The 43,895-nt window shown below is 62.9% G+C and carries 40 protein-coding genes; 26 read left to right on the top strand and 14 right to left on the bottom strand.

The window, feature by feature from the left end:
* Positions 1-39 precede the first annotated feature (39 nt).
* From ACH2EI_RS14605 to ACH2EI_RS14590, 4 genes are all read left to right on the top strand, one after another.
* Complete coding sequence (locus ACH2EI_RS14605) at positions 40-498, top strand: (2Fe-2S)-binding protein (protein ID WP_395152174.1); 459 nt, start codon at positions 40-42, stop codon at positions 496-498.
* A 96-nt stretch (positions 499-594) separates the two neighbouring features.
* Positions 595-3,006 carry a xanthine dehydrogenase family protein molybdopterin-binding subunit gene (locus ACH2EI_RS14600; protein ID WP_395152254.1) on the top strand — a complete coding sequence of 804 codons (2,412 nt, stop codon included), beginning with the start codon at positions 595-597 and terminating at the stop codon, positions 3,004-3,006.
* Positions 3,003-3,827: an FAD binding domain-containing protein gene (locus tag ACH2EI_RS14595; RefSeq protein ID WP_395152176.1), complete on the top strand. Its 825-nt coding sequence runs from the start codon at positions 3,003-3,005 to the stop codon at positions 3,825-3,827. The genes ACH2EI_RS14600 and ACH2EI_RS14595 overlap by 4 nt, the downstream gene beginning before the upstream one ends.
* 126 nt (positions 3,828-3,953) lie before the next feature.
* Entirely contained in the window at positions 3,954-5,042 is a 1,089-nt protein-coding gene (locus tag ACH2EI_RS14590) for a phosphatase PAP2 family protein (RefSeq protein WP_395152178.1), read from the top strand.
* On the opposite strand, the gene ACH2EI_RS14585 is transcribed toward ACH2EI_RS14590, so the two are convergent.
* The gene (locus ACH2EI_RS14585) at positions 5,043-5,771 is read right to left on the bottom strand and encodes an SDR family oxidoreductase (RefSeq protein WP_395152180.1); all 729 of its coding nucleotides are present in this window, start codon (positions 5,769-5,771) and stop codon (positions 5,043-5,045) included.
* Between the two features lie 735 nt (positions 5,772-6,506).
* Between ACH2EI_RS14585 and ACH2EI_RS14580 the strand changes: the two genes are divergently transcribed.
* Both ACH2EI_RS14580 and ACH2EI_RS14575 read left to right on the top strand, forming a co-directional pair.
* Positions 6,507-7,298 (top strand): MBOAT family O-acyltransferase, encoded by a 792-nt coding sequence (locus ACH2EI_RS14580; RefSeq protein ID WP_395160559.1) that lies wholly within the window; start codon positions 6,507-6,509, stop codon positions 7,296-7,298.
* The gene (locus tag ACH2EI_RS14575) at positions 7,298-8,689 is read left to right on the top strand and encodes a hypothetical protein (protein ID WP_395160557.1); all 1,392 of its coding nucleotides are present in this window, start codon (positions 7,298-7,300) and stop codon (positions 8,687-8,689) included. Before ACH2EI_RS14580 ends, ACH2EI_RS14575 begins: the two co-directional genes overlap by 1 nt.
* A gap of 31 nt (positions 8,690-8,720) precedes the next feature.
* On the opposite strand, the gene ACH2EI_RS14570 is transcribed toward ACH2EI_RS14575, so the two are convergent.
* A complete protein-coding gene (locus tag ACH2EI_RS14570) occupies positions 8,721-10,271 on the bottom strand; it encodes a long-chain-fatty-acid--CoA ligase (protein ID WP_395160555.1) in 1,551 nt (516 codons plus the stop codon).
* Between the two features lie 73 nt (positions 10,272-10,344).
* Positions 10,345-12,084, bottom strand: coding sequence for an alpha-amylase family glycosyl hydrolase (locus ACH2EI_RS14565; protein WP_395160553.1), 1,740 nt, complete (start codon positions 12,082-12,084; stop codon positions 10,345-10,347).
* 131 nt (positions 12,085-12,215) lie between these two features.
* On the opposite strand from ACH2EI_RS14565, the gene ACH2EI_RS14560 reads away from it, so the two are divergent.
* The 4 genes from ACH2EI_RS14560 to ACH2EI_RS14545 are packed head-to-tail and all read left to right on the top strand — an operon-like array spanning position 12,216 to position 15,511.
* Positions 12,216-13,124, top strand: a complete 909-nt coding sequence (locus tag ACH2EI_RS14560; protein ID WP_395160551.1) for an AAA family ATPase — start codon at positions 12,216-12,218, stop codon at positions 13,122-13,124.
* Positions 13,124-14,344, top strand: a complete 1,221-nt coding sequence (locus tag ACH2EI_RS14555; protein ID WP_395152190.1) for a VWA domain-containing protein — start codon at positions 13,124-13,126, stop codon at positions 14,342-14,344. Before ACH2EI_RS14560 ends, ACH2EI_RS14555 begins: the two co-directional genes overlap by 1 nt.
* 49 nt (positions 14,345-14,393) lie before the next feature.
* Positions 14,394-14,711 (top strand): XdhC family protein, encoded by a 318-nt coding sequence (locus ACH2EI_RS14550; protein WP_395152192.1) that lies wholly within the window; start codon positions 14,394-14,396, stop codon positions 14,709-14,711.
* Positions 14,708-15,511: an XdhC family protein gene (locus ACH2EI_RS14545; protein WP_395152194.1), complete on the top strand. Its 804-nt coding sequence runs from the start codon at positions 14,708-14,710 to the stop codon at positions 15,509-15,511. The genes ACH2EI_RS14550 and ACH2EI_RS14545 overlap by 4 nt, the downstream gene beginning before the upstream one ends.
* A gap of 50 nt (positions 15,512-15,561) precedes the next feature.
* On the opposite strand, the gene ACH2EI_RS14540 is transcribed toward ACH2EI_RS14545, so the two are convergent.
* Both ACH2EI_RS14540 and ACH2EI_RS14535 read right to left on the bottom strand, forming a co-directional pair.
* Positions 15,562-16,473, bottom strand: coding sequence for an ROK family protein (locus ACH2EI_RS14540; RefSeq protein ID WP_395160549.1), 912 nt, complete (start codon positions 16,471-16,473; stop codon positions 15,562-15,564).
* Positions 16,474-16,491: 18 nt separating this feature from the next.
* The gene (locus ACH2EI_RS14535) at positions 16,492-17,163 is read right to left on the bottom strand and encodes a C40 family peptidase (protein ID WP_395152198.1); all 672 of its coding nucleotides are present in this window, start codon (positions 17,161-17,163) and stop codon (positions 16,492-16,494) included.
* A gap of 170 nt (positions 17,164-17,333) precedes the next feature.
* Here ACH2EI_RS14535 and ACH2EI_RS14530 point away from each other — a divergent pair, with 170 nt between their 5' ends.
* From ACH2EI_RS14530 to ACH2EI_RS14510, 5 genes are read left to right on the top strand one after another with little or no spacing between them, the layout of a single operon-like run.
* On the top strand, positions 17,334-17,972 hold the full coding sequence (locus ACH2EI_RS14530) for an NTP transferase domain-containing protein (protein WP_395152200.1): 639 nt from the start codon (positions 17,334-17,336) through the stop codon (positions 17,970-17,972).
* Complete coding sequence (locus ACH2EI_RS14525; protein ID WP_395152202.1) at positions 17,957-18,649, top strand: SRPBCC family protein; 693 nt, start codon at positions 17,957-17,959, stop codon at positions 18,647-18,649. Before ACH2EI_RS14530 ends, ACH2EI_RS14525 begins: the two co-directional genes overlap by 16 nt.
* On the top strand, positions 18,649-19,143 hold the full coding sequence (locus ACH2EI_RS14520; protein ID WP_395152204.1) for a DUF501 domain-containing protein: 495 nt from the start codon (positions 18,649-18,651) through the stop codon (positions 19,141-19,143). The genes ACH2EI_RS14525 and ACH2EI_RS14520 overlap by 1 nt, the downstream gene beginning before the upstream one ends.
* The gene (locus ACH2EI_RS14515; protein WP_395152206.1) at positions 19,140-19,679 is read left to right on the top strand and encodes a hypothetical protein; all 540 of its coding nucleotides are present in this window, start codon (positions 19,140-19,142) and stop codon (positions 19,677-19,679) included. Before ACH2EI_RS14520 ends, ACH2EI_RS14515 begins: the two co-directional genes overlap by 4 nt.
* Positions 19,676-20,299 carry a GNAT family N-acetyltransferase gene (locus ACH2EI_RS14510; RefSeq protein WP_395152208.1) on the top strand — a complete coding sequence of 208 codons (624 nt, stop codon included), beginning with the start codon at positions 19,676-19,678 and terminating at the stop codon, positions 20,297-20,299. The genes ACH2EI_RS14515 and ACH2EI_RS14510 overlap by 4 nt, the downstream gene beginning before the upstream one ends.
* Before the next feature lie 54 nt (positions 20,300-20,353).
* On the opposite strand, the gene ACH2EI_RS14505 is transcribed toward ACH2EI_RS14510, so the two are convergent.
* Positions 20,354-20,692: a hypothetical protein gene (locus ACH2EI_RS14505; RefSeq protein ID WP_395152210.1), complete on the bottom strand. Its 339-nt coding sequence runs from the start codon at positions 20,690-20,692 to the stop codon at positions 20,354-20,356.
* A 245-nt stretch (positions 20,693-20,937) separates the two neighbouring features.
* Between ACH2EI_RS14505 and ACH2EI_RS14500 the strand changes: the two genes are divergently transcribed.
* Positions 20,938-21,987, top strand: coding sequence for an AAA family ATPase (locus tag ACH2EI_RS14500; RefSeq protein ID WP_395152212.1), 1,050 nt, complete (start codon positions 20,938-20,940; stop codon positions 21,985-21,987).
* Entirely contained in the window at positions 21,987-25,001 is a 3,015-nt protein-coding gene (locus ACH2EI_RS14495) for a transglutaminaseTgpA domain-containing protein (RefSeq protein WP_395160547.1), read from the top strand. The genes ACH2EI_RS14500 and ACH2EI_RS14495 overlap by 1 nt, the downstream gene beginning before the upstream one ends.
* Here the strand turns inward: ACH2EI_RS14495 and ACH2EI_RS14490 are convergent.
* On the bottom strand, positions 24,990-25,742 hold the full coding sequence (locus tag ACH2EI_RS14490) for an enoyl-CoA hydratase (RefSeq protein WP_395160545.1): 753 nt from the start codon (positions 25,740-25,742) through the stop codon (positions 24,990-24,992). The genes ACH2EI_RS14495 and ACH2EI_RS14490 overlap by 12 nt on opposite strands.
* 95 nt (positions 25,743-25,837) lie before the next feature.
* On the opposite strand from ACH2EI_RS14490, the gene ACH2EI_RS14485 reads away from it, so the two are divergent.
* The gene (locus ACH2EI_RS14485; protein ID WP_395152218.1) at positions 25,838-26,455 is read left to right on the top strand and encodes a hypothetical protein; all 618 of its coding nucleotides are present in this window, start codon (positions 25,838-25,840) and stop codon (positions 26,453-26,455) included.
* Between the two features lie 51 nt (positions 26,456-26,506).
* Positions 26,507-27,268, top strand: a complete 762-nt coding sequence (locus tag ACH2EI_RS14480) for an enoyl-CoA hydratase (RefSeq protein ID WP_395152220.1) — start codon at positions 26,507-26,509, stop codon at positions 27,266-27,268.
* A 48-nt stretch (positions 27,269-27,316) separates the two neighbouring features.
* On the opposite strand, the gene ACH2EI_RS14475 is transcribed toward ACH2EI_RS14480, so the two are convergent.
* A complete protein-coding gene (locus ACH2EI_RS14475; RefSeq protein ID WP_395152222.1) occupies positions 27,317-28,318 on the bottom strand; it encodes a DUF459 domain-containing protein in 1,002 nt (333 codons plus the stop codon).
* Between the two features lie 198 nt (positions 28,319-28,516).
* Here ACH2EI_RS14475 and ACH2EI_RS14470 point away from each other — a divergent pair, with 198 nt between their 5' ends.
* A complete protein-coding gene (locus tag ACH2EI_RS14470; RefSeq protein WP_395152224.1) occupies positions 28,517-29,662 on the top strand; it encodes a BMP family protein in 1,146 nt (381 codons plus the stop codon).
* Positions 29,663-29,665: 3 nt separating this feature from the next.
* Here the strand turns inward: ACH2EI_RS14470 and queF are convergent, their stop codons facing one another.
* Positions 29,666-30,037, bottom strand: a complete 372-nt coding sequence (gene queF / locus ACH2EI_RS14465) for a preQ(1) synthase (protein ID WP_395152226.1) — start codon at positions 30,035-30,037, stop codon at positions 29,666-29,668.
* Between the two features lie 59 nt (positions 30,038-30,096).
* On the opposite strand from queF, the gene ACH2EI_RS14460 reads away from it, so the two are divergent.
* Entirely contained in the window at positions 30,097-31,452 is a 1,356-nt protein-coding gene (locus tag ACH2EI_RS14460) for a plastocyanin/azurin family copper-binding protein (RefSeq protein ID WP_395152228.1), read from the top strand.
* Positions 31,453-31,502: 50 nt separating this feature from the next.
* Positions 31,503-32,366 carry a phytanoyl-CoA dioxygenase family protein gene (locus tag ACH2EI_RS14455; protein ID WP_395152230.1) on the top strand — a complete coding sequence of 288 codons (864 nt, stop codon included), beginning with the start codon at positions 31,503-31,505 and terminating at the stop codon, positions 32,364-32,366.
* A 25-nt stretch (positions 32,367-32,391) separates the two neighbouring features.
* Here ACH2EI_RS14455 and ACH2EI_RS14450 read toward each other — a convergent pair whose 3' ends face one another.
* Entirely contained in the window at positions 32,392-33,234 is an 843-nt protein-coding gene (locus ACH2EI_RS14450; RefSeq protein ID WP_395152232.1) for a transposase, read from the bottom strand.
* 79 nt (positions 33,235-33,313) lie between these two features.
* On the opposite strand from ACH2EI_RS14450, the gene ACH2EI_RS14445 reads away from it, so the two are divergent.
* Both ACH2EI_RS14445 and upp read left to right on the top strand, forming a co-directional pair.
* On the top strand, positions 33,314-34,396 hold the full coding sequence (locus ACH2EI_RS14445) for an adenosine deaminase (RefSeq protein WP_395152234.1): 1,083 nt from the start codon (positions 33,314-33,316) through the stop codon (positions 34,394-34,396).
* A gap of 2 nt (positions 34,397-34,398) precedes the next feature.
* Positions 34,399-35,034, top strand: coding sequence for a uracil phosphoribosyltransferase (upp, locus tag ACH2EI_RS14440; protein ID WP_395152236.1), 636 nt, complete (start codon positions 34,399-34,401; stop codon positions 35,032-35,034).
* A gap of 53 nt (positions 35,035-35,087) precedes the next feature.
* On the opposite strand, the gene ACH2EI_RS14435 is transcribed toward upp, so the two are convergent.
* Together ACH2EI_RS14435 and ACH2EI_RS14430 are read right to left on the bottom strand one after the other, a co-directional pair.
* Positions 35,088-36,719, bottom strand: coding sequence for a phospho-sugar mutase (locus tag ACH2EI_RS14435; protein ID WP_395152238.1), 1,632 nt, complete (start codon positions 36,717-36,719; stop codon positions 35,088-35,090).
* Positions 36,712-37,716, bottom strand: a complete 1,005-nt coding sequence (locus tag ACH2EI_RS14430) for an adenosine kinase (protein WP_395152258.1) — start codon at positions 37,714-37,716, stop codon at positions 36,712-36,714. The genes ACH2EI_RS14435 and ACH2EI_RS14430 overlap by 8 nt, the downstream gene beginning before the upstream one ends.
* 43 nt (positions 37,717-37,759) lie before the next feature.
* Between ACH2EI_RS14430 and ACH2EI_RS14425 the strand changes: the two genes are divergently transcribed.
* Positions 37,760-40,378, top strand: a complete 2,619-nt coding sequence (locus tag ACH2EI_RS14425; RefSeq protein WP_395152240.1) for a M1 family metallopeptidase — start codon at positions 37,760-37,762, stop codon at positions 40,376-40,378.
* 38 nt (positions 40,379-40,416) lie between these two features.
* Positions 40,417-41,835 carry an FAD-dependent oxidoreductase gene (locus tag ACH2EI_RS14420; protein ID WP_395160543.1) on the top strand — a complete coding sequence of 473 codons (1,419 nt, stop codon included), beginning with the start codon at positions 40,417-40,419 and terminating at the stop codon, positions 41,833-41,835.
* 140 nt (positions 41,836-41,975) lie between these two features.
* Here ACH2EI_RS14420 and ACH2EI_RS14415 read toward each other — a convergent pair whose 3' ends face one another.
* Entirely contained in the window at positions 41,976-42,767 is a 792-nt protein-coding gene (locus tag ACH2EI_RS14415) for a class I SAM-dependent methyltransferase (RefSeq protein ID WP_395160541.1), read from the bottom strand.
* A gap of 83 nt (positions 42,768-42,850) precedes the next feature.
* Positions 42,851-43,858: a ferrochelatase gene (locus ACH2EI_RS14410; protein WP_395152246.1), complete on the bottom strand. Its 1,008-nt coding sequence runs from the start codon at positions 43,856-43,858 to the stop codon at positions 42,851-42,853.
* Positions 43,859-43,895 lie beyond the last annotated feature (37 nt).

The following is a 43,895-nucleotide window of genomic DNA, read 5'->3' as shown; positions in this document are numbered from 1 at the left end:
CCGACTGATCGGTCGAAATAACACCCTGGGGGTCCATCCGTGGAAGTTTCCGTCACCATCAATGGCACCGTGCAGACGCACGATGTCGAGCCGCGCACACTGCTCGTCCAGTACATCCGCGATAACGCCGGCCTGACGGGCACCAACATCGGCTGCGACACGTCGTCGTGCGGTGCGTGCTCGATCCACCTCAACGGCGAAGCCGTCAAGAGCTGCACGGTGCTCGCTGTCCAGGCTGACGGCCAGGAAGTCCGCACCATCGAAGGCATGGCGGACGCCGATGGCACGTTGCACCCGATGCAGCAGGCGTTCATGGAGAACCATGGCCTGCAGTGCGGCTACTGCACGCCCGGCATGGTAATGGCGGCAACCAGCCTGCTCGCCGAGAACGCCAACCCATCTGAACACGATGTCCGGATCGGCCTCGAGGGCAACTTGTGCCGATGCACTGGCTACCACAACATCGTCAAGTCGGTTCTCGCCGCAGCGAGCGCCTGACCGGCCGCACACACCGCAACACCTCCGCCTGGGGGCGGAATTGAACTGGATGGGGGTCCAGCAATGACAGATCTGCACGAACTCACGACCGACAACATGGAGGCCAGCGACGAATCCATCGCCGCTGGCAACGGGGTGCTTGGTCAACGCATGCTGCGCAAGGAAGATCCTGCGCTGCTCACCGGTGAAGCGATCTTCACCAACGACATGAAGGTGCCGGGGGCCCTCTACATGGCCGTGCTGCGCAGCCCGCATGCGCATGCGCGTATCGTTTCAATCGACACGTCAGCTGCTGCTGCGCTTGACGGCGTGCACAGCGTCTACAGCGGTGCCGATCTGGCCGACTCCTGGGCGGCGCCAATGCCCTGCGCGTGGCCGGTCACCGATGACATGAAGAACCCGGCGCACTATCCGCTGGCTGTCAGCAAGGTCGCCTACGTCGGCGACGGCGTCTGTGCCGTCCTCGCTGTAAACGATTCAATCGCACACGACGCGCTCGACCTCATCAACGTCGAGTACGACGTCCTCCCTGCCGTCATCGACCTCGAAAAATCGCTCAGCGACGTCATCGTCATCCACGAAGAACTCGGGACCAACAGGTCATACACCTGGCCCCTCGTTATCGAAGACAACGAGGGTGACTGCCAGAAGGCCATGGACGAATCTGCGTACGTGGTGAAAGAGCGCTACATCCAGCAGCGCCTCATTCCCATGGCGATGGAGCCCCGTGCAGTGGTTGCCCTGCCGCAGCCCTTCGGCGGCGACATGACGTTGTACTCCTCCACGCAGGTTCCGCACATTTTGAAGGTGATGACCGCACTCACGCTCGGCATCCCCGAGCACCAACTGCGTGTCGTGTGCCCCGCAGTCGGCGGCGGTTTTGGTTCGAAGCTGAACGTCTACGCCGAAGAACTGCTCTGCGTGCAACTCGCACAGACGCTGAAGGTTCCGGTGCGTTGGAACGAAGAACGCTCCGAGAACGCTCAAGCCACTGTTCATGGCCGCGGGCAGATCCAAGACATCGAGCTGGCTGCTGACGAGAACGGCAAGATCACCGGCCTGCGTGTCCGCCTCATCGGCGACATGGGCGCCTACCTGCAACTGGTCACGCCTGGCGTACCGCTGCTCGGTGCGTTCCTCTACGGCGGGGTCTACCAGATCCCCAAAGCGTTCGACTTCTCCTGCACGTCGGTATTTACCACGATGACGCCAACCGATGCCTACCGCGGCGCCGGCCGTCCCGAAGCCACCTACGCGATCGAACATGCGATGGATGCACTCGCACGCAAGATGAACATCGACCCACTTGTTCTGCGTCGGCGCAACTTCATCCCAAAAGAAGCGTTTCCGTATGAGGCCTACACCGGCCTGGTGTACGACTCGGGCGACCACGACAAGGCCGCGACCATCGCCGAGAACATCCTCGACTACGACGCCATGCGTGCCAAGCAAGCAGCCCAAAACGTCGAAGGCTCAACCAAGCGCCTCGGCATCGGCGTGTCGACCTACTTCGAGATGTGCGGCCTTGCGCCGTCCCGAGTTCTCGCCTCGCTGAACTACTCGGCCGGAGGCTGGGAATCGGCAACCGTTCGGGTGTTGCCTACGTCAAAAATCCAGGTCGTCACCGGCACCTCGCCGCACGGTCAGGGTCACGAAACGGCTTGGTCGATGATCGCTGCCGACAAGTTCGGGGTCGACCCATCCGATGTCGACGTGCTCCACTCCGACACTGCAATCGCGCCGATGGGTCTCGACACATACGGCTCCCGTTCGCTCCCCGTCGGTGGTGTTGCTGTCGGCCTGGCCTGCGACAAGGTCATCGACAAAGCCCGCAAGATCGCCGCGCACCAAATGGAAGCGAACGAGGACGACCTCGAATTCGCCGGAGGCATGTTCACCGTCAAGGGGTCGCCCGACAAGACGATGGCACTCGCAGCCGTCGCCTTCGAGGCCTTCACGGCGCACAACCTTCCTGACGGTCTCGAGCCGAACCTCGAAATGCAGGTCACCTACGACCCGCCAAACTTTTCGTGGCCATTCGGAACACATATGTGCGCCGTCGAAATCGACACCGAGACCGGCAACATCGAAGTACTCCAATACGTCGCAGTCGACGATTGCGGCAACAAGGTCAACCCGCTGATCGTTGACGGCCAGGTACACGGTGGTGTGATCCAGGGCCTTGCTCAGGCGCTCTTCGAAGAGGCCCGCTACGACGAAGACGGCAACCTCCTCTCGTCGACGCTGGCCGAGTATCTCGTTCCCGCCGCCAGCGATGTTCCGCCCATCACGGTCGGAGAAAGCGTGACTCCGTCGCCGACCAATTCGCTTGGCGTCAAGGGTGTCGGCGAAGCTGGGACAATCGGTGCAGCTCCATGCATCATGAACGCCGTCGTCGATGCCCTCTCAGGCCTCGGCATCCAAGACATTCAGATGCCAGCGAGCCCGCTGAATGTCTGGAATGCAATTCAACAAGCTCAAGCAACCAATCAGGAGAACAACGCGTGATTCCCGCACAATTCGACTACGTCCGTGCCGAGTCCGCCGAGGAGGCAATCAGCCTCATCGGTCAACACGGTGACGAGGCAAAGTTCATCGCTGGTGGTCACAGCTTGTTGCCGCTGATGAAGCTCCGCCTCGCTCAGCCCACTGTGCTGGTCGACATCGGCCGCCTCAGTGACCTGTCCTACATTCGTGAAGATGGAGACATGATCGCCATCGGCGCCATGACCCGCCACATGGACGTGGAGAACAGCCCCGTCCTCAAAGAGCACGCACCGCTGCTCGCTCACGCGGCCAGCCACGTCGGCGACCCGCAGGTGCGTCACCGAGGCACCATCGGCGGCTCGATCGCGCACAGCGACTCTGCGTCCGATCTTCCGGCGACCACACTCGCCATGGGCGCCACCTACGTTGCGCAAGGCCCGAACGGCACCCGCGAAATAGCTGCTGGCGACTTCTTCCAGGGCTTCCTCACGACGGCCCTCGCCCCCGACGAACTCCTGACCGAGATCCGCGTCCCGAAAATGGGCGGAGCCGGCTGGAGCTTCCAGAAATTCAACCGTCGTGCCCAAGACTGGGCAATCGTCGGTGTGGCTGCATGGCGCAACGGCACCGAGTCAGGTGTCGGCCTCGTCAACATGGGTTCGGTCCCGATCCTTGCCACCGGTGTCAGCTCGGCAATCGCCAGCGGCGCATCGATCGAAGATGCCGCAGCTGAAGCCGCAACGGGCACCGACCCGACGGCTGACCTCAACGCCAGTATCGAGTACCGCCAGCATCTCGCGCGCATTCTCACCAAACGCGCCCTCACCGAAGCCTCCTCCTGACGGTCCAGTTCGCCCAATTGCGGCGTCACCTCTCACCTCTCGTTGCCTGACTGCCCAGACAGTTTTTTGTTCGGTGTGGGGCAGCGCGGGAACGACGCGGTGAACGGGGAGTAGCGTTCGGCCGCAATGTTGCTGGCGATTTCGACATCGGGCCTTTGGAGGGTCCTGTGGTGGTCGCTGATCGGCGCGGGCATCGTGGCCGGGTACTCCGGATTCCTCCGTGCGGTCGGCTTCGACTGGGTCAAAATCCGCTGGTCGGCGCTCGCGGCATACGGCGTGGGCTACGTCTGGTGGTTCTTTGCCAAGGGCGTGATTATCGATCGCGTGTCGGTTCTCTGGTCCTTCGCGATCTTCCTCAGCCTTGCCAGCCTTGGCCGCCCGCTTCGCGAGTGGGCCAAAATGGCGGGCGACCTCGGCATCTTTGTGGTGATGTGGCTGGCATACGACGAGAGCAGGGGCCTCGCCGATGGGCTTGGTATGCCCATCCAGGTCGAGTCGGTCCGCAACATCGACCGATTCCTGTTCTTCGGTACCGACCCAGTTGTCTGGCTCCAGGAACGCTTCTATCGCGGCCCTGACAACGTCCAGTGGTACGACGTCATCGGCTCGTGCGTCTATTACTCGCACTTCATCGTGCCACCCGTCGTCATCGCTGTGCTGTGGCTTCGCAATCGCAACCAGTGGGTCCGCTACATGCGGCGCTTCGGCACCCTGCTCTTCGTTGCATGCGTGATGTTTGTGATCCTGCCGACGGCTCCCCCGTGGATGGCCGCCGGGGGCACAAATCGCGTCGGCCTCGACCTCACTGCGCTCCCACCGCTGCGCCGGCCAACCGGCAACGGGTGGCGCCACATTGGGCTCGACGGCTTCGTCGAAGCGTGGGATACCGGTCGCGATTGGGCCAACCAAGTCGCTGCGATGCCATCGCTGCACTCAGCTTTCGCATTGTTCGTCGTCGTGTTCTTCTGGCCCCAGATCAGCAACCGGTACGTCCGAGCCGCGATGTTGCTCTATCCGCTCACCATGGCCGTGGCGCTCGCCTACTTCGCCGAGCACTACTTCATCGATGCCATCGGTGGCTGGCTCGTGGTCGGGGGCTCGTTCCTACTCTGGAACCGCATTGAAGCTCACCTCAGTGAAGCGTCTCGTGCACCGACTACAGACCGAGCATCAGACGATGCTGAGATCGATATCGCCGAGACTGCCGTTCGCTGACTAGAGCAAGCCGGCGTAGGCGCCGCCGTCGATCTGCAGTTGTACCCCGTTCGTGAACAGCGCCTGTTCGCTGCACAGGAACGCGACGTGTGCGCCAAAGTGGTCGGCATCACCCATCCGTATCTGATCCATCTGGTCAGGCGTGTAGAGCGCATCGAGGCGGGGTGTCCGATGCACGCCCGGCTGCACCGTGTTGACCGTGACCCCATCTTCAGCAACTTCGGACGCCAGCGTCTTCAGAAACGCTGTGGCTCCTGCCCGTGCCGTGTTCGACAGGATCAGCTGCGGCATCGGCTGACGCACTGACAGCGATGTGATCGCAACGACGCGACCCCACCGCTGTTGCTGCATTGCCGGGACTGCGGCCTTGCACATGGCGACAATCGACAGCAGGTTGAGGTCGAGTGCCGCCTGATACGCATCGACGGGTGTCGACTCGAAGTTACCGGGAGGCGGACCACCCGCATTGGGAACCAGAATGTCGAGGCCGCCGAGCGCCGCCCGTGCGGCGTCAACGAACCCGGCAGCGCCGTCAACGGTCGACACATCAGCGACAATCGGAATACAGCCATGGCCGACCGCAACCGCTGCGGCCTCCAACTTTTCCTCGTCTCGACCACAGATCGCCACGTGGACACCTTCTGCCGCCAACGCTTTCGCACTGCCGAGGCCAAGCCCCGAAGATCCTGCAGCAACGGCCGCCCGACGTCCAGAAATTCCAAGATCCATACGTTGACCGTAGCCAGTTGCAGGCGAACGTTTCGGACGCACCCATTGGCGAGCCCGCTCCACGCCATCGATAGGATCATTTCGCTCTCGGGCAGCGCATGGTTTTTTCTTCGATCACCTTCCTGTTTTTCTTCTTGCCCATCGCATTTGCCGTGGCTGTCGTTCTGCCCGTCCGGTTGCGCAATTTCTGGCTGCTCGGATGCTCGTGGTTCTTCTACATGTGGGGCAGCGGCGCACTGGTGCTCCTCCTGGTCATCTCCACAGCCGTCGACTACTGCTTCGGTCTCCTCGTTGCTCGTGGTCGAGCCCAGCACAGCAGGAGCACTGTCCGATTCGCTGTTGCCGCTTCCGTCGTACTCAACCTGTCGCTACTGGGCTACTTCAAGTACGCCAACTTTCTGGTCGAACAGCTGAATTCACTCGGCTTCGGGGCGATTGCTCACACCTCCGTGACGCTGCCAATCGGCATCTCGTTTTTCACGTTCCAGTCGATGTCGTACACCATCGACGTGGCTCGCGGCCGTGCCGACCATCTCCGCAACCCGATTGACTTTGCGCTCTACGTGTCGCTGTTTCCCCAGTTGGTCGCTGGGCCGATCGTCCGGTTCCACGAACTGTCTGAGCAGCTCACCCACCGCAAGATCACCGCCGAGGGCGTCTCCGATGGCATGGTGCGGTTCACACACGGTCTGGCGAAAAAGGTGATCGTCGCCGACGCGATCGCGCCGATCGCCGATGCCGCGTTCGGTAACGCCGGGTCACTGTCGACACCTGCCGCCTGCCGCCTGGATCGGTGTACTCGCCTACTCAATGCAGATCTACTTCGACTTCAGCGGATACTCGGACATGGCAATCGGGCTTGGCCAGATGCTGGGCTTCACATTTCCGGAAAATTTCCGCCGGCCCTACTCCGCCGTGTCGATCACCGACTTCTGGCGCCGCTGGCACATCACCCTCAGCAACTGGTTCCGCGACTACCTGTACGTCCCGCTCGGCGGTAACCGTGGCGGAGCGATCCGGACCTACGTCAACCTGTCGATCGTGTTTCTCCTCACGGGGCTGTGGCACGGGGCGAACTGGACATTCGTCGTCTGGGGTCTGTTCCACGGGTCGCTTCTCATCATTGAACGCGCGACAGGCCAGCGGTCCACGTCACAAGACGTTGGCCTCGTGGCTGTCCGCCGAGCTGGAGTCTTCGTTACGGTCGTGATCGGTTGGGTGTTCTTCCGGGCCGCCGACCTGAGTGAGGCAGGGAGTTTTCTCGCGGACATGTTCGCCGGCGGCCTCGGCGCGACATCCGGCCGATTCTTCGACGCGTCGATCACCACCCGCTCGCAGATCGTGTTGTTCGCTGCGCTCGCTTCGATCGTATTGCCAGCCCGCTTTTGCACCGGCCCCGAATTGGTCGCCGCGACGTCTGTTCGTGGCCAGATGCTTCGTCTGACCTACCTCGCGACCATCTTGCCCGTCTCCGTCGTACTGGTTGCCACCAGCACGTTCAGCCCGTTCCTCTACTTTCAATTCTGATGGCTCTCCACCGCATCCTCCGGTTTGGCCAAATTGCCATCGTTGCCACCTGCCTCACAGCCCCTGCTGCGATGTACGCGGCAGGCGACCGCAGCCCGTCGATCGACAATCGACCACTGGCTGCGCGGCCAGACATCAGCGCCAGTAACCTGCTCGACACAACGGTCGCCAATCAGTTCGATCAGTACCTCGACGACAGCTTTCCGCTGCGCGACGAGGCGGTCAAGCTCAACTCCTTCGTCGCTCGATGGCTCGGTGACTCCACCACCGACGAAGTACGGATTGGTCGAGACGGCTGGCTGTTCCTCCGATCCTCGACCAGCCAGCTGTGCCTTGACCCTCCCGTTGACCAGGACCTCGCCGCGGCCATCGACCGGGTCCACAACGTGTTCGTCCACGTCGACAAACAACTCGTCCTCGCAATCGCTCCTGATAAGGCGAGCATCTTCTCGGATCTTTATGGCAGCGACCGCGAACTCGACTGCATGCTCGCTGCCGCCGATCGACTCCGCACGCTCGACACCTCCGTGCCGTTGGTTACAGCGTGGGAGGAAACGCGAGCAGCCGCCGCGCTCAACGAGGCTGCCTATCGCAGGCTCGACACGCATTGGACCAGCGTCGGCGCCGCGGCGACGGCACGGGCCATCGTAGATGACATCGCTCCGGGGCTCTGGCAGCCCGAACACATCGTCGAGATCAGCCAGATCGATGCCGCAGGCGACCTCTCGCTCCTCCTCGGGCGACAAGAGTCCGAGCCGGAGATCATTTCGGCAGCAGATCCTGCTCCGGGGACCACCACCACCACGCCGCTCATGGTGGTCGACCGCAACGGTGACACGGTCGAGAAGCGCTTCAGCCGCTCATCCAGATCAACGTGGTCCGAGGCGATCGGCGGCACCTCGCTGTTGCTCGGCGACTCGTTTGGTTTCCGCCTGAACCTGCTCGTCGCGCCGTACTTCACCGAGATCGACGTTGTCGATGGCGTCAGTCCGCACGTGCTCGACGTCCGCCCGCTGGTCAGTGCGGCCGACTTGATCATCCGTGAGCAAGTGCAGCGAGACTTCGCTTTCGATGTCCTGAACCGGGATCTCGCTGCCCAATTCGTCATTGCGTTTGCTGACAAGCTCGAACGGTTCGGTGTGGAAATCGTCTGCACCGGCGGACCATGCCGGGCCGTCCCTGAGGCAGGCGCCGAGGTTGGCGATCGTTATGTGATTGCCACGCTCGCTGATGGTGTGCAGGCCGCAAACATCCTGATCAACGGCAGCGTCCGCGTCCTCGATCTCGACGAGCCGGCCGGCGGATGGTTCATTCCGGCCGACCGCGAGATGATCATCGAGGGTGATCCAGCACTCTTCACCTGGTCCGGCACCGCTGTTCCACTCGGCTGAATTCGCCCAGCTCAGCCGACTTCAGCCGAGTTCAGTCGGCGCGGAGGTCAGCGAACTGGGCACGCAGTTCGCGCTTGAGGATCTTGCCACTCGGGTTGCGGGGCAGTTCGGTCACGAACTCGACGACCTTGACCGACTTGAACGGCGCAAGCTTGCCCTTACAGAACTCGATCACTTCTTCGGCAGTGAGTGAGTCGTCCTTCGGCACGATCGCAGCGAGCGGCGACTCACCCCACTTCTCCGAGGGGATCCCGATGACACCGACGTCGGCAATCTTGTCGTGTGCCAGCAACACGCTCTCGATTTCGGCGGGATAGACGTTTTCGCCACCAGAAATCAGCATGTCCTTCACGCGGTCGACGATCGTCACGAAGCCGTCCACATCGATGGTCGCCACGTCGCCCGTGTGCAACCAGCCATCGATGACAGCCTCAGCGGTGGCCTCCGGGCGGTTCCAGTATCCGACCATGATGTTCGGGCCCTTTACCAACACTTCGCCCGACTCGCCAGGAGCGCAGTCAGCACCGTCTTCGTTGACGACCTTGACTTCGGTGAAGTAGAACGCCTTACCGGTCGAGCCAGCGCGGGCGATTGCATCGGCTGAGCTGATGAGGCAGGCGGGCCCGCCGGTCTCGGTGAGTCCGTAGACCTGGTGAATTTCGATGCCGAGTGCGTCGTACTGCTCGATCAGGGTCTTGGCGACCGGTGCAGCTCCACTCATTACCCAGCGCAGCGTGCTGGCGTCGTGTTCGTCCGGGTTCCGCACAGCGAGCATGTACTGCAGCATCACCGGCACCATCAGGGTTGTGGTGATCTTCTCGTCGCGAATCAACTCCCACGACTGCAGTGGGTCAAACGCCTTCAGGATCGTGACCGAAGAGCCGCCATAGATGCAACAGAGCACCGGGTTGAGGGCACCGACGTGGAACATCGGCAACGAGATCAGGTACTTGTCACCCGCCTGGAAATCGGCGGTTGCAACAGCGGTGAGGATCGACCACAGCACCGTGTCGTGCGAATGCATCACGCCTTTCGGCAGTCCGGTGGTGCCACTCGTATACATGATGAAGACCAGGTCGTCGCCGGCGCCGACCGGGGCTGGTTCGTCGGCCGAGGCCGAACCCATCCACTCGTCGTAGTCGGCCACGCCTTCGGTTGCTTGGCCTCCGACCTGAATCCAGGTCGTGATCGCCGTCTTGTCACCGCGGCTGCGCAGCTCGGCTGCGATCTCGGCGAAATCGGAGCCGTAGATCAGCACCGTGACGCCGGCGTCGTGCAGGATGAACTCAAGTTCGTCGGCGACGAGGCGCCAGTTGAGCGGCACGTTGACAGCGCCGACCTTGCCAGCAGCAAAGAACGACTCGACAAACTCGACGCCGTTCATCAGCAGCAGACCGACGCGATCACCGAGCGACACGCCTGAATCCGTGAGCGCATTTGCGACCTGGTTCGACCGGCTGTTCAGTTCCCTGAACGAGAAGCGGCGATCGCTCGACGGTTCGAAGATCGCTTCGACGTCCGGGTCGCGGTATGCCCGCTTGGTCAACAACTGCCCGACGTTCTGACTCGCACCTGTGCTCATGGCGTGATTCTCGCGCAGCGGTCCACCGCGCGAAGAACACGAACCAGTTTCGGCTGATCTCCATTCTCGCTGGTCAGTCGGCGCGCGTCAGAACGACGACCGATCGAGGCCCCACTCGGAGTGAACCACCGACAACCTGATCTGACCCAACGAACCCCTGCTCATCCGTCGTGTCCAGAGCAATCTCCCACGGGCCGGAAACCTGCACCGCAAAGTCGAGCGGCTCCCACCACATATTCGCCATCACGTAGAGGTCGCCGATATGCCAAGCAACCGACCGCGAATGTCTGGCGAGGTCTGGGTCTCCGGCGACGCCGAACCATTCGACGTCGCTCCCCCACGGCTCTGACTGCGTCAGCGCCCGATGCTGCACCCGGAACGCGATCAGGCGTTGAACAAACTGCTCGTGATCGACAAACGCCTCTCTGCGTTCCCAGTCGATCCACGATGTCTCGTTGTCCTGGTTGTAGGGGTTGTTGTTTCCGTGCTGCGTTCGACCGAACTCGTCGCCCGCAACGATCATTGGGGTGCCGTGGCTGAGCATCAGCAAGCACATGGCGTTGCGCATCTGGCGGCGGCGCAGCACGAGGACGTCGTGCGGAGCCTCGGCCTCACCTTCCCAGCCGCAGTTCCATGACCTGTTGTCGTCGGTGCCATCGCTGCCATTCCAGCCGTTGGCGCCGTTGTGCTTCTGGTTGTAGGCGAACAGGTCATGCAGCGTGAACCCATCGTGGGCCGTGAGCATGTTGATCGATGACGCAGGCGCATCGAACATGACGGGGCTGCCCTGCACCCGTTGCATCACCTTGCCGACGAGTCCGCCTTCGCCACGCAGGAAGCCCCGGAGGTCGTCACGGAAGTTGCCATTCCACTGCGCCCACCGCGCGTCTGGGAAGTCGCGCCCGGCGAGGTAACGCGCGAGATCCCACGGTTCCGCGATCAGGCGAACCCCGCGCCGTTCGGCCCAGTCGCCGATCGACCGAACGAATGCAGGGTCCCTGGCAAGCACTGCTGCCAGGTCGAATCTGAAGCCGTCGACGCCGAGATCTGCGAGCCGGTCGAGCGACGTGAGCAGCAACTCCTGGGCAACGGGTGACGTAGTGTCAATGATGTTGCCGCAACCGGCATCGTTGACGTAGCTGCCGTCGTCGTTGACCACGTAATATTCCCTGTCGGCGAGGCCGCGCAGGTTGTAGGTCGGACCCTCGCGGTCCTCCTCGGTCGTGTGGTTCAGTACGACGTCAAGCCAGACCTCGATGTCGACGTCGTGGGCCGCCGACACGAGGTCTGCGAGCTCGGCCCCAGGTGCAGCGGAGTGCGCATAGCTCCGGTGGACGGCGCCAAAAGCGAGCGGCATGTAGCCCCAGTAATTCGGTTCCGCCGGGTCAAACTGATGGACCGGCAGAAGTTCAACGACCGACACCCCCAGCGAAGCGAGCCGCGGCAGCTCATCAGCAAGTGCAGTAAACGTGCCCGCATCAGGTCGGTCGCGTCGTTTCGTCATTCCCCGGACATGTGCTTCAGACACGATGAGCGGTCGGCTTGTCCGACGTTGCGGCCTCGGTGCTGGCCACGCTGATGCGACGGCCCAGGCATCGTGCCGGTCGCGTGTGTGGGCCGGGCCGAACCACACCTCGCTGGCGTACGGATCGACCAGGCCCGGGCCGTCGTCGATAATGATCTGGTATCGATCGTCGGCCTGCACCGAGCCAGCCCAACCGCTTCCGTTCCGTGCGAGCAAGACCGTGTCGCCATCGAGAACTCGCACTTCCACCCGGCTCGCCCCCGGCGAGTACACCCGAACGTCGACCATCAGCGAAGTCTGCCACCTTCACATCGCATTGGGAGCCGAGCCAGGGGACCCAGACGGGGAACTCGGGACGCCTTGCCGCTGAATCCGCTGCGTCCGGTCCCGAGTTCGCCGGCTCGGGTATCGTTCCCCCGGTGACCCCGGCCGACGTCAGCACCGCTCTCTCTGCCCAGGGGTACCTCCCCGACGAGGGGATTGCCACATCGGTGTTCCTCGCCATGACGCTTCGACGGCCACTGCTGCTCGAAGGCGAAGCAGGAGTCGGTAAGACCGAGCTGGCCAAAAGCCTCGCCAAGGCCACCGGTGGCGAACTGATCCGCCTCCAGTGCTACGAGGGAATCGACGCCTCGCAGGCTGTCTACGACTGGGACTACGCCAAGCAACTCCTGCACCTCCGAGCCACCGAGGCAACCGGAGAATCGCAGTCGACAACCGCCGACGCGCTCGAAGCTGAGCTGTACGGCGAACGGTTCCTCATCAAGCGCGCGCTACTCCGGGCGATCGAGCCGACCGAGGGCCCGCCACCCGTGCTCCTCATCGACGAGGTCGACAGGGCCGACGACGAATTCGAGGCGTACTTGTTGGAGATCCTCTCCGACTTCCAGGTCACCGTGCCCGAGGTCGGCGTGTTTAGGACTGACCGGCCACCGCTGGTCGTGTTGACCTCGAACCGCACCCGTGACGTGCATGATGCGCTCAAGCGGCGCTGCCTCTATCACTGGGTCGAGCATCCCGACTTTGACCGAGAGGTCGAGATCGTCAAGCTCCGTGTGCCAGACGTCGACGACGTGCTCGCCAAGCAGGTCGCCGCTGCCGTCGAAGGCCTTCGCGCCCTCAACCTCTACAAGCCCCCCGGCGTTGCTGAAACAATCGATTGGGCCACGGCCCTCGGCCGGCTGGGTGCGAAGCGGCTCGACGACTCAGTCGTCGAACACACCCTGGGCACGGTCCTGAAATATCGCGAGGACCACCAGCGAGTCGAACAGCACGGCATCGGTGAAATCGTCAAACAGGCAATCGAAAAGGGCCTGCTGCACGCCTGATGGCTGATCTTCCCCCGCCACGACCGTCTGGGCGAACGAGCTCGGCTGCTGCCAACGCAGCGATCGCGGCCAACGTTCCAGGTGCAACGATCGAGCTGGCAACCGAGCCAGCCGAGATCGCCGTCGCCTTCAGCCGAGTGCTGCGCGGCGCTGGGCTCCGCGTGCCAACCAGCAGCACCCACACGTTCGCCAGCGCCCTGTGTGCCGTCGGGCTCGATGACCGCGCCGGTACGTACTGGTCAGGCATGTCAACGCTGGTCAGGCGGCCCGAAGACATCGCTATCTACGACAAGGCGTTCGCTGTGTTCTTCGAGCACCGGCGCAGCACTGGCGACGACGTGCACGAAGAAGACCCGCTCTCAATCACGATTGCGATCGACACCGATGAGCAAGACGGCGCCGACGATGGCCCCGATGTCGCCGACGGAGACGACGAGGAAACGGTCGAGCTGCGCTTCTCGACCACCGAAATCCTGCGCAACAAAGACTTTGCCGACTACTCGCCCGACGAACTCGTGCTGGCACAAGAAATGATGAGCAGCCTGAAGTTGGTTGGGTCGCCCCGCCGATCGCTGCGCCTCGGCCCTGCCAAACGGGCCACAGCTCGGCCAGACATTCGGCGCACGGTTCGGGCATCGCTGAAAGCTGGCGGCGAGCCGATTGAGCGTCATTTCCGAGCACCGACCGAACGACTCCGGCGCCTGGTGCTCGTCCTCGATGTGAGCGGCTCGATGGAGCCGTACGCCCGTGCGTTGCTGCGCTTTGTCCACGCCGCGGTCGCTGGCCGCCAGAAGGTCGAGGCCTTTGCACTGGGAACACGACTCACCCGGATCACACGCGAGCTCAACAGTCGCGACCCTGACATCGCACTGCACGAAGCTGGACAGCGGGTGCTCGACTGGAGCGGCGGTACCAAATTGGGCGTCGGCTTGCGCCAGTTCAACGACGAGTGGGGCGTGCGTGGCCTTGCGCGCAACTCGATCGTGGTCATCCTGTCAGATGGGTGGGATCGCGGCGATCCCGACGAGCTTGCCACGCAGATGGAACGTCTCCAGCGTGTCACCCATCGCCTCGTCTGGGTCAACCCGCTGAAAGTCACGCCTGGCTATGCCCCGCTGGCTCGGGGAATGGCTGCGGCCCTCCCCTATGTTGACAACTTCGTGGAAGGCCATTCGGTTGCCGCCATGCAAGAACTCGCCGATGTGATCAGCCTGCCGTGAGCAAAAAGCTGAGCAAAGAGATGAGCAAAAAGATGAACAGGAGACCCGCATGAAAGACCTGCTCGAAGACATCGCTCGATGGCGTGCCGCCGGCGAACGCGTGGCGGTGGCCCGCGTCGTGGACATCGAAGGATCGGGCCCGCGTGACCCCGGCGCAGCGATGGCCGTGACGGCCTCAGGCGAAGTCGCTGGCAGCGTCAGCGGCGGCTGCGTCGAAAGTGCGGTAGTTGGCCAGGCTCTGGCGATTCTCGACGGAACCGAAAAGGCTGGCATCACGACCTTCGGCTACTCCGACGACGATGCGTTCGCTGTCGGCCTCACCTGCGGTGGCACGATCCACCTGTTTATCGAGGAGCTCAACTGGTGAGCATCTTCGAGCAGTACGAGTCGCTGCTCCGTGCAGAGTCCCCGGTTGCGCTGGCAACGGTGATCGAAGGCCCCAACATCGGCGCAAAGCTGCTTGTGCAGCCACAGGGCGACCCCGTTGGGTCACTCGGCCATCCGGAACTCGATCGAGTCGTCGGGCGCGACGCCGTCGCCGAACTCGAGGCGGCCACTTCCAGCGTGCGGAGTTACGGCCCCGAAGGTCAGATCACGCCCGAGGATCTGGTCGACCAGCCAACGGTGAGGGTCTTCATCGAGTCACATGCTCTGGCGCCACAGATGTGGATCTTCGGTGCGGTCGACTTCACCGCAGCACTCGCCCGGGTCGCCAAAATCCTCGGCTACCGCGTGACGGTGTGCGACGCCCGAGAGGTCTTTGCCACCCGTCGGCGTTTCCCGATGGCCGACGAGGTCAAGGTCACCTGGCCGACGCCGGTGTTCGATGAGCACGGCGCCGAACTGGGTCCGAGAGATGCCGTGTGCATCCTCACCCACGATCCCAAGTTCGACGTGCCAGCCGTGCAGGGCGCATTGGCAACGCGTGTCGGTTATATCGGCGTGATGGGCAGTCGCAAAACGCACGCGAAGCGGATGGAGCGGCTTTTCGAGGTCGGTGTCGTCGATGCCGACGACCTCGATCGTCTGATGTCACCGATCGGCCTCGACATCGGAGCGCGTACGCCGGAAGAAACCGCCGTGAGTATCTGTGCCGAGATCATCGCCCGGCGCACCAACCGCAACGTCCCCAGCCTTCGCGACAGCTCGGGCGACATCCACAGCTGAACCGGCCCGCGGAGAACGTTCCGACAAACGGGTCACTTGTTCCGCCGGTTTTATATCACCGTGAACGCTGCTGCGCCGATCAATGGAGCATGCTCCCCCAGCGCTGCCGCGTGCACTTCGGCACGAACTTCGGCGCGCAGCGACGGTGCAAACAGGTCGAAGGCTTTGCCTGCTCCGCCTCCAATCACCAGTACGTCCATGTTCATCGCCCTGACGTGTCCCGCGAGAAACCGGCCCAGGCGGCGACCAAACTCTTCGAACGACGAGGAGATCGCGACGTCTCCTTCGCGCGCCGCCTGCGCCGCTCCTGCGACGCCGTCCACTGGCACCCCGAGCAGCGCTGCGAGGCCGACGGCCGACAGCACATCGTCAGCGCGCCCGTGATCTTCAACCAACGCTTCGAAGAGCAGCTGCACATTCACGCCGCCCACGAGCAAGGCTCCGCAACCATCAACCACCGCAGCTGCACCGAACCCAGTTCCGAGCGTGACCATCAGCGATCGTTGGCTCGAGCGGGATGCGCCGGCAATACTCTCGCCGAGCGCTGCGGCCTCGGCATCGTTGACAAATCGAACATCAAGCGTCTGGTCTGGCCACGCCGTTGTCGCCCAGGCTCGAAGGTCAACCCCGCAAAGGTTGTCAAACTTGCGCTGCCCGCGAATCGCCGGGATACCGCGTTCGTAGTCCATGGGGCCGGGGAAAGCGACCCCGAGGGCAAGTACATCAGCCTGCTGACCGTCAACGGCCCGACGCAGCAGCGGGTCAATGGCGCTGCGCAAAGCAGCAAGCAACACATCGGCTGACGCAGTCGCATCGATCGGTTGGGCCGGCAGCGACTCGACCGACGGTGCGCCTCCATCACCGAAAGAAACGAGGCCTCGCTTGATCGACATCCCGCCGACATCGACAGCGACGACGAGGTCAACCTGGGGCGCCTCGGTCGGCGTTTGCTCGCTGCGCACGTTGGCAGCGTAGAGCGATCAGCTCGACGGATCGCCGAAAATGACCCGGTTGGCACTCCGCTTCGAGATCGTGTCGATCTCGACCGTGCGGCCGGTGTTCACCGAATGCACAACCGCGTTGTCGACACCCAGGAACATCATAATGTGACCCGGGTAGTAGACGAGGTCGCCAGCCATGGCGGACGTACGGTCGAGCTTGGTCGCGCTCCTGATCTGCGCACCGCTGACCCGCTGAAGTTTGACACCAGATTCCTGCCAGGCGTACGACGTGAGGCCCGAGCAATCGAACCCTTCGTCTTCGACGCTGCTATTGGTCCGGTACGGCACACCAATCTGCGTCATGGCAGCGAGCACTGCGCGCTGATGATCAAGTGTGCTGTTCTTCCATGAATCGATCATGGCGAACTCGTTGTAGCCCAACTCGCGAGCAGCCAAACGAGCGGTTGCCGTCCGGTGTGCGGCATAGACGAGGTAGTCGGTGAGATCGTTAGAGGCAGCGAAGGTCTCGTACGCAGCAACCGCCATGTCTGCCTCGGCAGTGATCTCGGGGGCGAGCGCATTGGTAGGCAGCTCAGGCTGCTGGGCTGACGCCGTGCCAGCAAAGGCGACGGTTGCCACGGTAGCGATGGTGACAACGCGACCGAGTTTGGCAATGGGGCGCAAGCGTGTCGAGAAGATGAGGTGAGTCATGTCGGAAAGTCCCTGGCCTGGACTGACCCATCGATGTGTCGATCGGTCAATCCCTCGTGACGAATCAGTAACATATCGTAATCAAACCGTCATAATCAATCCTTTTTTTGAGATTTTTGTCATCAAACCGTCAAGAATTACAGGGATGATATTCGTGCGAGACTTCCCCCATGTCGACCGAAAACCCCCAACAAACAGGCCCGACGGGGTCGTCGGTGGTTGCCGTGTTGCTTGCCGCCGGAGCCGGTTCGCGCTTCACCGACGTTCGTCACAAACTTCTCGCCGAGCTCGATTCACAAGGCAACACGGTCATCGCGCAATCGCTTCGTCACCTCATCGAGGCAAGGATTGGCCCGATCGTGGTGATCACCGGGGCCCTGACTCGCGACGACCTCGCGGCGCACCCGTCAGTCGCCAACTACCTCACACACCCAAGCGTCACCACTCACCACAACCCAATGTGGGCAGACGGACAGAGCACGTCGGTCCGGGTCGCCATCGATGCAGCGCAGCAAATCGGTGCAAATGCCGTGGTCATCGGACTGGCCGACCAACCGTTCATCACGCCCGAGGCGTGGCGCACAGTGGCCGCAGGGTTGGGGCCCATCACCGTCGCCACGTACGATGGCCGACGCGGCAACCCGGTTCGACTCCATGCAGATGTATGGGATCAACTGCCGCACGATGGAGACGTCGGGGCTCGCTCACTCATGCAGCGTCACCCCGGGCTCGTCACCGAAGTATCGTGCAGTGGTTCGTCAGCAGACATCGACACCTTGGAGGACCTGCACCGATGGCAGAGCAACTGATCAATGAATTCACCGTCAATCGTCCAATCGACGAGGCATGGCCGATCATCACCGATGTCGAGCGCATCGCTCCGTGCCTCCCCGGTGCGCAACTGACTGAGATTCGCCAGACCGACGACGGTGAGATGTATGCCGGCAACGTGAAGGTGAAGCTCGGGGCGATCGCCACCGAGTTCCGGGGCGAGGCGTTCTTTCTCGAGCGCGACGACGCCAACTACAGCTGCAAGCTCAACGGCAAGGGTCGCGACACGAAGGGTCGCGGCAATGCGTCCGCTGACATCTCAGCACATGCCGAGAGCATCTCGCCGACCAGCACGAAGGTCACCGTCACGACTGATCTACATATCACCGGAAAGATCGCCCAGTTCGGCCGCGGCATTCTCGGCGATGTCAGCGCCAAGCTGATCGACCAGTTTGCCCAGAACCTCAACGAAATGATCGATGCCGATGGCGTCGAAGCCCTTCCAGCCGACGCAGCGGGTAAGCCAGATACTCCCGCCGGGGAGTCGTCGTCCGACGACGCACCTGCCCAGCCGACTGTCCGCAAGATCGACGGACCCGCTGCCGAAGCAATCGACCTGATGGAAATGGGAGGATCGTCGATCGCCAAGCGCGCTGCGCCCGCAGTCGCTGTGCTGTTGCTCATCCTGCTGTTGCTTCGTCGCCGACGGAGCTGATGGACGACCGAGCTCGCGTCGAGGAGTTGATCGGGCGCCCGCCGCGAGGCGCTTTCGACGTCGTTGTCCGCACTGCGGAGGGCGACCCAGTTGTTGTTCGCAACGCCCCGTTCCTCGGCGACGGCACACCGATGCCCACTCGCTACTACCTCGTCGGTACCGATCTCGTGCGGGCCGTGAGTCGCATCGAAGCCGTCGGCGGTGTTCGCCAGTCTGAAGCCGATCTCGATCCGGCCGACATCGCTGATGTGCACGCTGCCTACGAGGCCGAACGAGACGCTGCGATTCCCACAGATCATGTCGGCCCGCGACCGTCCGGCGGCGTCGGCGGTACCCGTCAGGGTGTCAAGTGCCTGCATGCTCATGTGGCACATCTGCTCGCCGGCGGTAGCGATGTAGTGGGCGAGTGGACCCTCGCCCGGCTTGGCACCGACCGCGGCGTACTCAATGGCTTGCAGCCGCCCGCACCTCACGTCGAAGAAGTTGCCCCATGACTCACGATGCGGCTCCCGATGCGACTTCCGGTGCACTTTTCGTGGCGATTGGCGACGACCGAGTCGACATCTCGATGACCGGCGGCGGAGCATGGACGATTCCTCTCGGCCCGCAGTCGCTGTTCGATGGCGTCTTGGAACAACGCGACAAGCCCTCTCCGTCGCACCTGACGAATGCACTCGGTTTCATCCACGACTATTTTGATGACATCGTCGTCGTGGCGCCATCGGTTCTCGTCGCGCCGTCAGTGACCGCAACCGGCCCGCACGCAGTGGGCCTTGCTCGCGTCGAACTCGGCAACGAGCACGTGCCGACCGACTATCACCTCCAGCGGGCCGATGCCGACGAGGTCTTCCGGACGCTGGTCGCCGAACCGAGAGCTGAGCGGTTGCACAACCCTGGGCTCGCGCCCAGCGATGTCGACACGATCATCGGCACGCTGTGCATCGTGCTGGCGATCATGCGACGATTGGACCTGAGCCGCCTGGCCATTCAGGACAACATGCAGATCAACGACGACGCACCTTCGACATGACACTGAGGCATCCATCGCGCACGTCTGCGCCCACCCGCCTCCACGGCCGCCGCATCATGATGCGACCGCTCGCTGCCGGTGACTTCCGTGCGTGGAGTGAGGTCCGCGCACACAACGAGGAGTGGCTCACCGCGTGGGAGCCTCGTCGCAACCTCAGCCTGCCTGACCCCACCGTTGAACGTTCAGCATTTAGTGCACGCTGCGCGCAGCGTGACCGAGACCGGACGGTTGGAATCGCTTATCAGTTCGGCCTGTTCATTGATGAACAGATCGCCGGTGAAGTCAACTTGAACAACGTCATCCGAGGCGCCATGCAGTCAGGCACCATTGGCTACTGGATCGATCAACGCCACGCCGGACACGGGTATGTGGCCGAAGGCGTCTCAGCGCTGATCCGCTACGCATTCGACACGCTCGGTCTGCACCGCGTCGAAATTTGCATCGTGCCGCGCAACACGAAGAGCCGTCGTGTCATGGAGAAGCTAGAAATCCGTGACGAAGGAACCGCCCAGCGATACCTCGAAATCAACGGCGAATGGGAAGATCACATTCGCTATGGGATAACGGTCGAAGAGTGGCACTCCCGCTGCGCCGAGCTGATCAACACCTGGTTGGGTTGACCAGCTCGCCGACAGGCCGTTCGCCGTCAGGTGACGACGTTCAGGACACGATGTTCAGTAGGTAACAAGGCCAGCGTTGTCGCGGGCCTGGCGGATGGCGGCGGCGCGATCTTGTCGCATTGCCGTGCGCCGCTTCCACATTTTGGTCTTCCAGTGGCGCTTGGTCGCAGAGCGCTTGGCCAGCTTGTTCTTGGCCACCTCGGGATCGTGGTGGTGCATCGGTTTCCATGCTTCACCGGGTTCGTGAACATCGGCGGGATCGGTGCCTCCAGAAATCTCCTTCGCAGCGTTCTGCAGTTCCACGTGGATCCGATGCCGCTCTGAATGAGCGTGGGCTCGAACCTCTTGCTTGACTTGCATCGGGATGTCGAGATCCCGGTTGCGTTGGCTCATTGCTACCTCCTGCTTTTCGCCGTTTCACTGCCGTTTCGCTGGTGTTCACCGGCGTTTCGACAGCTTCGCAGCGCTGTGGTTTCGGTTGCTTGCACTCTTTAAGGTACTGCACGACGGGTCTGACATTTCGGAAATCCATGTAACGGTTCTGTGCGATTGTCGCGCCGCTGTGCACACGTATGAACCCTGGTAATTTCTCATCAGAATTCAGTCAAGAACTGGGCGAATATGCCGATTCAGACAGGGTGAATTTCCTCCCTCCGCCACGGACCACCGACGAGCGCCCGCCCGCCACTGCAACCCGTCGTGCTGCTGCTGACGGTGCTGCTGGAATGGTCATGAACGCTGACATTGCGGCAGACGTAGCTCGCCGCCTCACTGCCACGATCAACTCGGTCATCGCCGGCAAGGCAGCCGTTGTCGACGTCGCCGTTGCCACGTTGCTCGCCAGGGGCCACCTCCTCATCGAAGACATCCCCGGGGTCGGCAAGACCTTGCTCGCGCAGGTCATTGCCAGGTCCGTCGGAGGCTCGTTCCGTCGGATCCAAGGCACGTCCGACCTGCTTCCCGGCGACGTCACCGGATCCATGGTGCCCGGCTCCATGAATGCTGCCGGGGCCATGACCTCGCTGGTGTTCCGTCCTGGACCGGTCTTCGCCAACCTCGTGGTGTTCGACGAACTCAACCGGACGACACCGCGCACCCAATCGGCGCTGCTCGAACTCACCGAAGAGGCGCAGGTCTCCGTCGATGGCGTGAGCCACCCCCTCCCGGATCCGTTCATGCTGGTCGCGACGCAGAACCCGCTCGACATTGCAGGAACGTCGCGCCTGAGCGAGGGTTCCCTCGATCGCTTCGCCGCCGTGGTCACGCCGGGGCGTGCACCCACTGCCTCCGAAATCGACGTACTGGCCGGCCGTCAGGGCCGCACCATGCTCGACGCCGTTCGGCCAGTAGCCAGCCTCGACGAACTGACGCGTGTGCAGTCATTCGTGTCGTGCACCCATGTTGGCGATGTACTCGCTGAGTACGTCGTTGCACTCCTCGACGCGACTCGTCGACATCCAGCGGTCAGGCTCGGCGCATCGACCCGAGGCGGCGTCGCCCTGCTCGCTCTGGCCCGAGCACGCGCTGTGATGCAGGGCCGCACGTACGCGGTCCCGGACGACATCGCTGCACTCGCAGTTTCTGCCCTCGCACATCGCATCGTGTTGGCCGACCCAAACTCATCGCTCGACAACGGACGAGCGCTCATAGCTGAGTGCCTCGCAGCGGTGCCACCCCCGACGGTGTGATGGATTCGACGACAACGGGGCCACTGCGGCCTGCTGGTATCTCGGTCGGGACGCTTGCGTTCGCGGGCGCGTGGTTCGTCGGCACAGCAATCGCTCGACTGACCGGCGCTGCAGCAGTTCTCCTCGTTCTCGCTGCCGGCCTCGTGGCGTTGGGCGCAGCGGTACTCAGCAGCCTCCTGAGCACGCGATCGGTGACCTCGGCGCAATTCCGCGGAGCTGGGATTGTCGATGTCGACACACCGGTACATGCTGATTTCTCGGTCGGCGGGCTGCCGACGAATGGTGACGTGGTTGTCCGCATCCTCCACGGCGAAACCGAACTCGTCCGTTGCAACCGCAGCGACTTCGACAACACCGGTCACACAGACGTCTGGGTTGTCTTCCCGGCACCGGGCATCGTCAACGAACTCACCATCGAAGTAGTCGCCACCGGCGCTCCCGGTCTGTTCTGGACTCGCCGCAGGTTGACCGTCGGCATCGAACCCATTGCCGTTGCGCCCGCCGCGCACGGGCCGCCTTTGGAGATTGTCACAACGTCATCACCAGATGCTGGCGTACGCTTTACTGCCCGCAAGAGGAAAGACGGCGACGTCGACGGCGTCCGCCCCTGGCGCGAAGGCGAGGGCGACAGCTCGGTGCACTGGTCGTCGAGTCTGCGCAGCCAAACCCTCATCGTGCACGACCGAGCGTCGAGCAGCGAGCAACGTTCGACAATTGCGCTGCCCGGCGAGACAATCGACGAAGCAACTGCATCCCGCCTACTCTGCACCGCCTTCGAGGGCATCCGGTTGGGACATGAAGTGGCGATCGCCACACCTACCGCCACTCATTTCTTGAACAACACGACCGCGGCACGCTCGTTTGCAGCCCAAGCAATCGGTGCAGCGCCTTCGCCGCAAGCCACACCACCGCCCTGGTATCGCCGTACCCTCCGGCTTCGAACGCAACACGAAGCATCTCGAGCGCTCCACCCCGTCAGCCGCATCGCCACTGCCGTCAGCTCGCTCATTGCCATCGCCATGCTGCTCGGGGCCCTCGGATCCGGACCAGCAACACTCGGGCTGATTGCCGTCGGCCTCATGCTCGGAGTTGCCTCCTCCCTGAAGTTCGGGACCGGCTCCGATTCCGTCAAGCCATGGCCGCTCAGGATCGGTATCGGTGCCGCGACGTTCGCAGCACTCGCCTACGTGGCCTCGACGGTCGGCGGCATCGCTGGTCTTCTGGCAGCGCTACGCGGTCCGCTGCCAGACCTGTTGATGCTGCTGCTCATCGTGCACGGCCTCGAGGTCCTCGATCAGCGAGCGCAACGAATCCATCAAGCCATCGCCGGCGTCCTCGTCGCCTATGCCGCCGGTCTTCGTGTCGACGGGAATGTCGGCTGGTGGCTCGGGGCGTGGGCGATTGCCATCGTCATCGCGGTCCGAACATCGACTCGCGTCGTCACACCATCGACGGCCGCCAAGCGTCGCTCAGGACGTATTTCGAACCGACGATTGGCGAATGGCGTCGGGCTTGTCGGTGCGGCTGCGATCGCCACCATCGCTGTCCTCAGCGTCGTGCCTGTCCCTGACGGCCCTGCTCGCCTTGGCCTCCCCGCACTGTCGAACGATGCCCCGTCGGCATCGTCGCCTGGAGCCCTGGCAGGCCCCGACGGCAACCCGGCTGCAGCAAGCACCGACCGGCGCGGATCACTCAGCCAAGTCGGCGGCTACCCAGGCTTCTCCAACACGCTCGATACCAGCGTCCGCGGCGACCTCGGCAACGAACTCGTGATGCGGGTGCGGGCCTCGGAGCCCGCGTTCTGGCGCGGACAGACCTTCACCGAATTTGATGGACGGACCTGGTCGGTGACACCCCAAGAAGGAACCAGACGAGCCGGTCCGCGAATCGACGTCCCCGCAACGCTCGGTGATCTACCGCGCCCGACTTCACGCGTCGAGACCGAGGATTTCATTCAGACCTACTACGTCGAGTCCGACCTCCCGAATGTCGTCTTCGCCGCGTCCCGACCAGACGTACTCACCTTCGATGGCTCGGTCTGGACACGACCCGACGGATCAATACGCTCCAACGTGACGCTGAACAAAGGCTCCGTCTACACCGTCGTGTCCAAGCGAGTTCAGGTGACACCCGACCTCCTCCAACGCCAGGGCGATATCGCAGCGACCTTCGCCGAGGTGAACGATCCTGAACTCCAAGAACGGCTTGCGCCGTACCTCGCGCTTCCCAAGTCGACGACGCCGCGGACTCTCGACCTCGCCGCAACGCTCCGCCAGCCGGGTGACTCGACGTACCTGACGATTCTGCGGTATCAGCAGTGGCTCAGCGAGAACACTGAATACGACCTCAACGCCCCCGTACCCGCGCCTGGTGCTGATGCCGTCGACAACTTTCTCTTCGAATCCCAACTCGGGTTCTGCGAACAGATCGCATCGAGCCTTGCCGTCATGCTGCGGAGCCAAGGCGTTCCTACTCGAATCGCCACGGGGTATATCCCAGGTGCTCGCAATCGTGTCTCTGGAGTCTTCGAGGTCAAAGCCAGCGACGCCCACGCACGGGTCGAAGTCTGGTTCCCCGAAACGGGTTGGGAATCGTTCGACCCAACCGCCGTGGTGCCATTCGCCGGCGAAGCGAACCCGGGGACTGTTGGCGGCGACCTGATCGGTGCTGCGATCAGCGGGGTCGCGTCTCGCCCGGTCGAGATCGGCATTCTGGTCGCGCTCACCCTGCTTGCGGTCGGCACCGTCCGTTCCGTCGCCAACCTGGTCCGTCGCCGTCGACGCGGCCGCTGGGGTGTGCTGCAAGATCGCTTCAGTGAAATGACGCCTCCGTCAGCAACGACCAATCCGCTGCGCGCCGCATCATTCAACGACGCGACTCAGGCGACCACCCCAGCAAACGACGCCGCAAACGACGTAGCTCGGCTGCTGGATCGTGCCGCGTTCGACCCGGAGTGGGTCGATGATGACGAGATGTACCGGCACGCTCGGGAGCGCATTGATTCACTTCTTTGAGATACGCGCCTGCAACGCAGCGAGGCGCTCAGCGAACCATGGCTGCTTGGTGCTCCAGAGCTGCGGGGTAAGTTCACGCGCGACCGCGTCAGGATGATTCTGGACGTCGGCCATGTCGAGGATCGTCTGCTTCGTCTCGATCGCAAGCTGGCGCGGCGCCGAGGCAGCTCGAGCGGCGAACTCGTGCGCGTATTCGAGCAGATCATCAGCCGGCACAGACTTGTAGGCGAGGCCGACTCGTTCGGCCTCCTGACCATCGAGCACCTGTCCGTAGATCACTGCGGCCATTGCAGCCTGCGGGCCGGCGATGCGGCGGAACATCCACGTGTGTCCTCCACCGGGGTGGATACCGAGCTGGAGGAAGCGCGTGTCGAGCTTGGCGCGATCCGAGCAGATACGAACGTCACAACCCAGCGCAAGATTCATACCTGCTCCGACCGCTGCACCGTTGACCGCTGCCAACGTTGGCAGCGGCGAGCGGGCAATCCGCAGAAAGCCCTCGTAGATGACACCGAGGCTCTCACCGGTCGCCTCGGCCAGGTTGCCGAGGTTCGCCCCTGCACAGAACGCCGGGGGCGTCCCGGTGACCACGACGGCACCCACGCCCTCGTCGGCTTCGAACGCATCCATGGCAGCGACGATCTCCTCGACCATCGGTGCAGTCATGGTGTTGCGCTCGTCTGGGTTGTTCAGCGTGAGCGTGGCCACGCGATCGGCAATGTCGGTGAGAACGAAGGACATCTGGTGATCTTGGCACGGCGACCGCCCTCAACTGCAGACCCGGCGGCAGCAACCGCTCATCGAGCAACGTCGCGAGCGCCGTAGCCTGACCGCTCATGCTCGACCATGTGTTCACCGACGCCATCAGTGCGCTGCGCGATGCCTTCGAGATGGCCTTTCTTGAACGCCAAGCATTCGAAGAGCACTTCCAGTCCGATGTGCTGTCCGGCGATCTCACCTGGGAGACCAGCTACGGCTTGCCTGGCGAAGGTGAACCACCTCGCGTCGTGGCCCACATCACGTTCGACTGGCCGGCCTGGAGCCAGGCCGCATATCGGCAGTGGTTCCTCGAAGAGGTCCTCGAGCAACGCCCAGCGATCGAGATGGAGATCGTGCTGCGAGTCCAGCAGCTCGCGAGCCCAGCCGATCCCGAGCAGATCTATGCCACGGTGCCTGAACAAAGCCCACTCGTCGGAGACGATCGGCTCGAGCGCACGGGCTTGACCGCCGAAGTCGGGTATCCGGACCCCAGCGACATGGACACTGAGGCGTCACCAGCGACCGAGCATGCGATCGAGATCAACTACGAGGGGTTATACGAGTTGGCCGAAGAGACGGTCGCTGACGGCACCAACTCGCTACTCGACGAACACTTCGGTGTGCTCGGCGGCTGGATTGCGTCGACGCTCGTGAAGCTCGGCGACCTCGGCCTCGACTTCCTGCCCAACGACTGAGCGACACCCAACGTGACAGGCTCGAAGCGGTGTCTCGGTAAAGATGGGGCAATGGCTGAAGATCAGGTCCTGCTCGACATCTCTGAACGGATCGCAACAATCACGTTGAACCGGCCTGGTGCGCGCAACGCGTTGTCGAGTGACGTCCTGCGCCTCCTCCCCGAACGTCTGCGCCAGGCTGAGGCCAGTGACGACGTCGACGTGATCGTCCTCACCGGCGCCGACCCGGCGTTCTGTGCAGGCCTTGACCTCAAGGAACTCGGATCGACCGGCGGCAACCTCGGCGGAACCGGCTCCCGCGATCGCGGGCCGTTCCCTCACTTGACGAAGCCGATCATCGGGGCAATCAACGGCGTTGCGATCACCGGTGGCTTCGAACTCGCACTCAACTGCGACTTCCTCGTCGCGAGCGAACACGCCAAATTCGGCGACACCCACGCCCGCGTCGGTGTGATGCCCGGCTGGGGCCTCACCGTGCTCCTCCCTCAGGCGATTGGTGTGCGGCGCGCCCGCGAGATGAGCTTCACGAGCAACTTCATGTTGGCCGACGAAGCACTGGCCTTCGGCCTCGTCAACCATGTCGTTGCCCACGCTGAGCTGCTCCCGTTCACCCGCCAGCTCGCCCGAGACATCAGCGGCAACGAGCAGGCCGGTGTGCGCCAGATCCGTTCCACCTACCACGCGATCGCCATGGACGACGACCAGTGGGAGACCGAGGCCCGGGACGGCCGCGCATGGAGCCGAGCGCATTTCTCACCCGCCCAAGTCGAATCACGACGAGCCGCCATCCAGGCACGCGGCCAACAGCAGTAAGACCGCGCACCGGTGGGTTGCGTCGGCCTGTACCGCTGAGCTGCTGGATCAGATGTTGGCGCCGCGCGCGCGAAGGTCGTCGCGAACGACCTGAGCAATGTCGAGGGCAAGGATCTCGGCGCCATTCACGTTGAGGTGGAACCCGTCGTCAGCGCGAACGTCTTTGCCTTCACCGTCACGAGGGTCGATCACGAACTCGGCCCAGTTGCCCTCACGGCCGGAGAACCGGGCCCAGGTGTCAATGAAGGTCACGCCAGGCCGTGCGGCGGCGGCGGCTTTTGCCGCCCGATCTTGAATGGCGAGGCGCGCCGTCACGTCGGGATTGTCGTCGTTGGGAATGCCGACCCAGATGACCGTCCGCCCGCCTTCGAGGAGGAGATCCATCACATCGCCGGCGCGTTTCGTGTACTCGGTGCTCCACTCCGCTTCGTTGGCCACCGGATCACCGATGACGAACTGCAGCTCCTCTTGGAAAGCGGACAGGCCTTGGGCATCGTTGCCGCCGAACGTGGCGACGACGATGTCCGGGTCGACTGCCGGAAGCGCAGCGGCGAGTTGATCCGGCCAGTTGTAGAAGTCGGGTCGGGCGAGTCCTGACGAGACCTTGTAGTTGAGCTGCGTCGTTGCGACTGTCGTTCCGTCGAGGAGTTGCTGGAGATACGGACCGAACGTTCCGGCGTCGCTGTCGCCGACGATGTACACGCGAGCCGGGTTATCGGCTGTCGGCGGGCCGTCGACGCGAGGCGCGGCTGCTTCAACTTCGGTGACCGGAGGATCGGTTTGCGGCGCTTCCTCTTCTGCCTGCTCAATGTTTGCGCCGTCGAGAACTTCGGTCTCGCCAGCAACGGTCGTCGTCACCCCCACACCGGCCCCTGCCGACGCATCCAGCGGATTGACGACCGTGCCAGCGTCGGCACTGTCACCACTGAAGTATTCAGCGACTGCCTTCACACCGCTGTACGCCACGACGAGCAGAACACAAATGACGCCGACCCGCCGGAGTAGTAACTGCGCTGTACTGGTACCCGATTCTGGTGCTGACATCGACATTGCAGTGCAACGATACGGCCCCGAACGGTCGGTACTGAGGCATGGTCAGCGACACAATGCAGCAATCGTCGCGCCGATCGCGCCCCGCCCGCGAGCGGTATCATCCCGTGCTGCATCAAGCGACCGTTCGCATGAACCGTTCTGAGATGCTGATCAACCATTTTCCAGTTCCCTGCTCACCCTATAGAAAGCTCGCACGTGATCTCGACAGCGAAGTTGTGCGTCCTCTGCATCGCTGCAAGCGTGCTTGTCACCGCCTGCAACACCGATGGCAGCGATGGCACCGAGACGACCGATGCAGCGACTGACAGCCAAGCCGAACTCGACGGCAACACGACGACTGCGGCTGGGACCGACAACCTGGCAGAAAACACGCTCCCTCTCGGCGACGGTACGCCGACCAGATCCGCTGTCGGATCGGTCTGCGTGGTACTCGACATCGATCGACGCAGCCCGCAGAACCGTTCGGTTGTCGCAGGCGCGCAGCGCGCCGCTGCCCAGTTCGGCGTCACTGTGGACGTCACCGAACCGGTCACTGAGGCCGATTACGCAGCGGGCTTCGACAACTTCGTCGCCGACGGCTGCTCGCTGATCGTCGCGTCGAGCGTCCACCTTGCAAATGCTGCCGAAGTCGCAGCCAAGAAACACCGCGATCAATCCTTCGCAATCGTCGACTACGACTATCCCAACCGGATCGACAACATGATGGAGCTGACGTTCAACGCCACCGAACCCGCGTTTCTAGCCGGATATTTAGCAGGCGCCACCACCAAAACCGGTGTCGTCGCCACCTATGCAGGTCTCAACATCGAACCGTTCACGCGGACGATGGACGGGTTCCTACAAGGCGTTTCTTTCTACAACCGTCAGGCCGGCACCAGCGTGCAAATTCTCGGCTGGGACGGCACAGACGGGCAATTCGTCGGCAGCCTCGACGACCCTGACATCGGAGTAGATATCGCGACCGACTTCGTCGCACAGGGAGCTGACACCATCTTTCCGGTTGCCGGCGACGTCGGGCTCGGCTCAGCGACCGTGGCCCTCGCATCACCCGACCCGGTCCGGATCATTGGCATCGACAACGACCTCTACGCAGCACACCCCAAAGTCGGATCGGTCTACCTCACCTCAGTAATCAAGCACTTCGACGTGGCAATTGTTGAGGCAGTCGAACGGTCGATCTTTCTCGGAGACATCGGTGGACAGTTCGTCGGCACCCTCGAGAACGGTGCGGTCGACATCGCGCCATTTCACGCACAGAGCAACACGATCTCCGAAGCGCTCCGCGAGCAACTCGCCGAACTCCGCGCCGAGGTCATCGCCGGCAACGTGACGACCCGCTGAATCTCAGGCGGTCAGCTCGCTCACGGCGCGCACTTCGATGCCGCCCCGTGGCCGCTGGGTCAAGGTGACCGTGACGCGCTGCGGCTTCGCCGTCGTCATGAACTCAGCAGCGATCTCCGCGGCGAGGGCTTCAGCAAAAACTGCCCGATCGCGAAAGCCCCACAGGTAGAGCTTGAGGCTCTTCGACTCGACGCACCACTCGCCTGGAACGTATTCGATCACGACATCGGACAGATCCGGCTGCTCGGTGACCGGACACATCGAGCAAAGTTCGTCATTCGTGAAGGTCACGGACGAGATGTTCTTCGGTGCGCGAAATACCTCAACGTGATCGATCGCATGACGAACGGTGTTGCCCAGCACTGTGAGTTCCATGGCGGCAAGGCTACTGTGAGGTCTTTCTGGGGCAGGGCAAATGACTTGAGGTGTGCCACATGCGACGATCCAAGATAACTGCGCCATTGTTCGCAGCTGCACTCGTGCTTGCCGCCTGCTCGGCCGGCGCTGACCAAGCATCGCCTCCTGCGACCGAACCGCCAGCAACTGGCGTGGCCATCCCGGCCCCGCCCGCACCTGCACCACCGGGCACGGAGCCGATCGAAACCACCACGACGATCGACCCGGTCGAGGCACAGACCATCGAGCAGGTCAACGAGTACATCGCCCAGGCTGCTGCATTCGACCAGGCGGGCGCCGACATCCAGTTCCCGCAGGGCCTCACCTTCCAGGCCGGGGGCGCACCTGGTTATTCCCGTTACGTCTTTCGCGAGAACGCCGAAGGCGTCATGCCTTCGCTCGTCGAAGGTCCCATCGTCGGCGCCGTCAGGTGTCAAGACGAAGTACGCACCTGCTCCCGCCAAGAACTGAAGGCTCTGGCAGCGAGTGGTGAAGCCATCCCCGACGACCTCCAGATGACGGCCGACGAACTCGATCAACTTGTCGCACAACTCGACGAACTGAACGTCTTTGCCGAAGCCCACAGCGACGTCAACACCGCGTGCGCCGAGGGCTACATCAGCGACCGCACCCAGACGGCCAACATGGGCTCACACTTCTACAAGATCGAATCAATCGTCAATGGGTTCGACCCAGGCGAACCCGAGATCCTGCTCTATGCCCTGGCCGACGGCACCATGCCAGGCGGCCCACTCGGGTCCTGTGAGAACGGCGCCTGGAACGGCGAACCGCTCGTCCTGGTCGGCACAGCGTTCATCATCCCACCGGAGATCATCGGCAACGATCACCCCGACACCTTCGTCGGACCGCTCGACAACTGGCACATCCACTACAACCTCTGTCGCGGCGCAGCGCAGGGTCGAGACACGTTCGTGCCCAAGTCCGAGTGCGAAGAATCTGGCGGGCGCTTCTCCGCTGCCCTCGGCTGGATGTTGCATGCCTGGGTCGCTGACGACTTCGACAACCAACTCGGCGTGTTCGGTATGTGGAACTCGTCGATCCAGCCAATCATCGACCCCGCGCTGATCCTGGCGAGCCGACTCGTCCAGGGCTCCGACTTCCCTCAGGGCGCTAAACAGTCCGTGATCGCCGACTTCCTCTATGGCGGCGACCTCACGGTGACTGCCGGTCAGCCACTGTTCTTCAACAATGTTGACGGTGTGCCGCACACGGTGACCGCTGGCACCCCGGCGGCCCCGTCACTTGCCGACTTTGACTCGGGCCTGCTGACGCCCGGCAGCAACTTCGAGCTGACCTTCGACGATCCCGGCAGCTACAGCTTGTTCTGCACGCTGCACCCTGACATGGTTGCCAACGTCACCGTCACCGAGTAGGCGGTCACACTGTGCCAGGCCCAGTGTGACCGGCCGCTAGCGTCAACCCGGTGCTGACCGCCGAGCAGATCGACCGATACCACGCTGACGGATTTCTCGTCATGCCCGACTTCGCGTCGACCGACGCCTGCGACCGGCTGCGGGCTCGTGCCAACGAAATGGTTGCCGCGTGGGAACCGGGCGAAGAACGATCCGTGTTCACGACCAATGAGCAGGAACGCGTCTCGAACCGCGAGTTCCTGACCAGCGGCTCATCGACGTGGTGCTTCTTCGAAGAAGAGGCGTTTGACGACACCGGTTCGCTCCGCCAGGCCAAAGAGTTGTCGATCAACAAGATCGGCCACGCTCAACATGACACCGACGACGAGTTCCGCCAGTTCGCGTACAACCCTGATCTCGGTGCGGTCGCCCGCGACCTCGGAATGACCGACCCGCGCGCGTTGCAGTCGATGTACATCTTCAAGCAGCCTCGAATTGGTGGCGAGGTCAGTGTTCACCAGGACGCCACGTTCTTGTGGACTGACCCGCTCAGCGTCATTGGGTTCTGGTTTGCGCTCGAAGACGCCACCATCGACAACGGCTGCCTGTGGGCCGTTCCTGGAACACATCGCGGCCCGCTCCGGAAGCTGTTCAAGCGCAATCGCCTCGACGATCCAGCAGCCTCCGATGGCACCATTTTCGATGATCTCAGCGACGAGCCGCTTCCAGCTCCCAACTCGCCCGACGCTGTCGCGCTCGACGTCAAGGCGGGCACGATGATCGTCCTGCATGGCCTGCTCCCCCATTGGAGCAACCCGAACCGGTCCACCCGGAGCCGTCACGCTTACAGCCTCCACTGCATCGACGGCGCTGCGGACTACCCCGCCTGGAACTGGCTCCAGCGCCCCGCTGACATGCCGCTCAACGCCCTCTGACAGCCCCACCCCATCACACTGGCGGTCACACTGTGTCAGGCACAGTGTGACCGCCGAACAGTCTGAGGGCTCGACCCAACGCAGAGCCCAGCCGCGGGTCGTCGCATCGTCGCTGACGGGCTCGACGTTGGGCTCGATTCTGGGCCTCCAAATTTGGAAACCCGAGCAGCCGTTCGAGGCGCCCCCGATCACGATCGCAAACAATGTCGAGTAACAGGATGATCAGTGTTCGAATGACGTTCGGCCCCGGTGCGTCGAGCTCGAACGCGTGGTCGGCGGCCATCGCCAGAATCGGTCGGAGTGCCCCGGAGGCAGGTAACACAGGCGCTCCTTGAAGATCGTCTCGTACAAACTGATCGAACTCAAGCGAGGTTCCTCCAAAGACCTCCAAGACCTGAGCGGAGTCCAGAAACGGCGGCACCTGACGATGCCCGAGGTACGTGCGGTGACTACTCCATCGATACGACGAAACATCAGCAACACCTCGCAAGTCCAAAGCGTTCCGGTGGACATACCGCACGCTTGCGACCAACTGCACATCGCTCAAGACCGGAATCGAGTGGAACCGGCCTCTGAAGAGCGGACCGTCCCGACCGATTCGGTCGTTCGCATGTCGTGTGAAAACTGCGCCGAGCAGTTGCATCGCGTCAGAAAGACCCCCGGCCGGACAATGCAATACCAAGTGGTAGTGGTTGTCCATCAGGCAATACGCCAGCGTTCGGACCTCAAACCTCTCCCAGATCACACCCAGTAGCCGACCGAACTCGACACGATCAGCATCGCAGAAGAACACCACCTGACGATTCACGCCGCGGTTCATCACGTGGTAACGCCCGTCGTCGATGTCGACCCTTGCTATCCGCCCCATGCAGCCATCTTGGCGAAACGGTGTCACAGAGTTTCCGGTCAGACTGTGCCTGGCACAGTGTGACCGGTACCTTGAATGCATGTTGTCGACTGATGTGATTCACCGGGCGCCGAAGGTCTTGTTGCACGACCACCTCGATGGTGGTCTGCGACCTGCCACCGTGGTTGATCTGGCCAGCGAATACGGCTACGACGGTCTGCCGACGACCGACGTTGACGAACTCGGCTTGTGGTTCAACAAGGGCGCCAAGCGCAACGACCTTGTGCTGTACCTGGAGACATTTGCCCACACCGGAGGCGTCATGCAGCATCGCGATGCGATTGAACGTGTCGCCTACGAATGCGCTCAAGATCTGGCTGCCGACGGCGTCGTGTACGCCGAGGTCCGGTTCGCCCCGGAACTCCACCTCGATCAGGGCCTCACGCTCGACGAAGTCGTCGAGTCAGTGCTCGACGGCTTCCGGCGGGGGTCTGAGGGCACCGACCTGACCATCTACGCACTACTCGACGCAATGCGCCAAGCTGCGCGCAGCGTCGAGATCGCCGAACTCGCTGTCAAGTACCGCGACGCCGGCGTCGTCGGTTTCGACATCGCTGGCCCAGAAGCGGGCTTTCCACCCACGCGTCACCTCGACGCCTTCCAGCTGATCAACCGGGAGAATTTCCACTCGACGATCCACGCCGGCGAGGCATTCGGCTTGCCCTCGATCTGGGAGGCCGTTCAGTTCTGTGGTGCAGAGCGCCTCGGCCACGGCGTGCGGCTGATCGATGACATCACCATCGACACGAAAGGCGATGTCAAGCTCGGTCGCCTGGCCAGCTTCATCCGCGACCGCCGCATCTGCCTCGAAGTCTGCCCGACATCGAACGTCAACACCGGCGTGTGCGCCTCGATCGCCGAGCACCCCATCGCGCTGCTCCGCCGCCTCCAGTTCCGCGTCACGGTCAACACCGACAACCGACTGATGAGTGACACCTCAATGAGCCAGGAAATGGCCGCTCTCTGCGAAGCATTCGACTGGGGGCTGGACGACCTCCAGTGGCTCACGGTCAATGCAATGAAGTCGGCCTTCGCTCCGTTCCCCGAGCGATTGAAGCTGATCAACGGTGTGATCAAACCTCGCTACTCGGTCCTCAAAGCCGAAGCCGATCTGGGGATCTGACCATGACTGTTGAAACCGTCGTCGTCGACCATCCGCTCGTCCTTGACTCGCTCGCCGTGATCCGAGATGTCGAAACACCCAACGCACTGTTCCGCCAGAACCTCGAACGAATTGGCACGTTGCTGATTGCCGAGGCGACGCAAACGTTGCCGACCGTGAGGGGCAGCGTCGAGACGCCGCTCACCACAGCAGCGACCGAGCGCCTCGCGGTGCAGCCGGTGATCGTGCCGATCTTGCGCGCCGGGCTCGGCTTCCTCCGACCAGCCCAGGACCTGCTGCCCGATGCCGACATTGGGTTTATTGGCATCGCGCGCAACGAAGAGACGCACCAGCCCGAGCCGTATGTCAACAAACTCCCGGACAACATTGCCAACCGACCCGTCATCGTGGTTGATCCGATGCTCGCCACGGGCGGGTCGCTGATCCACACGCTCCAGCTCCTCATTGAACGAGGGGCATCGCAGCCGCTGACGGTCATTGTCGCGCTCGCTGCGCCCGAGGGCATCGCCGCCCTCGAAGCATCCGGTATCGACGTCACGTTGTTCACTGCCGTGATCGACGAGCGTCTCAACGACAGCGCCTACATCGTGCCCGGGTTGGGCGACGCTGGCGATCGCCAGTTCGGCGCGCCGGCCTGACTGAACCGCGCTCGGGCGGTAGCGGTCACACTGTGCCTGGCACAGTGTGACCGCTACTCAGCGAGGGCGTGCAGCAGACGGTCAAGTTCAGCGGGGTCAAGGTCGACCGCTTCGCCGTAGAGCTTGACTTTCGGCTCAGTTCCGCTCGGTCTGATCTGGAGGCGCGTGCCGCCTTCCAGTACAAGGCGCACCAGGTTCGCTTCGGGGTACGACGAGACTGATTCGACAACCATTCCACCCACCGTTGTCGGCGGCTCTGCTTCAATCCGACGCACCCAGGCAGCACCCTCGGTCGGCGGCATTCGGACCGACAATTCGGCGGTCTCATAGCGGCCGTACTGGGCCGCGATGGCGTCGAGCCGGTCTTGGATCGTGACACCATCGGCGACGGCAACCGCTGCGATCTCGGCCATCAGAACTGCGGCACTGATGCCGTCTTTGTCGAGTGGCCGACCTGCTACGAGGTAGCCGAGGGCTTGCTCGTAGCCGAATACCAATCGCTGGCCCAACGCCGCACGCTCGGTAGCAATCTTGCCAATCCACTTGAACCCGGTAAATGTCTCCGCGCTGTGCACGCCGTGCGCCTCGGCCATGCGGGCCAGCAGCGACGACGACACCAGCGTCGTGACCACAAGGCGATCATCACCTTCGGTGTGGTGCAAAATGTGGTCGGCAAACAGCCAACCGATCTCGTCACCACTGAGCTTGCGCCACGTGTGCTCGCCAGATGAGCCGGCTCGCGTGTCAGGGATTGCCGCGCCAAGACGGTCAGCGTCAGGGTCGTTCGCGAGTGCAATTGCGACATCGTTCAGCTCGGCGACGGCGAGTAGCAGGTCCATTGCCCCGGGCTCTTCGGGGTTTGGAAACGAGACCGTCGGGAACGTGCCGTCCGGCTCTTGCTGCTCGGCCACGACGAGCGGAACATCGAATCCTGCCGCCGTGAACGCAGCGGCGATCATGTCGCCCCCGACGCCGTGCATCGCTGTGTATGCGATCGGTACACCTGGCACCTCAGGGCAAAGGCGCACCGCTGGGATGTCGGCCAGGTAGGCGTCGTCCCACGACGTGTCGAGCCATCGGATGAGCGGGTGATCCTCCGGAGCAAGTTCAACGGTGAGCGGGTCGAAGCGCTCGATACATGCGGCAATCTCGTTGTCGATCGGGTTGACGATCTGCGATCCCGTGTCGAGGAACACCTTGTAGCCGTTGTCTGCTGGCGGGTTGTGTGAAGCGGTAACAACCACGCCAGCTGCGGCGTTCAACCCGGTGATCGACCAGGCGAGTACTGGCGTCGGCGTCAGGCCTGGGTGCAACATTGCCCTGATGCCCATTGCTGCAAGGACCCGTGCCGTGTCGACGGCGAAGACATCGCTCTTGCGGCGAGCGTCACGAGCGATCACGACGCCACGGTCGGACGCTTCAGGCACCGAGTCGAGCAGCCATTGTCCAAGGCCAGCGGCTGCCTGACGTACAACCAGTCGGTTCATTCGCATCGGCCCTGCTGCGACCGCCGCTCGGAGGCCCGCGGTTCCAAATTGCAGTCGACCAGCGAATCGGTCGGCGAGCTCAACGTCGTCACCCGCCTCGGCCGACGTGATCAACTGATTGAGTTCGGTGCGGATGTCATCGTCAGGTTCAGCATCGAGCCAGGCCCGAGCGGTTGCCAGCAGTTCGTTCTCAGCCATCAGGCAACAGGGTACGCAACTCGACCAGCGGGCGAGGGCCCACGTGCGAGATCACTTCCGCAGCAGCGATCGCACCGATCGTTCCGCACTCGACCAGCGTCTTGCCCGACGTGAGCCCGTGGAGGAAGCCGGCAGCGAACAGATCGCCGGCGCCGGTCGTGTCGAGCACCCTCTCCACCGGCACGGCCGCTACTTCGATGAGTTCGTCGGCGGTGACGATGACGCAGCCCGCGGCACCCTTGGTGATCACAGCAAGGTTGCATCGCTGGCGCACAGCGGCGATTGCCTCGTCGAGCGAATCGGTCTCGTACAGCGACAGGAGTTCGTCATCGTTGCCGAAAAGGATGTCGACACAATCGTCGACGAGGGCGAGAAAGTCTTCCCGGTGGCGGTCGACACAGAACGAATCGCTGAGCGTGAGCGAGACCTGTCGGCCGTTGGCATGAGCGACGCCGGCCGCATGCCGGAAGGCTGCTTTGGCGTCGTCACGGTCGAACAGATACCCCTCCATGTAGAGGACTTGACCGCCGGCAATCGCGTCTTCGTCGAGATCGTCGATACAGAGCGAACTGGACACGCCCAGGTACGTGTTCATCGTCCGCTCGGCGTCTGGCGTCACCACGATGATGCATCGGCCCGTCGGCGTGTCGTGATCGATGCCGCCACCGATGAATGGCACGCCGACAGCACGCATGTCATGTCCAAAGACGTCGCCAAGGTCGTCGTGGTTGACCTTACCGATGTAGCAGGCGGTGCCGCCGAAGCTGGCGACTCCGACCATCGTGTTGGCGGCTGAACCGCCGCTCATCTCGACCGCTGTACCGAGCGCGGCGTACAGCTCGACAGCCCGTTCGGTCTCGATCAGGGTCATTGCACCCTTGTTGAGATCGTGTTCGGTGAGGAAGTCGTCGGAGGCGTAAGCAATCACATCGACGAGTGCATTCCCGATTCCGACCACAGCGAATTTGACCGGCGGGGCGGCACCTTGGACAGTCATTTCAGACACGGGCCGCAACGATAGCGCCAGTACCATCTCGACCATGGCCGCCGACTCTCACACCTCCCCTGACCTCAGCTCCGGCGCACCGTCAGGCGCGGCTCAGTCGGCCTGGCTCGACACACTCGATCCGTATCGCCTCCCAGCTGGTGTCACCCCGAATCGTTACGACATCCGGCTGCGACCGGCGCTCGACGACTCCACCTTCACCGGCAGCATCACAATTCAGCTTGACGTCGCCATCGAGACCGACACGTTCGTGTTGAATGCCGCCGAACTCACCATCGATGCATGTTCGGTGAACGGCACTCCCGCAACGGCCGAGTTGGTCGAAGCGACCGACCGCTTGATTATCCGTACCGCGGCGCCGATTACCGAGGGTTCCGCAACGATGAGTATCTCGTTCGCAGGCATCTTGAACGACAAACTGCGCGGTTTTTACCGGAGCACGTACAACGATGCCGATGGCGCTGAACAGGTCATCGCCACCACCCAGATGCAGTCAACCGACTGCCGGCGTGCCTTTCCGTGTTGGGACGAGCCTGAGTTCAAGGCGGTGTTTGGGATCACGCTCGACATCGCTGACGGGCTCGACGCCATCTCCAATGGCCCCGAGATCGAACGGGTCACCACCGAGGAAAAAAACGATGGCCAACGGACCGTCATCCGCTTCGCCGACACGATGACCATGTCGACGTATCTGGTCGCGTTCATCGTCGGCCAGCTCGAGATGACAGCACCGACCGACGTCAACGGTTCACCGATGCGCGTCGTGCACGTTCCGGGCAAGAGTCATCTCACCGACTTCGGCATGGACGTCGGCGTGTTCTGTTTGAAGTGGTTCGAGGAGTACTACGGCATCCCGTACCCGAGTGACAAGGTCGACCTCGCCGGCCTCCCCGACTTCGCTGCCGGCGCCATGGAGAACCTCGGGTGCATCACATTCCGTGAGAGTCTGCTCCTCGTCGACCCTGCCACCTCAACACAGAACGAGCAGCAGCTGGTCGTCGATGTTGTGGCACACGAACTGGCCCACATGTGGTTCGGTGACCTCGTCACGATGCGCTGGTGGAACGGCATCTGGTTGAATGAGGCGTTCGCCACATTTATGGAGATCGCTGCGTGCGACGCCTACCGACCTGACTGGGAACGCTGGACCAGCTTCGGCCTGGAACGCAGTGCAGCATTTGATGTCGACGCACTCGACAGCACACGTTCGGTCGAGTTTGAGGTCCGTTCCCCTGCTGACTGCGAAGGGATGTTTGACGTCCTCACGTACCAGAAGGGCGGATCACTCCTGCGCATGTTGGAGCAATATCTCGGCGAGCAGACCTTCCGCGAAGGCGTCAGCCACTATCTCCGTCTGCACTCATACAAGAACACCGAGACAAACGATCTGTGGGACGCCATCGAGTCGACCTCCGGTGAGCCGGTCCGGCGGATCATGGATTCGTGGATCTGGCAGCCGGGCTTCCCACTCATCACGGCGACCCTCAGCGACGACGGCGCCAGCGTCGAGCTCAGCCAGCAGCGGTTCCTCCTCAACCCGGAATCTGCGGCCGACCCGACCGAACAGATGTGGGTCGTCCCCGTTCACATCAGCAACGGCGACACCATCACCACCGTGCTGCTCGACAACATGCACACCACTGTTGCATTGGCTGATCCGGCCGCTCCGGTGATCGTCAATGCCGGCGGACACGGCTTTTACCGCGTCGCCTACGACACGACCCTGCGCGCCCGCCTCGCCGGCGCCCTCGGCGACATGAACACACTCGAGCGGTACAGCCTTGTCGACGACGCCTGGGCCGCCACCGTGGCCGGCAGCCTGTCGGCCGTCGAATTGCTCACGCTCCTCGAAGAGTTCGGCGACGAACGCGAGCACGCCGTCTGGCAGGCTGTGGTCATCGCCCTCCGCGGGCTCAGCCGGCTCATCGACGACGACGCGCTGCCCGCCTTTCAGCAACGAGTCCGAGGGCTCGTCCAACCCGCACTCGCCGAACTCGGCGAGCCGCAAGCAGACGAGAGCGATCTGGCTGCGAAGCTTCGCGGTCTGCTCTTGTCGACCGCCGGCGTGCTCGGGCGTGACGAGTTTGTCATCGGCATCTGCCGCGACCTACTCGAGTCGTCTACCGAACCGGAAAATACTGTCGACCCTGAACTCGTGGCTGCCGCAACGTCCGTCGTCGCGGCAACCGGCACCGTTGCCGACTACGAACGGCTCCAGCATGGCTTCCTCACTGCGTCGACCCCTCAGGAGCAGCTCCGCCAGCTGTACGCGCTCACCGAGTTCGATGACGAAGCGTTGATCCTGCGCACCTGCGAGTTTGCGTTGACCGACAACGTCAAAACGCAGAACGCGCCGTTCGTCCTTCGCATGGCGATGGCAAACCGTCGCCACGGTGCGGCCGCGTGGGGGTTCATTAAAGACAACTGGGACCACGCCAACAAGGAGTTCCCGACGAACACGATCTCGCGTATGGTCGACTCCGTGAAGTTGCTGACCACACCCGAGTTGGTCGCCGATGTGCAGATGTTCTTTGTCGAGCATCCGATCCCGCAAGCGGTCAAGACGCTCGACCAGATTCTCGAACGACAGGGCATTAATGCAGCCCTCCTCGCGCGAGATTCCGCACATCTTCGCGCCCATCTGACATCCTGATGGTGGACATGACCTGACGGGCCAACAGAAGGAGCAACATGCTGAGTCGACGCACATTCTTGACGGGCACCGTTGCTGCCGCAGCTCTTGCAGCATGCGCTGGCGAGAGTGCCGGTGAGAGTGATGACGAAACGTCGCCCACAACAGTGACGATCAGGCCAGGGGCCGACGCTGTCAGCGACGACATCGCCAACGAGCCACCTGTTGCAGGCCGGTTCACTCCTGTGGCATCAATCATCACGCGTTGGCGGCAGGACCCGTTCGCGTTCGGGAGCTATAGCTACTTGCCACCCGGCGCCAGCCCAGCCGACCGAGCTGCATTAGGCGCGTCCATCGGCGGACGACTGTTCTTCGCCGGCGAGGCGACGTCACTCGACTACTCGGCCACGGTTCACGGAGCGCTGCTGTCCGGCCGTTTGGCTGCAGCCGAAATCGATGCCATCGCGAACGATGGAGAGACAATCGTGATCATCGGGGCCGGCGCCGCTGGCCTCGGCGCCGCCCGCTCGCTGGCCGACGCTGGCTACGCCGTGACCATCGTCGAAGGTCGCAACCGGATCGGAGGGCGCGTCCACACCGATATGAGTCTCGGGGTCTCGTTGGAGATCGGGGCAGGGTGGATTCACGGTGCTGACGGCAACCCGCTGACCGAGCTTGCCGAGCAGTTCGACGTCGAGCGGTTCGTCACTGACGAGAACGAGAGCATTCTCTACGACGCGGACGGCAAGGAAGTAGACGACGACCTGCTCGAGTCGATCGAAGAACTGCTCGCGCAGCTGGACTTCAACGGCGCGGCGACAATCGGCGATGTCATCGAGACCGCCATTGCCAAGCTCGACGACGGAGAGGCGCGCATCGCCCGTTACGTCGCAACCTCGGTCGTTGAGCACGAGGCTGCTGCTGACATCGGCCAGCTCTCACCCGAGTCAATGGTCGAAGGCGAGGAGTTCGAAGGCGACGAGACGGTGATGCCCAACGGTTATATCAATCTGCTGGCCCCACTTGCCGAAGGCATCGACGTGCAGTTGGAACGAATCGTTACCTCCATCGGCCACAGCGACGAAGGCGTTGAAATCGGGTTTGCCGATGAGTCTATGGTCGTTGCCGACCGGGTACTGGTCACCGTGCCGCTCGGCGTGCTCAAAGCCGGTGTGATCAAATTCGAACCAGAACTCCCTGGTGACAAACTTGCCGCCATCGGCCGGCTCGGCATGGGTGTTCTCGACCGCGTGATCCTCGAGTTCGACGAGGTCTTCTGGGACGAAGATGTCGACCTCATCGGGTACGTCGGTGACGAACCTGGTCTCTTCGTCGAATGGGACAACTGGGCACGGGTGGTCGGCAAGCCGATCATCGTCGGCTTCAATGCCGGCTCAGTCGCCGAACGAATCGAGGCCCTGCCCGATAGTGAGGTCATCGACCTCGCAGTCCAGGTGCTGACCAACATCTACGGCTGAATCGCTCACAACACTCGCGGCCTTCATCCCCACAGGAGTTGAAGAATTTTCTCTCCCCTCCGGAAGCAGTCAGATTGGTGGAGGCCAAGGCGCGAGACGACGTGGTCGAGCTTGCTCGATGAGGAGTTCTCGCAACGCAGTCATCCGCCAATCTGGCGCTTCCGGAGCCACCAGACTTGTTCGGAGGGGTACTTCTTCGACCAATCGGCGGGCATCCAGAACCGTGTTCCTGCGGCTGAATCAGGAGCTTTCACTTCGACATAGTTGTCGATCTCGAAACCGATGTCGCGGAATAGTGCCATCCATTCCCCGATCGGCAGGTTGAACTCGATGCCGCCCGGGTCTTCGGCGGCGTCGGTCCAGTCGAGCTCACCAAGTTCGAAGTACGACCGCTCCAGCGTGACGCCGATGTTGTTATTGCCTGCCTGCGGCGCACATACCATGGCGAGCGGGTGGTGCCCGAGAAAGACGAGTTCGCCACCCGGCCGCAGTAGGCGATGAGCCTCGGTGAGCCATTGCCTCGGTTCGCACCAGATCGCTGCCCCGTACTCGCTGATCGCGAAGTCGAACGATCGGTCTGGCTGTGCGACGGCTTCGGCATCGCCGTGCACCCATTCGATCCGCTCGACGTCGTAGATGTCGGCCAGGCGCTCGGCGGTGGCAAGTTGCTCGGCGGAGTTGTCGATGGCGTACACGTCGGCGCCGCGTCGCTGCATCCACGCGCTGACGTAGCCGGTGCCGCAACCGAGCTCGATCGCACGCTGCTCACGTAGCGACTGGGGAAGGAGTGGCAACTCGTCGTTTGATAGACCCCAGATCCCCCACGTCGGTTCCATCCGAGCCCAGGCCCGTTCGCCAGATGCAACCCATTGATCGGCGGTCGCATCCCAGTGGCGCCGGTTCTCTGCAACGTGACGAGGCAACGTGGTCATGTCCCGACCGTAGGCGGTGGCTCGTCGCTGCCTGCAGAGCATTTCTGCTGACAGCACTGCCAAGTGAACCCCGGCGCCAGAGTTCAGGACGGGCGGCTGGGGCGGCCGACGGGTTCGGACCCAAGCGGGGCGAGGCAGTGGCCTTCGGGGCACGGGTCGGACCACGGCCCGGCGTTGCCAACAAACAGCACGGGGCCGCCAGACACCTTTTCCTCGACGAGTTGCCGCAGGCCTGTGACGAATGCCGCGTGAGTGCCGACCGTTGCGGCCCGACGCATGTCAATGCCGACGCTTGCTGCCGTCTCGGCCGCCTGGAAGTCAAGGTCGAACTGCACTTCCATGTGGTCACTGATGAAGCCAAGCGGCAGCAGTGTCACATTGGAGATGCCCTGCTCTGCGAGCGCACGCAAATGGTCGTTGACATCCGGCTCGAGCCACGGCACTTGTGGCGGGCCGCTCCGGCTCTGGAACGCGATGTCCCACTCGGCGCCGACACGGTCGGCGACCAGGCCCGCCATCTCGTCGAGCTGCGTTTGGTAATCGCACCACTGTGCCATCGACAACGGGATCGAATGTGCGGTGAACACCAGACGAGCACCTGGCCGATGGACCTCTTCGATGCGGGCGACCACCGCGTCAATGAAACCGGGATGGTTGTAATACAGCCGCAGCTTGTGGAGCACAGGAGCGTCGGCGCCCACCGCTTCGCTCGCCTCGGCGAGGTCCTCGCGGTACTGGCGACAGCCGCTGTACGACGAGAACGCCGAGGTGGCCAACACGAGCGCATTGCGCACACCGTCGTCGCGCATCTGCGCGACCGTGTCGGGCAGATACGGCTCCCAGTTGCGGTTGCCGAAGTAGATCGGCAGGTCGATGCCCACCGAGTCGAACTCAGATCGGAGCGCGTCGATCAGCGCTTGGTTCTGCTCGTTGATCGGCGAGCGTCCGCCGAACTGTTCGTACTGTTTGGCGACCACGGCAAGTCGTTCGTCGGGCACGTTGCGCCCAGCAGTGACATTGCGAAGAAACGGCATCACATCGTCAGGCCCATTCGGGCCACCAAAACTCAAAAGACAAAGTGCGTCGTACACCGATTCATTATGCACAGCAATCGAGACTGCGACCGGG

The organism is Ilumatobacter sp. (assembly GCF_041688325.1).
In the GTDB taxonomy this organism is placed as follows: Bacteria; Actinomycetota; Acidimicrobiia; order Acidimicrobiales; family Ilumatobacteraceae; genus Ilumatobacter_A.
This window is presented reverse-complemented; position numbering and strand designations above follow the sequence as displayed.

Coding starts and splice junctions, on each gene's coding strand:
- ACH2EI_RS14415 (WP_395160541.1), bottom strand. CDS start 42,767: ATGACCACGTTGCCTCGTCACGTTGCAGAGAACCGGCGCCACTGGGAT.
- ACH2EI_RS14445 (WP_395152234.1), top strand. CDS start 33,314: ATGTTGTCGACTGATGTGATTCACCGGGCGCCGAAGGTCTTGTTGCAC.
- ACH2EI_RS14495 (WP_395160547.1), top strand. CDS start 21,987: ATGGATTCGACGACAACGGGGCCACTGCGGCCTGCTGGTATCTCGGTC.
- ACH2EI_RS14550 (WP_395152192.1), top strand. CDS start 14,394: ATGAAAGACCTGCTCGAAGACATCGCTCGATGGCGTGCCGCCGGCGAA.
- ACH2EI_RS14575 (WP_395160557.1), top strand. CDS start 7,298: ATGGCTCTCCACCGCATCCTCCGGTTTGGCCAAATTGCCATCGTTGCC.
- ACH2EI_RS14505 (WP_395152210.1), bottom strand. CDS start 20,692: ATGAGCCAACGCAACCGGGATCTCGACATCCCGATGCAAGTCAAGCAA.
- ACH2EI_RS14480 (WP_395152220.1), top strand. CDS start 26,507: ATGGCTGAAGATCAGGTCCTGCTCGACATCTCTGAACGGATCGCAACA.
- ACH2EI_RS14600 (WP_395152254.1), top strand. CDS start 595: ATGGAGGCCAGCGACGAATCCATCGCCGCTGGCAACGGGGTGCTTGGT.
- ACH2EI_RS14515 (WP_395152206.1), top strand. CDS start 19,140: ATGACTCACGATGCGGCTCCCGATGCGACTTCCGGTGCACTTTTCGTG.
- ACH2EI_RS14530 (WP_395152200.1), top strand. CDS start 17,334: ATGTCGACCGAAAACCCCCAACAAACAGGCCCGACGGGGTCGTCGGTG.
- ACH2EI_RS14420 (WP_395160543.1), top strand. CDS start 40,417: ATGCTGAGTCGACGCACATTCTTGACGGGCACCGTTGCTGCCGCAGCT.
- ACH2EI_RS14450 (WP_395152232.1), bottom strand. CDS start 33,234: ATGGGGCGGATAGCAAGGGTCGACATCGACGACGGGCGTTACCACGTG.
- ACH2EI_RS14460 (WP_395152228.1), top strand. CDS start 30,097: ATGCGACGATCCAAGATAACTGCGCCATTGTTCGCAGCTGCACTCGTG.
- ACH2EI_RS14435 (WP_395152238.1), bottom strand. CDS start 36,719: ATGGCTGAGAACGAACTGCTGGCAACCGCTCGGGCCTGGCTCGATGCT.
- ACH2EI_RS14535 (WP_395152198.1), bottom strand. CDS start 17,163: ATGACTCACCTCATCTTCTCGACACGCTTGCGCCCCATTGCCAAACTC.
- ACH2EI_RS14590 (WP_395152178.1), top strand. CDS start 3,954: ATGTTGCTGGCGATTTCGACATCGGGCCTTTGGAGGGTCCTGTGGTGG.
- ACH2EI_RS14490 (WP_395160545.1), bottom strand. CDS start 25,742: ATGTCCTTCGTTCTCACCGACATTGCCGATCGCGTGGCCACGCTCACG.
- ACH2EI_RS14555 (WP_395152190.1), top strand. CDS start 13,124: ATGGCTGATCTTCCCCCGCCACGACCGTCTGGGCGAACGAGCTCGGCT.
- ACH2EI_RS14510 (WP_395152208.1), top strand. CDS start 19,676: ATGACACTGAGGCATCCATCGCGCACGTCTGCGCCCACCCGCCTCCAC.
- ACH2EI_RS14525 (WP_395152202.1), top strand. CDS start 17,957: ATGGCAGAGCAACTGATCAATGAATTCACCGTCAATCGTCCAATCGAC.
- upp (WP_395152236.1), top strand. CDS start 34,399: ATGACTGTTGAAACCGTCGTCGTCGACCATCCGCTCGTCCTTGACTCG.
- ACH2EI_RS14570 (WP_395160555.1), bottom strand. CDS start 10,271: ATGAGCACAGGTGCGAGTCAGAACGTCGGGCAGTTGTTGACCAAGCGG.
- ACH2EI_RS14430 (WP_395152258.1), bottom strand. CDS start 37,716: ATGACTGTCCAAGGTGCCGCCCCGCCGGTCAAATTCGCTGTGGTCGGA.
- ACH2EI_RS14520 (WP_395152204.1), top strand. CDS start 18,649: ATGGACGACCGAGCTCGCGTCGAGGAGTTGATCGGGCGCCCGCCGCGA.
- ACH2EI_RS14485 (WP_395152218.1), top strand. CDS start 25,838: ATGCTCGACCATGTGTTCACCGACGCCATCAGTGCGCTGCGCGATGCC.
- ACH2EI_RS14585 (WP_395152180.1), bottom strand. CDS start 5,771: ATGGATCTTGGAATTTCTGGACGTCGGGCGGCCGTTGCTGCAGGATCT.
- ACH2EI_RS14475 (WP_395152222.1), bottom strand. CDS start 28,318: ATGTCGATGTCAGCACCAGAATCGGGTACCAGTACAGCGCAGTTACTA.
- ACH2EI_RS14580 (WP_395160559.1), top strand. CDS start 6,507: ATGCCGCGTTCGGTAACGCCGGGTCACTGTCGACACCTGCCGCCTGCC.
- queF (WP_395152226.1), bottom strand. CDS start 30,037: ATGGAACTCACAGTGCTGGGCAACACCGTTCGTCATGCGATCGATCAC.
- ACH2EI_RS14565 (WP_395160553.1), bottom strand. CDS start 12,084: ATGGTCGACGTTCGGGTGTACTCGCCGGGGGCGAGCCGGGTGGAAGTG.
- ACH2EI_RS14425 (WP_395152240.1), top strand. CDS start 37,760: ATGGCCGCCGACTCTCACACCTCCCCTGACCTCAGCTCCGGCGCACCG.